Genomic DNA, 55,896 nt, shown 5'->3' with positions numbered 1-55,896 from the left:
CGATGACCAGACCGCCCGCCAGGGTGATCGGGAACGACGAGAACCTGCCGACCAGGGCGGCGGCCAGCGCGCTCAGCAGCAGCGTGGTCAGCCCGGTCACCGACAGGCCGATCACCGGCACGATCAGGATGGCCGTGAGCCCCGCGAGCGCTGAACCCAGTGCCCAGTTGCCGGCGGCGATCACGTCCGGGGACCAGCCGAGCGCCGCGGCGGCGCCCTCGTTCTCGGCGACCGCGGTGGTGCCCAGGCCGAACAGGGTGCGCTTGTAGAGGAGATGGAGGACCGCGGTCACGGCGAGCGCGATGCCGAGCAGCCACACGCGGTCCTCGGAGACCGTCGCCCCGGCGATCGTCAGCAGCCGCGTGGGCAGCTTGCCCGGGACCAACTGCAGGCTGTCGCCGTAGCGTTTGACGGCGATCGCGGTGAGCACGATGAACACCGCGAGGGTGCCGACCAGCCGGGCCAGGGTGGACGCCCTGCGCAGCGGACGGATCACCAACAGGTGGGTGAGCACGCCCAGTACGGCGGAGGTGAGCACGCCGCACGCGGTGGCGGGCCAGTACGGCACGCCGTGGCTGACGGCGAGTTCCCACTGGACGTAGGCGCCGGCCATCCCGATCGCGCCGTGCGCGAAGTTCAGGACGCCGGAGCCCCGGTAGACCAGCACGATGCCGTGTGCGGTGAGCGCGTAGAGGGCGCCGAGCCCCAGGCCGAGCAGCGCGAAGCGCAGGACGTCGTCCATCCGAGGAACCTCCCAGACACGGGACGAGACAGTGCATTCATTTAAATAATTGTGCCGAGAGTACTTCACTAACCCAAAAATGCGCCCCATGCTGTTCGGCATCTCGACGTCGCCCACTTTGGGCGCGAGCCCCGGAGGGACCATGAACGACTCACGCCGACGCAGAAGCGCCGCGGCCAGCTGTCTCGGGGTGACCGGAGCCCTGCTCGCCGCAGGGTGCGGGGGAGGCGCGTCGGCCGACAGCTCGGCCGAGACCTCCTCGCTGAAAGGCACCCCGGTCAAGGTGATGGTCTGGGCGCCGGAGAACACCCAGGGCAGCGCCCAGCCCGGGATCCACCTCACCGCCCAGGCCTATGAGAAGTGGATCAACGCCAACGGCGGGATCAAGGGCGGACCCCTCAAGGTCGAGTTCTGCAACGAGAAGGGCGACCCCGACGAGGCCGAGAAGTGCGCCCAGCAGGCCGTCGCCGACAAGGTGGCCGCGGTCGTGGGCTCCTACAGCCTCGCCGGGGACCGCTACATGCCCATCCTGCAGAAGGCCGGCATCCCGTACATCGGCGGCACCGGCGTCTCCGCGGCGGAGTTCTCCAACCCGCTTTCCTTCCCGGTCAACGGCGGCACCCCGGTGGTGTTCGCCGCGCACGGCCGGCAACTGGTGGAGCAGGGCTGCAAGAAGATCACCGGCGTCCGGTACGACGTGGCCGCCGCGGCCGTGGTCTCGCAGTTCCTCACCCTGGGCGTGACCTCCGCCGGAGGGACGCCGCCCAAGGACCTCAAGGTGCCGCTCACCGCCACCGACCTCGCCCCGCAGGTCGCCGCGACCAAGGGCAGCGACTGCGTGAGCGTCATCCTGGGCACCGCCTCCGACCTGTTCGTGAAGTCGTACGTGCAGTCCGGCGACAAGACGAAGCTCGCCAGCGTGGTCGGCAACCTCACCCCGCAACTGGCCGAGAGCACCGGCGGAAGCGGCAGCCCGCTGGAGGGAGCCGCGATCACCGGCTACTACCCGCCGACCTCCGACGCCGTCTGGAAGGACTTCGTGACGGCGGCCAAGGGCAAGGACATCGACACCACCAACGGCGCCAACGCCACGACCTGGGTGGCCTTCAAGGTCTTCACCGAGGCCGCGAAGAAGCTGCCGACGATCTCGGCCGAGGCGCTGGTGAAGGAGTTGAACACCACCTCCGGCATCGACACCGGAGGCCTTACCCCGCCCCTGAACTGGAAGGTGTCGACGGCCCTGCCGATCAAGGGACTTGACCGCATCCACAACACGACAGCCACCGAACTCACCATCCGCGACGGGAAGATCGAGTGGGCCAAGGCCGGGTCGACCTTCGTCGACGTCCGCAAGGTGCTGACGGCCGCGTCGTCCGGCTGAGTCCACTTCGGTCCGGCCAACTCCGGCTTACTCCGCCTGACTTCGGCCGACGCCGGTTGAGGAGAGACCCCGTGCACGACACAGATGTGCCCCTGATAGCGACCCGCGCCCTGTCCGCCGGATACGGCAGCCGACCCGTCGTCAGCGACCTTGACCTGGAGGTCCGGCCGGGCGAGGTCGTCGCCCTGCTCGGCCCCAACGGCGCGGGCAAGACCACCACCCTCAGGGCGCTGTCCGGCGACCTGACCCCGATGAGCGGCGAGGTCCGCTGGCTGGGCACCCCCGGCCACGCACCCCTGCACCGCCGCGCCCGCGAGGGCCTCGCCTACGTCGGCGAGCGCGCGGTCTTCACCCGCCTCGACACCACCGACAACCTACGGGTCGGGCGCGTGCCGCCCGACCGGGCCGTCGCGCTCTTCCCCGAACTCGAAAAACGCCTCAGGACCAGTGCGGGCATGCTGTCCGGTGGCGAGCAGCAGATGCTGTCGCTGGCGCGCGCCCTGTGCCGTACCCCCCGGCTCCTCCTGGCCGACGAACTCTCCCTGGGCCTCGCCCCGTTGGTGGTCGACCGGCTCCTGCGCGCGGTCCGCGAGGCGGCCGACCAGGGCCTGGGCGCCCTGCTGGTCGAACAGCACGTGCGCAAGGTGCTCGACATCGCCGACCGCGTCTACGTACTGCGCCGAGGCCGCGTCGTCATGACCGGCACCCCGAAAGAACTGCGCGGGGACCTCGACGCCATCGAGTCCTCCTATCTCGCGAAGAACCCGTCCTCATGACTGATGGAGGTGGTTGCCGTGCCCAGCGCACGTGAGCAGATCCGGGCCATGGTCCGGTCCGGTGACACATTCGACCAACCCGCGCGGGAGTTGCGGGAGTTGCAGCTCGACGCGGCGCGCGAGGCCTTCGCCGCCCACCGCGAACGCATCCCGCTGCTGCGCACCCGGGCGGAGGAGAGCGGCGTCCACGGGATCGAGAGCCCCGACGACCTCGTCCCCCTGCTCTTCTCCCACACCAGCTACAAGTCGTACCCCCTCTCCCTCATCACCGGCGGCCGGTGGGACCGTCTCCTGCGCTGGTACACGACGGTGTCGGTGGTCGAGCCGGGCGACGTCGACGTCGAGGGCGTGACCGACATCGACGACTGGACCGACCGTGTCACCGCCGCGGGCCACCGCCCGTACATCACCAGCGGCACCTCCGGGAAGGTCTCCTTCCTCAACTGCGCCGCGAGCGACCTGAGTTTCCTGCACGACATCCTGGAGAACCTCACCTGCTGGCCCGACCCGCTGCCGCCTGAGCCCACCCGGCGCGGCTATCTCCTGGCACCGGCGAGCGGTCCGATGCGCTCCATCGACGGCTACCGCTGGCACGCGGACGTCTTCGTCCGGCCCGGCGAGACACGGTTGCTCACCGAAGAGCCCATGCGGGTCTCGGAGTTGATGGGCAGCGCCCTGCTGCGCCGCCGGATGGCGGAGGGCACCGCCACCCCGAAGGAGATCAGCTCCTTCGAGACCGCGTCCGGGACCCGTGAGGAGGAACTCGGCGCGGCCGTCGCGCAGATCGTCGACGACATCGCCGCACACCGGACCGAGCCGCTGCTGATCGCCGGGATGAACAACCAGCAGTTCACCCTGATCCAGGCCCTGCGCGCCCAGGGCGTACCCGACGGGAGCCTCCACCCGGACACGCTGGTGCTCAGCGGCGGCGGCAACAAGAACGGGGTCCTGCCCGACGACTACCAGCAGCAGTTCGCCGCCTTCTACGACGGCGTACGGCGGGTGCGCAGTTACGGCATGACGGAGCTTCAGGGATCCTGCCTGGCCTGCGAGTCGGGCAACTACCACGTGCCGCCGTGGGTGATCCCGCTGGTCCTGGACGAGCCGGGCGAGAAGCTGCTCAACACCGAACAGGGCGTGGTGGAGGGCCGGTTCGCCTTCCTGGACGTCTCGCTGGAGGGCCGGTGGGGCGGACTGATCAGCGGAGACCGGGTCTTCGTCGACTTCTCGCCGTGCGACTGCGGCCGGGCGGGGCCGACCGTCCTGCCGTCCATCAGGCGCTACGGCGACCTGGGCGGCGAGGACAAGATCACCTGCGCCGCGACACTCGACTCCTATGTGCGGGGGATGATCCACGGATGAGCACCACGACCGACACCGAGGTCGTGCACGTGGTGCGCGGCGAGGTCGACCACGGCTCACCCGTCGCGTACGGCCGCGCCGGCTCGGCCTTCACCGCACCGGCCCTCGACCTGGACCGCCTCGTCCGGCCCCGCACCGAACCCGGACCCGCCTTCCACGTGCCCGTCGCGGAGATCGTCGACCTCCTGGTGGAGACCGGCGAGGCCCTCAAGGCCGACCGCGAGGGACTGCTCGCCGAGGCCCTCGACCGTATGGTCCGGGTCAGCCCGCTGCCCGCGGAGGTCCTCGAACGCGCCTACGCCGTGCTGTGGCGCAGCTTCCGACGGCCGGGCCTGTACGCCCAGATCGACCACGAACTCGGCGGAGCGGACGTACTCGACGGCTGGCGCGAGGTACGCCTGCCCGACAACCGGACCGCGGCCACCCGCGCGTTCCCACCGCGTCTGGTGCACATCATCGCCGGCAACGCACCCGGCGTCGCCGCGATGTCCGTCGTGCGCGGCGCCCTCACCAAGGGCGTCAACCTGCTGAAGCTGCCCTCGAACGACCTGTTCACCGCGACCGCGATCCTGCGCACGATGGCGGCGGTGGCCCCCGGCCATCCCGTGGTGCGCTCGTTCTCCGCGGTGTACTGGCGCGGCGGCGACGAGGCGGTGGAGAGCGTGCTGTTCCGCCCCCAGTTCTTCGACAAGCTGGTCGCCTGGGGCGGCGAGGCCACCATCCGCGGGGCACTGCGGTACGTCGGTCCGGGCTTCGAGCTCGTCTCCTTCGACCCCAAGACCTCCATCTCGCTGATCGGCCGCGAGGCCTTCGAGTCCCCCGAAGCCCTTGCCCGAGCCGCCGACGCGGGCGCCGCCGACGCCACCTTCTTCAACCAGCAGGCCTGCGTGGCCAGCCGCTTCCAGTTCGTCGAGGGCTCCTGGGCGGACGCCGACCGCTACGCCGCCCTGCTGTGCGAACGGCTGGGCGTGGCAAGGGAGTTCAGCTCGGCCGACGGCCCGCGGGTCACCGCGGAACTCCGCGAGGAGATCGACGTCCTGCGCTCCCTGACCCCCGACTACCGGGTGTGGGGCGGCTACGACGGCCGGGGCCTGGTCATCCGCTCGCCCGAACCGGTGGACTTCCACCCCGACGGAAAGATCGTCGACGTCGTCCCCGTAGCCGAGCTGACGCAGGCGGTCGCGCACGCCGGAGTCGCCACACAGACGGTCGGCGTGTACCCGGACACCCGCAAGGCGGAACTGCGCGACGCCCTCGCCTGCGCCGGAGTCCAGCGCGTGGTCTCCCTCGGCAGTGCGGGCGGAATGCCACCGGGCCTCTCCCACGACGGCTTCTACCCGCTGCAACGCCTCATGCGCTGGGTGAACGACGAGTGACGCGACGGCCCGCGACGCGGCGGGAGCACGACGTCGCTCCAACCGGCGCGGGCCCGGCGTCGGTTCAACACCGAGTGGGGATGTGAGGCCATCGAGCCGTACAGAGCGTGGCCGCTACTTCAGGCCGATCGCCGCGCAGGCCGCCGCGTACGGCGGGGTGCAGATGTCCTTGACGGTGTAGATGCCGTCCGTGATCACCGTGTCCTTGATGTTGTCCTTAGTGAGCGCGACCACCGGGACCAGCATCGTGGGGATCTTCTTCTCCGTGGGGCTGTCGACCGAGTCGCGGGTCAGGGAGTCGAACTGGATGTCGCGGCCCTGCACCTTGTACACCGCCATCTCCGCGGCGCGGGTGGCCTCTTCCGGGAACGGCTTGTACGCGGTCATGTACTGCTCGCCCGCGACGATGCGCTGCACCGCGTCCAGGTTCGCGTCCTGGCCGGTCACCGGTGGGATCTTGGTGGCGCCCGCGTCCTTCAGGGCCTTGATGACGGCGCCCGCCAGGCCGTCGTTGGCCGCGTAGACCGCGGCGATGTCGTCGAGGCCGACGGCCTTGATCGCGTTCTTCATGTTCGTCTCGGCGACCGCCGGCGACCATTTCTCGGTGTCGTACACCTTGGCTATCTTGACGTTGTTCTGGAGTTCGCCGAGGGCTCCCTCCTTGAACTTCGCGTAGTTCGTGTCCGCGGGGTCGCCGTTCATCATGACGATCTTGCTGGAGGCCGCCTTGCTGCCGAGCGCCGTGATGATGGCGCGGGCCTGGATCTCGCCGACGAGTTCGTTGTCGTGCGAGACGTACGCGTCGATCGGGCCCTCCGCCAGCCGGTCGTAGGCGATGACGGGGATGCCGGCGTCCTTCGCCTTCTGGACCTCCGGCGCGATGGCCTTGGCGTTCAGCGCGTCCACCAGGATGACGTCGACCTTCTGGTCCACCATCTGCTGGAACTGCCGGCTCTGCTTGTCCTGGCTCGCCTCGGCGTTGGCGTAGACGACCTTGCCCTTGCCGTTGGTGAGGGCGGCGACCTCCTTCGTGATGACGGGGTGGTCGAAGGCCTCGAACCGTGCGGTGTCCTTGTCGGGCAGGAGCAGTCCCACCGTGATGTCGTCGCCCTTCTTCGGAGACGCGGAACCGTCGCTTCCGACGACTCCGTCGACGACGCCGCACGCGGTGAGCGCGAGCGCGGACGCGGACGCGGTCAGAGCCGTCGCGAGGTGACGCACGGGGATTCGACAAAGGGCGGGAGCGTTCACGTGAGGCGCCTTTCGAGTGGGGGGAGCCGAGTGGCTTTCGGGGGCGTTGAGGTCCGGTGAGAAGTGGCTGCCAAGCGAGGAGGGGGACTTGGCCCTTGCGTCTGCGCGGGCAGGAAGGCTTGGACACGGCCTCCGCGACCGGGAGTTGCTCCTTCGCCTGTGCGATTCCTGCCTCAGGCCGTCACCGTCGCACTTCCTTGATGTGGACGGGGTGGCGATCGCGGGGAGAGGTTGTGGCGGCTTCGGTGACCCGGTTTGATCCGGCCGCGTCCGTGCGGGTCCCTCGGCACCGCGCCGCCGCCGGAGCTTCCGTTCCGCGCCAAGAGGCCTGTCGGGGCCGGGGGTTGCCGATACGCTGAAGGATGGCCATGAACCGGGGGCGGGGCTGGGGGCGGGGGCATGGATCCGCGGATGCGGTTGTCGGGCGGATACGTCTGTGAGCGCGAACTCGGCCGGGGCGGACAGGGAGTGGTGTGGCTCGCCCGGGACCGGACGGGGCGGCAGGTCGTGGTGAAGTTCCTGCTGCCGGGCAAGGAGTACGACGAGGTCGCGCTCGCCCGCGTACGCCGGGAGTTCGGTGCGGCGAGCCGGGTCGGTGAACTCGCCACGGCACGCGTCCTCGACGCCGATCTGTCCGGACAACACCCCTACATCGTCAGCGAGTTCGTCCAGGGCCCCACGATCCACCAGCATGTGGCCGCCAACGGTCCGCTGTCCTCCGGGCGGCTCCAATCCCTGGGGCTGGCCGTCGCGCACGCGTTGGCTCAGGTGCACCGGGTGGGCGTCGTGCACCGGGACATCAAGCCGTCCAACATCCTGCTCTCCCCGGACGGACCCCGGATCATCGACTTCGGTATCGCCCGCGACGACCGGTTGCTGGAGTCGGCGCTCACCACACCGGGCAGCGTGCTCGGCTCGCCCGCGTACATGTCGCCCGAGCAGGTCAAGTCGCTCCGGGTCACCGCAGCCTCCGACGTGTTCTCCCTCGGCGGCACGCTGTACTTCGCCGCCACGGGGCGCCATCCCTTCGAGGGGGAGAGCGACTACGAGGTGCTCGTCGCCGTGTGCACCCGCGACGCGGATCTCACGGCCGTACCGGAGCCGGTCCGTTCGGTCGTCGCCGACTGCCTGCGCAAGGACCCGGCGGAACGCCCCACCGCCGCCCAGCTCGTCACCCGCCTCGCGGAGGCGACGGAGGCGGGGGACAGCGCGCGGACGGAGTCGCGTACGCCGTCGCAGCGGCCCGGGCCCGGGAGCGGCGGCGCGGGCTCCGGCCTGAGCGCCAGGCAGCTGCGGCTATGGGGGTTCGCGGCCGGCAGCGCCGCGGTGGCGGTGCTGCTCGCCGTCGTGCTCAGCACCACCTCGGGAGGATCGGCGACGGAGGGCGGCCCGCAGACCCGTGGCCCGTCCTCCGCCTCCTCGTCGGCCGGGGGGTCGACGAGAGCCGCGGGCTCCCAACTCCTCTCGTACACCGATGACTTGACCGACTCGGGCGACTGGTCGTACAAGGACCCGACCCTGGCGAAGATCACGCACAGTGGCGGGACCATGCTGGTGGATCCCAGGCCCGAGCTGGAGGTATGGCCGCAGGCGCCCTTCGAGCCGTCCTCGTTCGCGGTACGGCTGAGCACCCAGACGGAGTGGTACGGAGGCGAGGGCGGGGTCGGGCTGTGGTGCGACGGCTCGGGGGACTACCGGAAGGGTTCCCGCTGGGCGACCTATCTGACGACAGATCAGGAAGCCCTGATCGTGCGGGAGTTCAGGTTCAAGGGGAAGTTCCAGCATGACCGGGTCGTCGAGGTGAACCTCGCGGACCTGGGCCTGAAGGTGGAGAGCCAACGGCAGGTCGACATGTCGATGACCTGTTCCTCCGCCGGTGAGGGCCGGATCAAGGTGGAGCTCGCGGTCGACGGCACCCGGGTCGCCGCGTACACCGGAGCCGCCTTCGACGCGCGGGGCTGTGGTGTGGCCGCCTTCCACTACAGCGCGACCGACTCGCGGGGCACGGCCTATCACGCGGGATTCGAGCGCTTCACCGCGACCGAATTGTCGGCGCGCTGACGTCTTCTAACAAAACTATCATCAAAATTGTTAACAATTTGCGGCTCCGGCTCAGGGTCCCCGCCTACAGTCTGGGACTCGTACGAGCCGCACAGCCGACTTGCCCGCGGCGTCGCCCGGGTGGTGCCCAAGTACGGCTGTGACCAAGCAACTTGCTGTACAAGGAGGTCCACGGGTGGACATGAACCGCAGAACGGTTATCCGTAGCGCCACGGGCGTCGCAGCCCTGGCCACGTTCGGAGTCGCCGAGGGCACGGCAGGCACGGCGTTCGCCGCCGCCGCGTCGTCGAGCAGTTCGTCGAGCACGTCCGCGGCGTACTCGCTGGAGCTCGACTCCGCCGCATGGTCGTACGACGCGACCAACGACGTGTACTACCAGATCGGGAAGGTGTACGTCGCGAACCCGGCTGCGACGGACTACGAGAACCTGTCGATCTATGTGCCGGGCGCCTATCTGACGGCTACCGCGAACAGCGACGGGACCACGTACACCGCGAAGGCCAACCCGAAGGGCACCGTCGGCGCGTACTCGGGCCGCACGGCGCCGATCGTGATTCCGGTCAACACCCCCGGCTACGCCCAGCAGGCGCCGGCCACGTCCTACAGCTACACCAGCGTGTCGGCGTACCTGGAGGCCGGGCTCGTCTACGTGTGGCCGGGCCTGCGCGGCCGGGACAGCTCGACCAGCACCCGCTCCGACGCGGCCCCCTGGGGCGTGACCGACCTCAAGGCCGCGGTCCGCTTCCTCCGGTACAACCGCAGCGTCCTGCCCGGCAGCACGGACGACATCGTCCTGTTCGGCATGAGCGGCGGCGGCGCCCAGGACACCGTGGCGGGCACGTCCGGCGACAGTCCCCTGTTCGACCCGTACCTGCGCACGATCGGCGCGGCGATGGAGGACGCCCACGGCCGGCCCCTCAGCGACGCCGTCGCCGGCGTCATGGCCTGGTGTCCGATCACCGACCTCGCCGAGGCCAACCTGTCCTACGAGTGGAACATGGGCCAGTTCGCCTCGACCGGCACGCGCGCGTCCACCACGTGGACCAGCGCCTACTCGGCGGACCTGGCGAAGGCCTGGCCCAAGTACCTCAACCGCCTGGGTCTGCGCGACGAGCACGGCAGGCGCCTGGAACTGACGGAGTCCAGCAGCGGCACCTATCTGTCCGGCAGCTACTACGACCACCTGATCGGGGTGATCACCACCTCGCTGAACAACTTCCTCTCGGACAACACCTTTCCGTACACCATCACGACTCAGGGCGGCCCGCCCGGATCGGGCCAGACGGGGACCTCGACCACGTACGAGACGGTCGCCGACTACATCGCCTACCTCAACACCGACAGCACCTGGGTCACCTACGACGCCACGACCAACACTGCCACGGTGTCCGGTCTCGAAGGCTTCGTGAACAGCCAGAAGACCGCGAACAAGCCGGTCGGCGCGTTCGACGGATACTCCCGCGGGCAGGGCGAGAACAGCGTCTTCGCGATGGGCCTCAACGCCCCGTCGCACTTCGCGCCGCTCACGCGTGACGTCATCAAGGCGAACGAGTCGACGTACGCCACGTACTCCGACTGGGACTCCGCCTACGGCTCCGCGGCCTACGACAGCGACTTCGCGAAGAAGGACAGCGTCGGCAAGGACATGGCCTGGCGGGGCGACGCGTACAACCCGCTGTACTTCCTCTCGCCCGCCTTCGCCGGATACCGGCAGTCGAAGGTGGCGCGGCACTGGCGCATCCGCACCGGCATCATGCAGGGCGACACGGCCAACACGACCGAGATCAACGTCCAGTTGGCCCTGCTGAACTACGGCATCCGTGACGTCGACTTCGCCACCGTGTGGGCCATGGCGCACACCATGGCCGAGCGCACCGGCGACGCGACGACCAACTTCATCAGCTGGGTGGAGTCCGTCGTCAAGAAGTGATCGGCGGTCAGGACAGCCCGGGCGCCCGACCGGCAAGTTTCGGTCCGGCGCCCGGCACCGTCTCCGCCCACGTGCGGGAATGGCGACGGCTCCACCCCGGTTGCCCCGAGCATGACGACGACCGAGCCACAGCCCGAGGTTCTGCGCTACACCGCCTTCTCCAGCGACCCGGCGGGCGGGAACCCTGCCGGCGTCGTCCTGGACGCCGCCGCCCTGGACGACAGCGCCATGCTGGCCATCGCCGCCGACCTCGGATACTCGGAGTCCGCGTTCCTGACGGCGCCCCCGGAGGGCCTCGGAGGTGAGGAGGGGCGGGCGTACACCATCCGGTACTTCAGCCCCAAGGCCGAGGTGCCGTTCTGCGGGCACGCCACCGTCGCGACCGCCGTGGCGCCCGCCGAGCGGGTAGGCCCCGGGGAGCTGGTGTTCGCGACGCGCGCCGGCACCGTGCCGGTGCAGGTGGTCGAGGAGGGCGGGACGCTCCGGGCCACGCTCACGAGCGTCGAACCGCACATCGAGGACATCACCGACGCCGACCTCACGGAGGCCCTCACCGCGCTCGGCTGGCCGGAGGCCGACCTCGACCCCGCCTTCCCGCCCCGGATCGCCTTCGCCGGCGCCCGCCATCTCGTTCTCGCGGCGGCGACGCGCGCCCGACTCGCGGACCTCGCCTACGACTTCGCCCGCCTCGAAGGCCTGATGCACCAACTCGACCTGACCACCGTCCAGTTGGTGTGGCGGGAGTCGGACACCGTCTTCCACGTCCGTGACCCGTTCCCCGTCGGCGGCGTCGTCGAGGACCCGGCGACCGGTGCGGCGGCGGTCGCGTTCGGCGCGTACGCGCGTGAACTCGGCCTGGTCCCCGAGGACTCCGTCCTCACCCTGCACCAGGGCGAGGACCTCGGCCGCCCCGGCGAACTCACGGTGACGCTGCGCGCGGGCGACCCGCGGGTCCGCGTCGGCGGCGCGGGAACACGGATCGGCTGAAGGACCGGCGACGCACGCGGCTCCCGTGCCGCCGGGGGAAGGCGGTCGAAGCCTCACCCCACCGGCACGGGAGCCTCGTTGGTGTTCGTGTATCCGTATGTCCCTCGGCCTGCGACGATCCGCGACATGTCAGTGGCCCGTGGCACGATCGCCGGCATGACACCGATCGACGAACCCCTCCTCCTTGAGACGGCCGCCCAATACGGCGTACCCGCCCCCGGCGTACGGGAGTTGATGGCCCGGGCGCGCTTCCCGCGTTGCCGGACGGAGTGAACTGGCCCGACGGAAAGAGCCGTTGGTGCTGAGTGTCGACTGTGCCGCCCTGCCGTAGGGCGTCCTGGACATCGAACTGCCCGCCGATGGGCACCTGTGTTCTTCACCGAGATCGAGTACCCGCCGGAGTCGTCCGCGGTGCTCCCCATACCCGCTGGGGTACGCACCGCGGAGAACCCCGCCTCGTACGAACTCGACGGTGCGGCCGGGGAGATCAGGGTCTATGAACCACGCACCCTGTATGCCGTGCCCGGCCTGACCTTCGACGGCGAGGGGGAAGGGGGCCCGCGGACCAGCGCGTTCCTCGACGGCGACGGAAACGGCGACGGCGACCAGGACGCGCTGGACAGTTTCGAGGGGGCCGTCGGCGACCTCGCCTTCGGCGGGCATCGGCCCGGCGGCTGTGTGCGGATTGGCGGGTTCTCCGACCCGTGGGACATGGCACCGGACACGGGCGAACTCGTGCTCCTCGCGCAGCCGGCCGGGCAGGCGATCGACTACGACGTGTTCACCATGAACCTGATCGTGGGCACACGGGAGGGCATCGCCGCCCGGGAGTACGCGGGCCTCCAGTACGAGCAGCAGTGCTGATCCCGGGTCACTCCTGGATGGAGGCCATGCCGATCGGGGTGTAGCGGTCTCCCGCCGCGGCTCCGACCGGGATCGCCGCGCCGAGGGCGGCGACGGAGAGCCAGGCGGCGATCACGCCGCCGGACGACAACCCGCAGACCACGACCGGCCGTTGGACGACGCGGTCGATGAAGCGGACCAGGTCACCGCCGAAGATGTTCAGGCCGTAGGGCCCCGGCGTCCAGGTGGACCGGCCCTGGCCGCGCAGGTCGACCGCGTACACCTGGTAGCGGTCGGACAGCAGCCGCATCGCGGCCTCGTAGCCCCACCAGGACTCCGTCTGTGCGGGGACGAGCAGCATGGCGGGGAGTTCGGGATCGCCGGCGACGGCGTAGTTCATCCGGATCTCGCCGAGGTCGACGGTCTGTTCCGGGTAGCCGTGCGGGACGTAGATCCCGGCGTGGTCGGCGGCCTCCAGGTAGCCCGTCGCGTAACTCGTCGGGTGGCTCATCGGACCACCGTCCCGACGAGGTCGGCGGTCGCGTTCCACAGCCGGGTTGCCATGGCCGGGTCGAGGCCGGCCTTGCTCTGTCGGCGTACGGCAGGGGAGCCCCGGAAGCCGCCCAGGCCGTCCGGGCCGATGTAGGAGTTGCCGGGGACGTCCTGGGTCGCGGCGTAGAGCAGGGACAGTGCGCCGCGCTCGGGGTCGTTGGTGAGGAACGTGAAGCGGTTGACGACGTTCGACCGGGAGTGGGCCGCCAGCGAGGTGCGGGCGATGCCCGGACTGGCCAGGACCGAGCGGACCGGACTGCCCGCGGCGGTCAGCCGGCGCTGGAGCTCCAGCGAGAACAGGACGACCGCGAGCTTCGACGCCTGGTAGGCCCGCATCCCGTTGTGCTTGCGGGTGCGCCAGTCGAGGTCGTCCAGGTCGAGCCTGCCCTGCTTGTGCAGCTCGCTGGTGACGTGCACGACGCGGTCGGTGACGTGATCGAGGAGCAGGGTGGTCAGCAGGAAGGGGCCGGTGTGGTTGGTGGTGGTCTGCAGATCCAGGCCGTCGGCGGTGCGCGCGGCCGGGATGTCCATCACGCCGGCGTTGTTGATCAGGATGTCGAGGTCGCCGGACCAGGCGTCGGCGAAGGCGCGCACCGAGGTCAGGTCCGACACGTCGAGCGGTCGGACGTCGAAGGTGCCGGGCAGGGCGGCGACGGCGTGGCGGGCCTTGCCGGTGTCGCGTACCCCCAGCACGACACGGGCACCGACGCGAGCGAGTTCGCGTGCCGTGATCAGGCCGAGGCCGCGGCCGGCACCGGTGATCACCACCGTACGGCCGGTCAGGTCCGGGAGGTCGTGCGCGGTCCAACTGGGCATACGGGTCATGGGACTTGGCTCCTGAATCGTGGCGTGTGAATCTTCGCGACCGGCGATCGCGACGCCGCTCACATCGCCGGCCGCATCACTGGCCCTACCGCTGATCGCGTCGCTGATCGCATCGCCAGTGAACCCGCCCCGCCACAGCCCCCGGAAGGACCTCCGCAACCACTGAACGCCAGGTCGTGGCTAAGCCGAGCCGGATGGCGAACGATGAGGACCATGGACCACACGTTCGACCGCTCGTCCCTCGGCGCTTTCCTGCGCACCCGGCGCTCGGCCCTGCAACCCGAGGACGTCGGGCTGCGCCGAGGGCAGCGCCGGCGCGCTCCGGGCCTGCGCCGCGAGGAGGTGGCGGAGCTGTGCACCATGTCCGCCGACTACTTCGCCCGGCTGGAGCGCGGCGACGGGCCGCAGCCCTCGGAGCAGATGCTCGCGGCCATCGCCCGCGGCCTGCGGCTCACCCCGGACGAACGCGATCACCTGTTCCTGCTCGCCGGGTACCGAACCGCCCGCCGTGACACGCGTCTTGAGCACGTGAGCCCTGGCCTGATGCGGGTCATGGACGGCCTGGCCGACACCACCGCGCAGGTCATGGGACCGCTGGGGGAGACGCTGCTGCAGACGCCGTCGGCCGTGGCGCTGCTCGGTGAACAGACCCGGTACACCGGCAACTCCCGTAGCGCGACGTTCCGTTGGTTCACCGATCCGGCCGAGCGCGAGTGCTATGCCCCCGATCAGCACGACGCCAACAGCCGGACCAACGTCGCCCTGCTGCGTGCCGCCGTCACCCGGGACGGGCCCGGCTCGCCCGCGGCGGGCCTGGCGGACGTCCTGCTGCGCGTCAGCGACGAGTTCGCCCGGCTGTGGGAGCGGCACGAGGTGGGCCTGCGCTGGAGCGAGACCAAACGGTTCGTCCATCCTCAGGTCGGCCGGCTGGACCTCTACTGCCAGCTCCTCCTGGAGCCGGACCAGGGCCAGTCGCTGCTCATCTTCACCGCCACCCCCGGTACGGAAAGCCACGAGAAACTCGCCCTCCTCACCGTGCTCGGCACCGACCGGTTCGCCGCCGGCACCGAGTGATCCGGTGCGTCTGAGGGTGTGAGCGGTGGGGCCGGAGCGACGTAAGCGCAGGTTGGTGCGACGGAACCGTCGCCTCCTCCCCGCGGAAGTGGCTGATGTTCGCCTGTTGAACGTAGGTCAGGGAACAGGCCGGGCTCGCTTATCGGTCAGCCGGAACGTGACTGATTGTCGATGTGAGCCGCGCTACGTCCGTCCGGCATGTGCCTGGTGGGCAGGCCTCTGTCCGAATTGGGTGCGACCTGATCGCCCTTGGGCGGTTTCTCTTCGTTACATGACCGGATGAGACCATGTCGTGGCCCATATCGCACAGTTGGGAGTCCCGGCAAGGCGCCGGGTTTCAGTCAACCTCGTGAGGTGATCTTGGCTGAGATGGGTCGACAAGTAGACAATATTTCGGGCAGGCGCCCAAGGGCGACGAACCACTGCCCGACGAACGACCTCCGGATCGAGCCGGACACGGAGGAAGCGTGCAGGAGGGGTTGTGGAACGCTATTTCACCAGCGGGTGGCACGAGGACCTGCGCCAACGCGTGCGCGAGTTCGCCGAACGAGAGGTACGTCCGCGGATAGCGGAGATGGAGAAGTCGCGCACGGTGGCGCGCGAGCTGTCCAGTCTCATCGCCCGGCAGGGCTGGATCGGCGTGACCATTGGGAAAGAGTACGGCGGAATGGGCGCCGGGCACCTGGCCAAGACCATCACCATCGAAGAACTCGCCCGTGTATGCGGTGCTATGGGAGCCATGGTTCAGGCCTCCCAGCTCGGTGTGGCCAAGATCATTCACTTCGGGAACGCGGAGCAGAAGCGGAAGTGGCTGCCGCGCATCGCCGCCGGCGACTGCCTGCCGACCATCGCCGTCACCGAACCGGAGTCGGGCGGCCACGTGCTGGGGATGGGCAGCACCGCCGTCCGGGACGGTGACGACTACATCCTCAACGGCCGCAAGGTCTTCGTCGGCAACAGCCACGTCGGCGACGTGCACGGCGTGGTCGTACGCACCGGCGAGGGCTCGAAGGGACTGTCGGCCTTCCTCGTCGAGTCCGACCGCCCCGGCTTCTCGCTCGGTGAGCAGCAGCCCGCCATGGGTCTGCACGGCTTCAGCTTCGGCGAGATCATCTACGAGAACTGCCGTGTACCGGCGGCCAATCGGCTCGGCACAGAGGGCCAGGGCCTGGCCGTCGCCTACTCCTCAAGCATCCTCTACGGCCGCCCCAACCTCACGGCCGTCTCCCTCGGCATCCACCAGGCCGCCTTCGAGGAGACGACGGCCCTGTGCATCGAGCGCGAGCGCTTCGGGGCACCGCTCGGCGACCTCACCAACATCAAACTCAAGCTGGGCCGGATGAAGTCCCGGCTGATGACGGCCCGGTTGGCCGCCTACCACGCCGTCCACCTCCTCGACCAAGGGCTGTCCTGCGACGCGGAGTTGATGAACGCCAAACTCCTCAACGTCGAGGCGGCCGTCGACTCCGCCCGTGACAGCATGGAGATCCACGCCGCCAGCGGTCTGTTCACCGACCGCCCCGTGGAGCGCTATCTGCGCGACGCCCACCACATCTACGCCCCCGCCGGCACCTCCGACATCCAGCTGCTGAGGCTGGGCGAGGTCGCCCTCGGCACCGCCAAGGGCCAGTGGTCCGAGCGACTGGCCGACCTCGTGCGGACCGTCCAGCCCCCGCGCCGTCTGGGGCAGTTGGAGACGGCCGGGCAGGCGGGCTGAACACCGGGGAGCCACGGACACAGTGTCGTGCCCGCGGCTCCCGTACGTGAACTCTCCTCGCCCCGGCGGCCGCCCTGGCAGCGGGCTCAGATCCCGCCCCGGGTCTCCATCGCGTGGAGCCGGTCGACCAGCTGCTGCGCCAGCGACTTGATCGTCGCCAGGCCCTCGCGCCCCCACGGATGGGTGTCCGTGTCGACCACGCAGATCGTGCCCAGGGCCATGCCCGTCTTCCAGTCGATCAGCGGCGCGCCCATGTACGAGCGGATGCCTATCTCGTCCACGACGCTGTTCCCCGCGAACCGCGGGTAGTCGCAGACGTCCTCCAGGACGAGCGCCTTCTTCCGCACGACCACGTGCGGGCAGTACCCCTGATCACGCGTCATCGTCCGGCCGACCTCGGGCTGCTCCTCCGGCGCCAACTGGACGCCCGGACGGCCACCGGCGTAGAGACCGGCGAAGTACTGGCGGTTCTCGTCGATGAAGTTGACCATCGAGAACGGCGCACCCGTGACCTGCGCCAAGTTGCGGGCGAACTCGTCGAACTCCGCGATCGGCGCGTTCCCGAGGCCGAGTTCGCGCAGCCGCGCCACTCGGGCGGAGGCCTCACGGTCCTCGGGCGTCAGCAGCAGATGGCTGGTCGGGTCGTACGAGTTCTGGGTGGAGTAGGGAACCGGGGCTGACATGCAGGCTCCATTCGGTCGCGTCGAGCGTGGGCTCAGCGCGACGGGTAAAGCTCCGCGGGCGGGGTGCCGGGAGTCGAGGCGAGCAGATGCTGTACGAGTGCGATCAACACGCGGGTACCGGAGTTGCACTGCCGCGCGTCGCACATCACGACGGGTACGTCGGGTTTGAGGTCGAGGGCGGCGCGGATCTCGTCGGACTCGTAGTGGTACGCGCCGTCGAACTCGTTGACGGCCACGATGAAGCCGATGCCACGCCGTTCGAAGAAGTCGACGGCGGCGAAGCAGTGGTCCAGTCTCCGGGTGTCCGCGAGGACCACGGCACCCAGCGCACCGTTCGACAACTCGTCCCACATGAACCAGAACCGCTCCTGTCCGGGCGTACCGAACAGATAGAGGACGTGCTCCTTGTCCAGGGACATCCGGCCGAAGTCCATCGCCACGGTGGTGGTCGACTTGTCCTCGATGCCCACCAGGCTGTCGGTGCGGGCGCTCACGGAGGTCAGCAGTTCCTCGGTGCTCAGCGGCTCGATCTCGCTGACCGCACCGACGAACGTGGTCTTGCCGACCCCGAAGCCCCCGGCGATGAGGATCTTCAGGGCGGTGGGAAAGGGGTCAGAGCCGCTTACGTAGTCCATGCAGCACCGCCTCCAGGAGGTTTCGGTCGGTCGGGGAGGCCGCCTCGACGGCACGCGGCGAGCGCAGGGTGAGCGCCTGATGCGTCACGAGGTCGGAGAGCAGAACTTTGGTGATCACGGCGGGCAGCCGCAGATGCGCGGCCACCTCGGCGACCGAGATGGGCGTACCGCACAAGGTGAGGACCTGGTCGTAGTCGGGCCCCAGATAGCTCTGTGGCCTGGTGCCGGTGGCCATCACCAGGGTGAGCAGGTCGAAGTGCGCCGAGGGACGGGTGCGACCGTTACTGACCGTGTACGGCCGTACTAACCGCCCCGCCTCGTCGTCGAGCCACGACCCGTCCTCCGCGTCCGACATGGTCAGCGCCTCGGATCCATCGACGAGCCGGCCCCCTGCTGTCGGACCGGCGTGGCGAGATAGGGGCGGACGCTCTTGACCAGCATGGCCATCTCGTAGCCGAGGACGGCCGCGTCGGCCTCCCGGTCGGCCAGCACGGCCAGACAGGCACCGGAGCCCGCGGCGCACACGAACAGCAGGGCGCTGTCCAGCTCCACGACCACCTGCCGTACATCGGCGCCCTGCGCGAACTGCGCGCCCGCGCTACGGGCGAGCGAGTGCAGACCGGACGCCAGGGCGGCCAGATGCTCGGCCTCGGCGGCCGTGTCCAGCCCGTCGGCGGCCTTCGCGAGGCCGTCCGTGCTCAGCAGCACTGCGCTGCGGGTATAAGGGACCCTCTGGACGAGTCCCGCCAGGAGCCAGTCGAGGTTCTGCTGGCCGGCGTGCATGTCGCTCACGGTGGCGTTCTTCTCCTTGTTGCGAGTAACGGAGCCTGCGGTCAGCGAGCGCTGTCAGTGGGAGGCTCGTCGGGTTCGTTGTCGGCGAGGCTGACTCCGCGCCGGAACATGGCCATCAGTCCCGGATCGTGCTCGACCTCTTGTTCCTCGGTCTTGCGCGGGGCGGGACCTTCACGCAGTTCGGGTACGAGGTGCTCCTGCGCGTGCCGCTGGGGCAGACGCGGCCGCTCGTCCCGCGACTCCCTGCCGTACGGCACGGACCCGCGCTCGCGCGGCGCCGACGGCTCCACGGTCCTGGGGTGCTGCTGCTGGGGCTGCTGCGGGTGCTGGTGCACGACGGGCATCGGCGCGTTCCCGGAGCGGGCCGGGGGCAGCGGCTGGCGGAACGTGGGCGGCGGGGCGGCGGGCTGGGCCGGGGGCGCCTGCACGGCCTGGTGGTGGGACGGGGCGGCCTGGGCCGGCCGGGACATGTCGGCGATTTCCTGGTATTGCGCCTGGGCGGTCATCTCGCCGGGCTCGTCGCCCATCAGGCCGCGCGGGATGACCAGGATGGCCTGGATGCCGCCGTAGATGTTGCTCTGCAGCCGGACCGCGATGCCGTGCCTGCGGGCCAGTGCGGACACCACGTACAGGCCGATACGGCCGTCCGCGAGGAGCTTGCTGATGTCGATGCGGTCGGGCTCGGCGAGCAGGGTGTTGATGCGGGCCTGCTCCTGCGTGGGCATGCCCAGTCCGCGGTCCTCGACCTCGACGGCGAGACCGGCGGTCACGCGCTGGGCGCGCATCAGCACCTGGGTCTGCGGCTCGGAGAACGTCGTGGCGTTCTCGACGAGCTCGGCCAGCAGGTGGATGACGTCGGCGACGGCGTGGCCGCGCAGGGTGCCCTCGATCGGGGGGACCAGCTTGACCCGGGAGTAGTGCTCGACCTCGGCGATCGAGGAACGCAGCACCTCGGTCAGCGTCACCGGGCGGGTCCACTGCCGGCGGGACACCGAGCCGCCGAGCACGGCGACGTTCTCCGCGTGGCGGCGGATGCGGGTGGCGAGGTGGTCGACGTGGAAGAGGCCCTTGAGCAGCTCCGGGTCCTCGACCTCGTTCTCCAGCTGGTCGAGCATGTTGATCGCGCGGTGCACCAGGGACTGCAGACGCCGGGCGAGGTTGACGAAGACCTCGACGCGCTCCTCGCTGTCCGGCGCGGAGGCCCGGGCGAGCTGCGCGGTCTGCGCGACGACGGTACGGGCCTGCCACAGGCCCACGCCTATCTCGTACGTCAGCCTGCCGAGCGGGTCGGTCCCCGACGGCGGCTGGTGCGTGAACGGCACCTGCTCCACCGGCTCGCCCCGCTCCAGCCGCTGCAGCACGTCCTGCAGATCGGCCTGCCCGGTGGCGACCGTACGGCGCAGCGACGCGTACTGCTGCGAGATCCCCGCGGCCTCGCTGCGCCCGAGCCGCACGCCCGCGAACAGGATTCCGCAACCGAGCGCGGCGGCGACGGCGAGCACCGTCCAGGTCGTCCCGTCGGCGAAGCCGCTCTGCGTGCGCAGCACGATGAGGACGACGGCGGCGGCGAGGACCGCCATCGCGGCGGCGGGCAGCACGGCGAGCCGGACCGTGCGCGACCGAGTGGCCGAATCCGACGGTCCGTCCTGGACGGAGGACCGGGCGTGTCTGTTTCGCGCGGAGCTCGATCCAGTCATTCGATCGGGCTCCGAGGGCACAGCATAGGAGGGGATTTCGGGCATCGGAGTCCTCTCGATCAACCGGGTGGGACACACGGCGCGCAGCGCTCATTAACCGTCAAGTCCGGTAAGGAATGCGACAGTTAACGGTCAGCCACCCTACGCCACCATCCTTAATGCGGTGTAATCACGTCACGTCTGACGCCCAACCTGGCCTGCTGAAACGGTTCTCTGGTGGTTCCTATGAAGAGAACGGGCCCTGGTTACGCGGCATAGGACCTATTTGCCGCATCTCGCAACGCACCGGAAATCCAGAGTTGGCACGACTGTCGTCTTCGGGAGCCGCAAAGTTTGCCCAGCAAGACGGCGTACGGCCAGGGCAGTTGGCGCGTCTCCGCCTCAACCGTGTGAAGAGGTCGGGGAGTTGTGGTGCGCCTGCGGTGGCTGGATTCACGCCCCGGTCCGACCGGCCGATCATGGAGGCGCGCTGCTCGCCGAGGCCGCTGCGCCCGTCCGGTGCGGCGATGCCGACGGCCACCGCATCACCAGCGCGCGAGCAACGAGGACTGCGGGCCCCGGCTCTTGAGGACGCCTTCCACTTCACGGCGGCCGACGCGTCGACCCACCCCGTATGTCAGCGCTTTCTTCCCCAGCTCTTTCCTTCCCCCGGTGAACCTCGTCGGCTCCTTTCACCTCTACGACGTGTAGTGGAGGTTGCCCCGGAGTGAACTGCCGACCGACGGGGACGGAGCGAGGAGAAGGACGCCATGGATGACGGTCCCCGTGCCGGCGGCGGTCTGCGGCTGAGGCGGCGCGACGCGCCCGCCATGGCGGGGCCGCTGCCGACCCGGCCGCTCGCGACCGAGCCCCCGGCGCCACAGCAGCTGCACCGGGGGATGACGCTGATCGCCGCGATCAGCCTGTTCATCGGCACCCGTGACGCCTGGACGAGGGCGATGACGTCCCATCCGCCCGTCGCCGCGATCATCTCCGTCTGCTACGCCGGGATACTCGTCGCGGGCGTCCTCGCCCTCACCACGCGCACCCGGCGCGCCCTGACCCGGGTGGACGCGGGCGTCCTGCTGCTCGCCGTCGTGCTGGTCCTCTGCGGCTACTGGCTCAACCACGCCGGCACCGACGAGGGTGTGCTCACCGCGCAGGCCGCCCACGAGATCCTGCACGGACACCCGATCTACGGACAGCCCTGGCCGTGGCTGTTCGACCGTTCCTCGGTCGGCATCACGAAGACCATGGCGGGCGGCGCCGACTACACCTACGGCTATCCGCCCCTGACCGCGCTGCTCGCCGCCCCCGTCCACGCCGTGGTCCACTCGACGGCCGCGGCGACCCTCGTCACCACCGGCGCGCTGCTCGGCGGAGCCGTCCTCCTGTGGTGGCTGCTCCCGGCGCCCTGGCGGTCCGGCGCCACCGCCGTGTGCCTCGGCTTCGGCTTCCTGCCCGGCTACGCCTACTCCGGCTACCCCGCCGTCCTCGCCCTGGCGCTCCTCGTCCCGGTGGTGGTCCGCTGGCCCGACACCGGAGCGGGCGGCCGGCTCGGACTCCCCGGAGTCGCGCAGGCCCTCTGCCTCGGCGCGGCCTGCGCCACCCAGCAACTCGCCTGGTTCCTCACGCCGTTCCTCCTCATCGGCCTCCACGCCGTCCGCCGCGGCGACCTCGGACCCCGGCTCGCCCTCGGCGTGGTCGCCCGCTACACCGGCACCGCCGCCCTCACCTGGGCCGCGATCAACGCCTACTTCGCCACCCAGGACTTCCCCACCTGGCTGCACGGCCTGCTGCTCCCGCTCACCCAGAAGGCGATCCTGCACGGCCAGGGCCTCATGGGGATCTCGTACTACTTCACCGCGGGCAGCAGGCACCTCGACTACTACTCCTACGGCAGCCTGCTGCTCCTGTTCGGCCTGCTCGCCGCCACGCTGCTCTTCGTACGGCGGCTCGGCCCGGCGATCACCGTGCTGCCCTGGCTGAGCTTCTACCTCGCCACCCGGTCCCAGGACGGCTACTTCCTGATGATGACCCCGCTGTGGCTCGCGGCGGCGGCCACCGTCCCGGCCTCCGCGTTCGCCTCGGCCTGGCGGCCCCGCATCCCGCACATCACCGGCCACCGGGCCAAGGCCGTCCTCGCGGTGGCACTCGTCACGCCCGCCGTGGTGTGCGCGACGGTCGCGGCGGCCAGTGCGCCGCCGCTGCGGATGAACGTCACACCGAGCTTTGCGGAGCGGTCCGGCCACCTGGACATCACCGGCCTCGCGGTCCGGGTCGTCAACATCACCGGCACCCGGCTCACCCCCCACTTCGCCAGCCGCCTCGGACAGGGCGCCTCCGACTGGTGGACCGCCTCCGGCGGCCCCGCGAGCCTCGCCCCGCACGCCTCCGCGACGTACGTCGTGAAGCCGCCCGGCGGTGTGCGGCGGGCGCCGGGCGGGTCGCATCCGCGCTTCTATCTCATCGCCGTGACCGGTACCCCGATGACCATCACCAGCGCACGGATTCCGATCAGTTGACCGAGTTTGACGTAAAAGGATATCCCGTAAATGAGAAAGGCCCTACAGGGTTCTCATCTGAGATTGTTATATTGCGCAACCACGCAAGAGAGAGCGGACCCCCGCCTCGCCCGACCCGACACGGCCGCGCGCCCCTGGCCGCAGCATCGAACGGCCTGAACGGCCCGACCGTACGTGGGAGTGCCAGATGACCGACCTCGGGGACGGCCCCGTGGGACATGCCACGCGCAGCCGCACACGAGGCGTGCCCAGGCCGCGTGCGAGTGAGGCCGACGAACCGCTGCCCACCGGCGGCCGGGCCGCCGCCCGCGCCGCGGCCCGGCAGGCCCCGCGCGGCGGATCCCGCGCACGCGGCCGCGCCGCCTCGCGCCGCCGCGTCAAGCGGAACCCGGGCGGCAGGCGGGTGCTGAAGATCAGCGCGATATCCCTGTCGGTGCTGATCATGGTGACCGCGGGTGCCGGCTGGTGGTTCTACGAGCACCTGAACGGCAACATCAACAGCATCGCGATCGACGACGGCGCGGGCGGCAAGGAGAAGGCCGACGCCTTCGGCCGTACGCCGATCAACCTCCTCGTGATGGGCAGCGACGCCCGGAGCAGTGCGACCGACTGCAAGCTCGGCGGCGGCTGCTCGACCACCGGCGTGCAGACGGGGAACGGCAACGCGGACGTCGAGATGGTGGTGCACATCTCCGCCGACCGCTCGAACGCCACGGTGATGAGCATCCCGCGCGACACCATGACCCAGGTCCCCGCCTGCAAGGACCCGGACAGCAACCAGTCGACGGCCGGCTACTACGGCCAGATCAACAGCGCGCTGCAGTACGGCCAGGAGTGCCAGGTCAAGACCGTGCACCAGCTCACCGGCATCACCATCGACCACTTCGTGCAGATGGACTTCTCCGGCGTGGTGAAGATGTCCGACGCGGTCGGCGGTGTCTCGGTCTGCGTGAATGCCGACGTCTACGACACCTACTCGCACCTGAAGCTCGCCAAGGGCACCCACACCCTCAAGGGCAACGCGGCGCTTGAGTTCGTCCGCTCCCGGCACGGCTTCGGCGACGGCAGCGACCTCGGCCGTACCGTCTCCCAGCACCTGTTCCTGAGCGCGATGATCCGCAAGTTCAAGAGCGCCGGCACGCTCACCGACCCCACGGCGGTCTACAACCTGGCCGACGCCGCCACCAAGGCGCTCACCGTGGACACCGGCCTCGGCACCGTGAAGAAGCTCATCGGGCTCGCCGCGGACCTCGACAAGGTCCCCACGAAGCGCATGACGTTCACCACGATGCAGACCGGCGCCGACCCGAACAACGCCGACCGGGTCGTGCCCGCGACGGCGGCGAAGAGCCTGTTCGCGACCATCGCCAACGACCAGTCCCTGACCACCTCGTCCGGGAAGAAGTCCTCTGCGGCCACCGCGACCGCCACGGCGGTGGCCGTACCCGCCGCGCAGATCGCCGTGACGGTGGAGAACGGCACCAGCATCAGCGGACGCGCCTCCACGGTCGCGACCTCCCTGATAGACGGCGGCTTCAGCTCCGACACCACCACGGGCAACGCCTCCGTCAGCGCGACCACGACCACGCTCACCTACGGCACCGGTCAGAAGGCCGAGGCGCAGACGGTGGCGAAGGCGATCGGCCTCGCCTCCTCGCACCTCAAGCAGGGCACCGGCACCGGCCTGACCCTGGTGATCGGCACGGACTGGCCGAGCGGCACGACGTACCCCGGTGGCGGCTCGTCCCCGGCCCCCGCCGACACCAAGGCGGCCACCTCCAACGCCCAGGCATCGACCGCCGACCAGTCGAAGTCCTGCGCCAAGGTCAGCACGTACAAGACGGTCAGCCTGAACGGCGTCGCGATGACCCCGACCCAGGCGTACCGGCTGGCGACGAACAAGAAGGACTCGGCGTCCTGACGGGCGCTATACGACGACGCTCTCGGCGGTCCAGGTGATGTGCGGGGGATCCACCCGCGCACACAGCGGGCCGCCGTTCGCGTCGGTCAGACCGAGCCGGCCGACCAGCAGACCGTCGGGCGCGGCGGCGGCCAGGACGTCGTCCGGCACCGAGTCGAGCATGAGCTTGGCGCGCCGGAACATCGTGAAGACACCGGCCGCGTCGACCGTCCCCCACGACAGATAGACGAACCGCAGACCCATCCGGTGCTGCACATAGGGGCCCGTGACCACGATGCCGTCCGGCGTCACCTCCGCCGCGCACTCCAGCGTCCAGCTCGCGGACGCGGCGTCCCCCGGCTGCGGGTCGAGGAGTTCAGCCGGCCGGTCCCGGCGCTGCACGGCGACATGGACGTCGTCATACGTCGGGACGGGCTTGTCGGCGGGGGCGGGGAAGGTACGGCCGGGCAGGTCGACGGCGTCGATGCGGAGGTGCATACGGGCCATCATGCAGGGTCCGCCCGCCGTACCCTCAGTCGATCAAGGGGAAGTGGCAGGCGGTGTGACGACCGGAGGCCGTCATCGTCAGCCGAGGCCGCTCCACGGCACAGCGCTCACGCGCGTACGGGCACCGAGTCCGGAACGGACACCCCGACGGCTTGTCCACCGGGTTGGGCACCTCGCCGGTGAGCACGATCCGCTCCCGGGGAACCTCATCGGTGAACGTGCCGTCGTCGATGTCCGGTACGGCCGACAACAACGCCTGTGTGTACGGATGCGCGGGCTCCTTGTACAGGGCCTCGGTCCCGGCGAGTTCGACGATCTCCCCGAGATACATGACCGCGATCCGGTCCGACACATGCCGGACCACACCCAGGTCGTGCGCGATGAACACGTAGGTGAGCGCGAACTCCTCCTGCAGATCGGCGAACAGGTTCAACACCTGCGCCTGGATGGACACATCGAGCGCGGACACCGGTTCATCGGCGACGATCAGCTTCGGATTCGTCGCCAACGCCCGCGCGATCCCGATGCGTTGCCGCTGCCCGCCCGAGAACTCGTGCGGATACCGGTCCAGATGAGCCGCCGCCAGCCCTACGACGTCGAAGAGCTCGGCGACCCGACGACGCACGGCGGCCCCGTCGCCGTACCGGTGCACGAGCAGCGGCTCCGCCACGATGTCCCCGGCACGGCGGCGCGGGTTGAGTGAGGCCTGCGGGTCCTGGAACACGAGTTGCATGCCCGGACGGACGGGACGCAGCCGCCGCGTGGACAGGGTGCTGATGTCCTGGCCGTCGAACTCGACCCGGCCGCCGGTGAGTTCGGTGAGCCGGACCAGGCAGCGGCCGAGTGTGGACTTGCCGCAGCCGGACTCGCCGACGATGCCGAGCGTCTCACCGGCGCGCACCTCCAACGACACACCGTCAACGGCCCGCAGCACCTTGCGGCGCGGGGAGAGCCCGTCCGCGCGCAGGGGGTAGTGCTTGGTGACGTCCGTGGCGCGCAGCAGCACGTCGGTCGATGTCGTCAGCGCGCTCATGGTGTCGCCTCTCGTTCCAGGTCCGGTACGTCCGTCGCCGCCGCGCGCGAGGTCAGGCGCAGGGAGGCGCGGTCGTCGTCGGGCAGCCAGCAGGCGTCGCGGTGCGCGCTGTCACCGAGGTCGGCGCCGGACTCGAAGACCGATCCCGTTCTCAACTCCGGCCGCTCCTCGCATCGTTCGTGCCGCAACCGGCACCTGGGCGCGAACGCACACCCCTCCGGCAGACTCCCGGGCGCGACCGGCATCCCCGCGATGGTGGGCAGCCGCCGCAGCCGGGGCCCGCCCACCCGGGGCACCGAGTCCAGCAGCCCCCACGTGTACGGGTGCCGCGGTCCGTGGAACACAGCCCGGCGCGGACCCTCCTCGGCCGCCCGGCCGCCGTACATGACGAGGACCCGGTCGGCGATCTGTGAGATGACGCCCATGTCGTGCGTGATCAGGACGACCGCCGAGCCCTGGGTGTTCAACTCCCGCATCAGGTCCAGGATTTGGGCCTGGACGGTGACGTCCAGCGCCGTGGTCGGCTCGTCGGCGATCAGCAGTGCGGGGCCGCAGGAGAGGGCCATCGCGATGACCGCGCGCTGGCGCATGCCGCCGGAGAACTCGTGCGGGTAGGCGTTCGCGCGGGAGGCCGCGTCCGGGATGCCGACGTCCGAGAGGAGGCTGACGGCACGCGTGTGGGCCTCCTTGCGGGACACCTTCTCGTGCGCCCGGATCTGCTCGGCGATCTGCCAGCCCACGGTGTACACGGGGGTCAGCGCGGTCATCGGGTCCTGGAAGACCATCGCGATCTCCCGGCCCCGTACCGCCCGCATCTCCTTGTCGGGGAGAGTGAGCAAGTCCCGGCCACGGAACAGGACTTCGCCCTCGACGGTCACGTTCGGACTGGTCAGCAGGCGCAGTACGGCGAGCATCGAGACGCTCTTGCCGGAGCCCGACTCGCCGACCACGCCCAGGATCTCGCCGGGCGACACCGAGAAGGACAGACCGTCGACGACGGTGACGGAGCCTCGGCGGGTGCGGAAGGACACCCTCAAGTCGCGTACGTCCAGCAGGGGTTGGTCAGGCATGGCGGGCCCTCGGGTCGAGTCGGGCGTACAGGATGTCCACCAGCGCGTTGGCGAGGACCACGAAGAACGCCGCGTACAGGACGGTCCCCATGATCACGGGCAGGTCCAGGTTCTGCAGGGCGTCGAAGGTCAGCTTGCCGATGCCGGGGAGGCCGAAGACCACCTCGGTGAGCAGCGCGGCGCCGCCCACCAACGCGCCGAAGTCCAGGCCGAACAGCGACACGATCGGGATGAGGGAACAGCGCAGGGCGTGGCGGATCAGGATGCGCCGCTCGGAGAGGCCCTTGGCGCGCGCGGTGCGGACGTAGTCCTCGTTCAGGGCGCTGACGACCTCGCCGCGCAGCAGCCGGGCGTAGATGCCGGCGTACAGCAGCGCGAGGGTCAGCCAGGGGAAGAGCAGGTGCAGGGCCCACTGGCCGGGGGAGTGGCTCAGGTCCACGTATCCCGGTGGAGGCACCCAGGAGAACACCGAACTGTGCAGCTGCTTCTGGGTGATGAGGTTGACGACCTCGCCGAGCCAGTAGGCCGGCAGGGAAACTCCGACCACGCCGACGAGCATGATCAGCGGGTCCGCCGCCTTGCCGCGCAGGGCTGCCGCTGCCGTGCCCATGACGATGCCCGCCGTCATCCAGATCAGCGCGGCACCGATGACGAGCGACAGGGTCACCGGGGTGGCCTGCACGATCTGCGGCATGACGCGGGAGCCGCGGTTGACGAACGACTCCAGGTCGCGGTCGATCAGCAGGTGACGCATCATCAGCAAGTAGCGGACGGGCATGGGGCGGTCGAGGCCGAAGGAGTGCCGGACCTGGGCGAGCGTGGCCGGGTCGGCGTTGCGGCCCGCGATACGGGCGGCGGGGTCGACTCCCGGTGTGGCGAAGAAGATCAGGAAGACCAGCACACTGATCGCGAACATCACCAGCAGGGCGGACGCGAAGCGCTTCACGATGAACCGGAGCATCGGAGTCACACCCCTCCGCGCAGCCGGGCGCCCGGGTCGAGCGCGTCGCGCACGCCGTCGCCGAGGACGTTGAGGGCCGCCGTGGTCAGCGCGATCAGCAGGCCGGGGGCGATCGTCACGGCGGGCCGGGTGTAGAGCAGCCCGAGGCCGTCCTCGATGATCGTGCCCCAACTGGCGTCCGGTGGCTGGACCCCGACGGACAGGAAGGACAGCGCCGACTCGGTGAGCATGGCCAGGGCGGTCATCAGCGGCACGAACACGATCGCCGTGGGCAGCACGTTCGGCAGCACCTCGCGCCGCAGGATGCGCACGGTCGGTGCCCCGGAGCCGATGGCCGCCTGGATGTACTCCTTGTTGCGCAGCACCAGCACCTGTCCGCGCAACGGCCTCGCGATGTACGGCACATAGATCGCCGCGATGATCGCGACGGGCAGCCAGAGACTCCCGGCCTCGACGGTGAGCGGGCCGAGGTGCAGCCCGTCGGTGAGCAGGACGACCGAGAGGCAGATCGCGAGCAGGTACACCGGGAACGCCCAAATGACGTCCAGGACACGGGAGATGACCGCGTCCACCACACCGCCCGCGTACCCGGCGACGACTCCGACGACCGTACCCAGGGCGCAGGTCAGCAAGGCGGCGGTGAACCCGATGAACAGGCTCGTCCGGCCGCCGTAGAGCAGCCGGGCCATGACGTCGCGGCCCTGGTTGTCGGCGCCGAGGAAGTAGTGGGCGGGGTCCCAGGTCGGGCCGATCGGGGTGACGCCGAGGCCGAGGCCGGTGCTGCTAGGGGTGAGCACCGGCACGGTCTTCCCGTCGACGACCGTGGTGCCGGAGACATGGGACTGGAAAGGGTCGGTGTGGGCGATGTGGTGCGCGTACAGCGGGGCGCACAAGGTCGCCAGCACGACGAGGAAGAGGACGACGGCCGCGGCCAGCGCCGACCTGTTGTGCAGCAGGTCGGCGCCGGCCGTCCGCCAGGGGCCCGGCGAGCGCCGGGCCTCCGGGACGGCCAACTGGGGTGCGGCGGTGCTCACTTGACCCACGTCTGGCCGACGAGCATGTAGAACTGCTTGCTGAAGCTGTAGTTGCCCAGGCGCTTCGACGTGAAGTCGATGATCTTCGGGTTGATCAGCGGGACGACCGGCGACTGCTGCATGATCGACTGATCGATGGCGCCCCACTGCTTGTTGGCCGTCGTCGGGTCGGTCTGCGCGGTCTTCAGCGCGGTCTGCATCTTCGCGTCGATGCCCTTGTCGCAGAAGCCCGAGATGTTGATGCTGGAGTCGCTGCCGGGGTGGAACGCGGCGCAGGACAGCAGCACGTTGAGGAAGTCCGAGGCCGCCGGATAGTCCTGGTACCAGGACGTCAGGGCCAACTGCACCTTGTTCTTGGTGTTCTGGATGTACGTGAACTGGATGTTCGCCGACAGCGGCTTGAGCGTGGCCTTGTAGCCGAGCTGGGTGAGCAGGCTCTGCAGGTACTGCCCGATCGACTTGTTGACGTCGTCGTCCTGCACGACGATGCCGACCGCCTGCCCCGCCGTACCGGACTGCTTCACCAGCGCCCTGGCCTTGGCCAGGTCGGCGGCCGTCCAGGTCGTGCCGCCGCCCTTGGTGTAGTCGCACGAGTCGACGTGCCCGGGGAAGCCCGGCGGGAGGATCGTGCACGCGGGGGAGGCGAGGTTCGTGCCGCCGTACAACCGCACCACGGCGGAGCGGTCGACCGCGTAGTTGATGGCCTGCCGCGCCAACTTGTTGTTGAACGGGGCCATGTTGACGTTCAGCGTCGCGTACCAGAACGCGGTCAGCGGGTTCACATGGGCCTGGGAGGTGTACTTGGTGCCGATCTCGTTGAGCCGGTCGGCGGGCGGCGGGTCGAACATCCAGTCCGCCTGGCCGTTCTCGACGGCGGTGACCTCGGACTCGACCGTCTGCCCGAAGGCGTAGTCGATATGGTCCGGATAGCCCTGCGGCTCGGCCTCCCGCGACCACTCCTTGAAGTGCGGGTTGCGCACCAGCTTCAGCGCGCGGTTCGGGTCGTAGGAGGCCGCCATGTACGGGCCGGTCGTCGGCAGCGGCTTTGTGCCCGCGTCCTTCGCCGACGAGTCCTTCGGCAGGATGCTGGCGTGCGGGACGGCGAGCTTGTACGGGAACTCCGAGTCCGGCGCCGTCAGGTTGATGGTGACCGTGTTCGCCTTCGCGTCGCCGGTCACACCGCCCTTGAGGGTGCAGGACGCGGGCGTCTTGAGGCATGCGGTGGCGCCGACGATGCCGTTGTAGAAGGTGCCGGCGGTGGGGCTGGAGACCTTGAAGATGCGCTGGAAGGACGCCACCACGTCGTCGGTGGTCAGCGCCTTGCCGTTGGAGAAGCTGATGCCCTTGCGGAGCGTGAAGGTGTACGTCTTCCCGCCGTTGGTGACCTTCGGCATCGCCGCGGCCAGGTCCGGGACGACCGTGAACGACTCCTGACCGCCGACTTTCTTGAACGACAGCAGCCCGTCGTACATCGACTGGTACAACTGCCAGTACTGGAGCGTGTAGTTGACCTGCGGATCGAGACTCCCGGCGGCCGCGTGGGCGACCAGCTTCAACGTCCCGCCCTTGTGCTGCGGCAGGAACGCGGAGGAGCCGGACGCCGACGAGGACGTGGACGTGGTCGGATCTGAGGAGCCGCTGTCGGAGGACGAACAGGCGGCGGTGGTCAGGGCGAGGGCGACGGTGGCGGCGGCGAACGCGCCTCGTCTCGTGCTGCGGGACATCCAGGGAACTCCCGTCGGAGGAACGGCTGTTGGGTCGGCCGGGGGGTGAAGAGGCTCAGTCGGTGGAGTCGAGGAAGGTGCCCACGACCCGGAGGTAGAGCTCTTCCTCCTCGACGTGCGGCATGTGGCTGGAGCGCTCGAACATGTGCCAGCGCACGTCGGGGATGTGGTCGGCGAACGGGCGCAGGGTCTCGGGAGTCGCCTCGTCGTACCGTCCGGACACCAGCAGGGTCGGTGCCTCGACCAGATGCAGCCGGTCGATCACGGACCAGTCCTTCATCGTGCCGACGACATGGAACTCGTTCGGCCCGTTCATCGTGTGGTACACGGTCGGATCCGCCGCGATGTTCTCCCAAGTCGCCTGCACCTCGGGCGGGTTGGGGATCAGCCGGCACACATGGCGCTCGTTGAAGACCTGCTCGGCGGCGAGGTAGTCGGGGTGGTCGGTGGTCCCGGCCGCCTCGTGGGCGAGCAGGGTCCGCTGGACCTCGGGCGGGAGCGCGGCGCGAAGTTCGGCCGCCGCCGCGAGCCACAGCTCCATGGACGCGGGGGAGTTGGCGATGACCAGCCCGCGCAGCCCGGCCGGCCGGCGTACCGCGTGCTCGGCGGCGAGCATGCCGCCCCAGGACTGACCGAGGAGGTGGTAGGCATCGGCGATGCCCAACTCCTTGAGCAGGTTGTCGAGTTCGTCGAGGAAGAGCTGGACGGTCCAGAAGTCGGCGCCCGCGTCGGGCAGATGGGTGGACAGCCCGGTGCCGAGCTGGTCGTAGTGCACCACCTGGCGGCCCTGTTCGGCGATGCCCGCGATGCTGAGCGTGTAGTTGTGACCGGCGCCGGGTCCGCCGTGCAGGACGACCAGCGGTGTCCTGCCGGGTTCGCCGGTGATCCGGTACCAGGTCGAATGGCCGTTGAAGTCGACGGTGCCGGTGTGCTTCGGTTCGGGAATCGCCACGCGAGGGCCTCCCAGGCGGGCCGGACGCGAGCCGGCCTCTGGTGGAAACGGAAAAGGAAGTGACGGATGGCTGTGATGGTGATTGGGTAAAAGGTCAGCGCACAAGACCTTTTAGCGGCGGCTGGGCAAGACGTAACGACGAGTTCACGTGGCCCGCCCGCGTTTACAGAAGCGGCACCGAAGGGGGAGGACAGCTGACATCCGTACCTGAGGCATCCGAAGCGGGGGACGAGTTCTCGCGCGTCCTGGACCGTGTCCTCCTCGGCGGCTCCCCGACCTCCGCGCTGCGCCCGGTGCGGGTCGCCTCGGCGGTCGACGAGGTGTCCGACCGGCTGCTCACCGCGATCGCCGTCGGCGACTTCCTGCCCGGCGAACGGCTGCCGGCCGAGCGCGAACTCACCGGCCTGCTGCGGGTCAGCCGCCCCACCGTGCGCGAGGCGGTCGCCCGCCTCCAGGCCGTCGGCGTGGTCGAGATCCGCCGCGGCCGCAACGGCGGGACCTACGTCCGCGACAGCTGGACCGAGTCGACGGCCGCCGCGGTCCGGCACACGCTGCTGCCCCGCTGGGAGGAGTTCGAGCAGCTCTTCGACCTGCGCGGCCTGGTCGAGGGCATGGTCGCCGCGACGGCGGCCCGACGCCGTAGCGCCAAGGACCTCGAACCCATGCGGGACGCCCTGTCCGCCTACCTCTCCGCGAGCACCCAGCGCGACGCGCACACCGCGGACAGCGCCTTTCACCAGGCCGTCCGCGCCGCCACGGGCAACCCGCAGATCGTCATGCTCAGCCAGGACCTGCTGGCCCGGATCAGCCTCGGCTTCCCGGTCGAGCCCTGGGGCAAGGGCGAACAGGCCCACTTCCACCAGGGCGGCGAGGACCACAAGGCCCTGTACGAGGCCATCGCCGCGGGCGAGCCCGAGCGTGCCGAGGAGATCGCCCGGGGGCACTTCACGATCAGCGCCGATCTGATCCGGGACGTGCTGGCGAGAGTCCGGGCGCGCTGAGCCCTCCGCTGGAGGCCGGTGCGTCGTCTGCCGGGCCGTCGTGGCTGGTCGCGCTCACGCGGCGGAGCCGCATATCGATGCAGCCCCGCGCCCCTTAGGGGCGCTCTACCTCACCGGGCTTCATCGGCCCCGCTCAGGGCGGCTACGGCAGCCGGATGAGGTCCGTGACCTTGGCGGTGCCACCCAGCCGCACCACCGGCCCGGGTCGTGCCGTCGCGGTGATCGTGGCCGGGATGCCCAGCGAGTCGCCCATGTCGACGGCGATCCCGGTGACGCCCCGACCGGCCAGGTCGGCGGCAAGACAGGCGGTGCTGTTGGCGTTCGCGATGTCCTCCGGGACGCCGATCGACGGCGCGAACATGCGCGCCGCGATCCGGCCGGAGCGCGTCGGCACCGAGTAGACGTAGCAGCCGAGGAGCCCGAACCGGTCGCAGGCCGACTGGAGTTGTCCGAAGTCCGGGGCGAGAGCGGCGAGGGCGGCCCGTGAGGTGACGGGGACCAGCAGCCGTGCCCGACCGACCGAGGCCACGCGGGTGCCGGGAGCGAGTGTGTCGCGGCCGACGCCCAGCGCAGGCAGGACGAGCCCGCACTCGGCCGCGGTCGGCTCACGCAGCTCGACGGGACCGGGCTCGAAGGCGGCACGGACCCGCGCCTCCTCCCGTACGGCCCACCCGGCGAAGGAACGCCCCGCCGCCCGCAGGGTGCCCCGGTACTCCGTACCCCCGGCGCGCTCCGCGAGGAAGGCCAGGGCGGCGACCGTCCCGTGGCCGCACGCGGGCAGTTCGCCTTCGGCGGTGAAGAAGCGAAGGGACACGTCCGACCCGCCCACCGAGACGAAGACGGCATGCGACGCCCCGGCGAGAACCGGCACTCGGCACCGCTCCACGTCGCTCAACCGCGTCTCGTCCAGCACCGCCGTGGGACTCCCGCCGGTGCCCGCACGCAGACACGCGCGGACGATGCTGACGGACAGTCGGCTGATCACACGAGAACCGTACTATCTTCTGTCACAACATCAGACATTCGGAGCAAATATGCAAAAAACGGATGAGCTGCTTGATGTGACGGAGACGGCGATCCCGGCCGCCACCCACCCACCCGAGCGCCGGCGCCGCGCCTTTCGCAGACCCTCGCCCGCGACCACGGCCGTCATCGCGCTCGGCCTCGCGGTGGCCGTCCTCGTGCTGTCGGGCACGCCGTGGCTGAACGACCCCGCCGTGGCGGCCTGGCGGACGGTCTGCCTGGCCATCACCGTCCAGGCGCTGCCCTTCCTCCTCCTGGGCACCGCCCTGTCCGGGGCCATCAACGCCTTTGTCCCGGCGGACCTGTTCACCAAGGTGCTGCCCAAGCGGGCCGCGCTCGCCGTGCCCGTCGCGGGCATCGCGGGAGCGGTCCTGCCGGGCTGCGAATGCGCGTCCGTGCCGGTCGCCAACAGCCTGATCCGACGGGGTGTCACCCCGGCCGCCGCGTTCGCGTTCCTGCTCTCGGCGCCCGCGATCAACCCGATCGTGCTGACCGCGACCGCCGTCGCCTTCCCGGGCAGCCCCGCCATGGTGCTGGCCCGGCTGCTCGCCTCGCTCGCCACCGCCGCCGTCATGGGCTGGCTGTGGCTCTGGCTGGGGCGTGAGGAGTGGCTGCGGCCCGTCGTACGGCACACCGGACACCAGTCGGGGCACAGCCGCTTCACGGAGTTCCGGCTCGGCTTCCAGCACGACTTCCTGCACGCGGGCGGCTTCCTCGTACTGGGCGCGATGGCCGCGGCCACCTTCAACGTGACCGTTCCGCGCTCGGTCCTCGACACCTTCTCCGGCTCGCCCTGGCTGTCCGTGCTGTTCCTGGCCGGACTCGCCGTGGTCCTCGCGGTCTGCTCCGAGGCCGACGCCTTTGTGGCGGCTTCACTCACAGGCTTCTCGCCCACAGCCCGGCTGGCTTTCATGGTGGTCGGCCCCATGGTGGACCTGAAGCTGATCGCCCTTCAGGCGGGCACCTTCGGCCGGGCGTTCGCGGTGCGTTTCTCCACCGCGACCACCGTCGTGGCCGTGGCCGCCAGCGTCCTGATCGGAGGCGCCCTGCTGTGAAGCGCACCGCCCAAGTACTGCTCCTGGTCCTGACCGGCCTCGGCCTCCTGCACACCGCCCTCTTCACCGACCTCTACCTGCGCTACGTCAAGGAGGGTCTGCGCCCGCTCCTGATCATCTCCGGCGCCCTCCTGCTGCTCCTGGGCCTGGCGCACGCGATGTTCGACCGCGGATCCGACGACGGGGAGGAGCACCACCACGACCACGAGCATGGGCACGACCACTCCACCGCCCCCCGCATCGCCTGGCTGCTCTTCCTCCCCGCGCTCAGCCTCCTCTTCTACGCCCCGCCCGCCCTCGGCGCCTACACCGCCTCCCACGCGGGCAGCGAGGCCGTCAAGAAACAGAAGGGGTTCGCCGCACTGCCCGCGACCTCGCCCCTGCCGATGACCCTCACGGACTTCACCACCCGGGTCCAGCAGGACAAGGAGCTGGCCATCAAGGGGCGCAGCGTCGAGATGACCGGGTTCGCGACGCCGGTCCGGGGCGGCGGCTGGGACCTGACTCGGATCATCTTCACCTGCTGCGCGGCGGACGCCCAGACCGTCAAGGTGCACATGTACGGCACCCCGGCCCCGCCCGCGAACACCTGGCTGGCCGTCACCGGGACCTGGCACACACAGGGCGCGCTCGGCACGCGAACCGCGGCGGCGGCCCTCGACGTCCACGCCACCCGGCCCATCGCCCAACCGGTGAACGCCTTCACGGACGACCTGCCTCTGACCCCGTCCTGAGGGGACGAACTCCGGCCGGCAGCAGGGGTGTTACGCATCCCCTCTGCCGGTCTGTCCCGCCGGGTTCATGTCCCGATCGCCTGGCATGTCCGAGAGTTAACGGGTCATTGGGGCACATGCGGTGTGAAGTGGGGGTCAACGCGTCAATCATCTTGTCATGAACCTGCGATCCGACGGGCGGATCGCGGTCTCATGGAGGTGTTGAATGCACCGCAGACTCGCCACCGGTCTCGCCGCCTCAACTCTGGCTCTGGCAGCCGTCGTCGCCACCGCGACAGCCGCCACCGCCGCCCCCGCCGACAAGCCCCAGGTCCTCGCCGGCTGGACCCAGACCAGCGCGTCCAGCTACAGCCTCTGGGCCGCGGCCCGCGCCAACCAAACCGCCTGGTCCGCCTACGAGTTCGACTGGTCCACCGACTACTGCTCCGACTCGCCCGACAACCCCTTCGGCTTCCCCTTCGCCACCTCCTGCGCCCGCCACGACTTCGGCTACCGCAACTACAAGGCCGCCGGCGCCTTCGACGCCAACAAGTCGCGTCTCGACAGCGCCTTCTACGAGGACCTCAAGCGCGTCTGCGCCGCCTACGGCGGCGCCACCGCGACCACCTGCAACAGCACGGCCTGGACGTACTACCAGGCCGTCAAGGTCTTCGGCTGACGGTCCGTCAACTTGCATGGCGGCGCGGGACGTTGCCCCTCGGCGTCCCGCACCGCGCTGTCCGGCAAGGAGTGGGAGCCGCGACGGCCGATGAGTTCGGGCGGCGCGGAAGGTCTACCTGACATGACTGACAAAGTGATCTCGGGAATGTCCATGTCCCTGGACGGCTTCATCGCCGCCCCGGACGACACCCGCGCCAACCCGCTCGGCGTCGGCGGCGAACGCCTGCACCGATGGGTCCGGGAAATGGACGACACCGACGCCAAGGTCCTCGCCGAGATGGCCGACGGCATCGGCGCCGTCCTCATGGGCCGGCATTCCTATGACGTCTGCGAAGGCGACGGCGGCTGGGGCGACGGAGGGCCCGTGGGGAAGGTCCCCTGTGTCGTGCTCACCCACAGCGCCCCCGATCCGGCGGACGTCGTCGCCCCCGACGTGTTCACCTTCGTCACCGACGGCATCGAGTCCGCGGTGGCCCGCGCCAAGGAGACCGCCGCCGGCGGGGACGTCGGGGTCCACGGTGCGAGCGTTGCCCAACACGCCCTGAACGCCGGTCTGTTGGACGAGGTGCACATCATGCTCGTCCCCGTGCTGCTGGGCGCGGGCAAGCGGCTCTTCGACCACCTCGGAGGTCCCGTCGAACTCCGCCGGCTCTGGACGCGCGAGTCGCCGGACATCACCCACCTGCGCTTCGAAGTCCTGACCAAGCACTGATCGGGTGTCTGGGGCGGCCCGGCTCCGCGTCACACGGCGACGACCTGCACCCCTGCCTCCTCGAACCGCCGCACCATGTCCGCCCCCGCCCCCGCGTCCGTCACCAGCGTGTTCACCGCCTGGGCCGAGCAGATCCGGGCGAACGCCCGTTGTCCGAGCTTGCTGGAGTCGGCCGCGACGACCACGCGCTCGGCGCGCTCGCACAGCAGCCGGTTGATCGCGGCCTCCGCCTCGTCGTGGGCCGCCGCGCCGTGCGTCACGTCGAAGGCCACCACACCCAGCACCGCCACATCGACGGTGATCTGCGAGAGCACCCCGTCCGCGAGGGGCCCGACGAGTTCGTACGACTGCGGGCGCGCGACCCCGCCGGTCAGCACGATCTTGAACTGGGGCCGTACGGCAAGCTCATTGGCGATGTTGAGCGCGTTGGTCACGATGGTCAGCGCGGGTGTTCCGGAGGTGAGGTCGCTGCGGACGGCCAGGGCGCGGGCCACCTCCGTGGTCGTCGTGCCGCCGGTCAGGCCCACCGCCTCGCCCGGCGCGACGAGTTCGGCGACCGCCTTCGCGATGCGCTGCTTCTCGGAGGCGTGCCGGGCGGTCTTGTAGCGCAACGGCAGTTCGTACGACACCCCGTGCACGACGGCGCCGCCCCGGGTACGCACCAGCATCTGCTGCTCCGCGAGTTGGTCGAAGTCACGGCGGATCGTCGCGGCCGACACCGCGAGGTCCGCCGCGGCCTCCTCGACATCGAGCCGACCGCGCTCGACGAGCAGGTCCAGCAGCGCCTTCCAGCGGGCGTCGCGCGACATCCGCACTCACTCTCCGTTCCTCGATTCTCCGCGACCCTAGCGCACGCCCCTCTGGTCCGATTGCTTGATTGTGCTCGAAAGGTCGCTATATCTTGCAGGAACAAGCATTCGCGGGGAGAGGGGTACGGCATGACCTATGTCGAGGACGAGCTGAACAGTCAGCCGGAATGCTGGATACGCGCCGCGGCGGAGGCGCCCCGATACCGGGACGTACTGCCCGTGCCGGGGGAGCGGGTCGCGATCGTCGGCTGCGGCACCTCGTACTTCATGGCCCAGGCGATCGCCGCCCTGCGGGAAGGCGCCGGCCAGGGCGAGACCGACGCCTTCGCCGCCTCGGAGTTCCCGCACGGGCGGACGTACGACCGGGTCCTCGCCCTCACCCGCTCCGGCACCACCACCGAAGTGCTGGAACTCCTACGGGCGTTGAAGGGGCGTACCCGCACCACCGCGATCACCGCAGACCCGCACACCCCCGTCATGACGGCCGCCGACGACATCGTCGTGCTCGACTTCGCCGACGAACGGTCCGTCGTGCAGACCCGGTTCGCGACCACCGCGGTCACCCTGCTCCGTGCCCACCTGGGCCTGCACACCGACGCCGTGGTCACCGACGCCCGCACCGCGCTCGCCGCCGAACTGCCCCAACAGCTCGTCGCCTGCACCCAGTTCACCTTCCTCGGTCGCGGCTGGACCGTCGGCCTCGCCAACGAGGCCGGGCTGAAGATGCGCGAGGCCTCACTGTCCTGGACCGAGGCCTACCCGGCGATGGAGTACAGGCACGGCCCGATCAGCATCACCACCCACGGCACCGCCACCTGGATGCTCGGCGAGGCGCCCGAGGGGCTCGCCCAACAGGTGGGCGCCACCGGCGGGTTGTGGATCGAGGGCGGCCTCGACCCGCTCGCCGAACTCGTCCGCGCCCAGCGCCTCGCGGTCGCCGTCGCCGCGTACCGCGACCTCGACCCGGACCGCCCGCGCCACCTCACCCGCTCGGTGATCCTCGCTCCCTGAAGCCCCGGTACTCCAGGTCAGGAAAGGGAAGACCGTGCCCCTCGTCACCACCGGCGAGCTCGTCACCCGCGCCGCCGAGGCCCGCTCCGCCGTCGCCGCCTTCAACATCATCACGCTGGAACACGTCGAGGCCGTCATCGCCGGTGCCGAGTCCACCGGCTCCCCCGTCGTCCTCCAAGTCAGCGAGAACGCCGTCAAGTTCCGCTACGGCCGTCTCCTCCCGCTCGCCCGCGCGGCCGTCGCCGCCGCCGAACGGGCCGCCGTACCCGTGGCGTTGCACCTCGACCACGTCCAGAGCGACGACCTTCTCCGACAGGCGCAGGCCGCCGGTTTCAGCTCCGTCATGTACGACGCGGCCCGCCTGCCCTACGCCGAGAACCTCGCCGCGACCCGCGCCGCCGCCGACTGGGCGCACGCCCAAGGGCTGTGGATCGAGGCCGAGTTGGGAGAGGTCGGCGGCAAGAACGGCGAGCCGCCCCTCGACGCTCACTCACCCGGCGCCCGCACCGACCCCGCTCAGGCCCGCGCCTTCGTCGCCGACTCCGGAGTGGACGCACTCGCCGTGGCCATTGGCAGCTCGCACGCCATGACCACCCGAACGGCCTCCCTCGACCACGACCTCCTCAAACGGCTCACCGCGACCCTGGACGTCCCCCTCGTCCTGCACGGCTCCTCAGGAGTCCCCGACGACGAACTGACCGCGGCCGTCACCGGCGGCATCACCAAGGTCAACGTGGGCACGGCCCTCAACCAGGCGATGACCGGCGCGATCCGCGCGTTCCTCGCCGAACACCCCGAGGCGGTCGACTCCCGCACGTACCTGAGCGTGGGGCGGGAGGCGATGGCGCAGGCGGTGGCCCGGATCATCGGCGTGCTCGCGGGAGGCGGTGGGGTTACCGCTTGACGGCCTTCAGCACCACGAACTTCGCGTCGCTGGCGACCAGTTGACTGTTGCCGAACAACCGCTTCAGCTTCACGTGGTAGGCGAGATGCCGGTTGCCGATCACCCACAGCTCGCCGCCCGGCCGCAGCGCGCGCCGTGCCCCGGAGAACATCCGCCAGGCCGTCGCGTCGGTCGTCGCTTGGTGGGAGTGGAACGGCGGATTGTTGAGCACGAGGTCCACACTGTCGGCAGGGACCCCGACCAGCCCGTCCCCGACCCTGAACTCGGCATGCCCGGGTGCTCCGTTGGCCTTGTACGTCGCCTCCGCCGAGGCCACCGCCTGGAACGACTCGTCCACGAACAGGACTTCGGCCTCCGGATCGGCCAGCGAGACCGCCGTGCCGACGACTCCGTTGCCGCACCCGAGGTCAACGACCTTGCCGAGCCCGCGACTTGAGGGCAGATGCTGGAGGAGGAAACGAGTCCCGATGTCGAGGCGCTCGGCGCAAAAGACCCCCGCGTGATTGACCACGGTCCGCCCCGAGACGACACCGATGCCGTCGGGCAGCGCGTAGCTGTGCGGCCAGGGATTGGTGCCACGTGCCACCGACAACCGGGGCGTGCAGTGGATCAGCCGGGCCTTCTTCTCGGCCAGCGAGGTCCGGGTCGGGCCGAGGATCCGCTCGAACAGCTTCAGCGTCGAGGTGTGGATCTCCTTCACCATGCCGGTACCGACGACAACCGTGTCAGCGTGCACCGCGGGCGCCAGCCGCAGCAACTGGTCCTCCAGCAGCGCGAGGCTCTTCGGCACCCTGACCAGCAGCACGTCGACACGCTCGGGCGGCGGGTCCTGGGTGGTGAGCAGCCGTACGGAATCCGCGGCGACCTCGTTGCGCGCGAGGTTCGCCTTCGTCGCTTCCTGGGTGAGGAACGAGTCCGTGATCTGCACCGGAGCGTACTCCGCGAGCGCCGTGGCCAGGGCGCCCCAGCGGTCGCCCACGATCACGACCGTGCCGGACAGCGGGGTGTCCTGTTCCGCGAGCTGCCGCAGAAGGTATTCGTCGGAGGCGTCCCAGGCGCGCAGCCGGTCGCGCGGGTCCTCGGGGAAGCGGGCCAGGGCGCGGTCGCCCCACGGAGTCGTCATTCGGTCGATATGGTCGTCCATCGTGCGCCAAGGCTAACCGAGTGCCAGCTCATGGCCGGTCGGGGCAGGATGGGGCCATGGACGCCGAGCTGTTTCCGAGGGTTCGTACGGAGATCACGCCGGGCGCGGTGCACGTGCCCGACTGGCTCTCCCCGGACCGCCAGCGCGACCTCCTGACGGCCTGCCGCGAGTGGGCCAGGCCTCCCGCCGGTCTCCGCACGGTCCGCACCCCCGGCGGCGGCATGATGACCGCCCGGCAGGTGTGCCTGGGCTGGCACTGGTACCCGTACGCCTACTCCCGCACGGTGACCGACGGCGACGGCACCCCGGTGAAGCCCTTCCCGACCTGGCTCGACGACCTCGCGCAGCGGGCGGTCACCGACGCACTGGGGGCGCCGACCGCGTCGTACGACATCGCCCTGATCAACTTCTACGACGGCGACGCCCGCATGGGCATGCACCGCGACGCCGACGAACAGTCCGACGCCCCCGTGGTCTCCCTCAGCCTCGGCGACACCTGCGTCTTCCGCTTCGGCAACACCGAAACCCGGACCAAGCCGTACACGGACGTCGAGTTGAGGAGCGGCGACCTGTTCGTGTTCGGGGGCGCGTCGAGGCTGGCGTATCACGGGGTGCCGAGGGTCTACGAGGGCACGGGGCCGGGGGAGTTGGGGTTGAAGGGCAGGTTGAATGTCACGCTCAGGGTGAGCGGCCTTTAGGGGCGGGGCTGTATCGATGTGCGGCTCCGCCGCGTGGGCGCGATCAGCCCCCACCGGCCCGCACTTTGATCGCGACCCTTCAACGGAACACCGGTCACCTCTCCCGCCTGCGGATCATGGGAGACTCGCCCTCATGAGTGGCAAGGCGGACCCCCGGCCGGCGGGGAATGGAACCACCTCAAGGGCACGACTGGACCGGGGCCGCGGAGCGCTCGGCCCCGCGCTGGAGCTCGTGCACACCGGCCGCGCCCCCACCCGCGCCGTACTCACCGCAGAACTGGGCGTGACCCGCGCGACGGCCGGCGCGGTCGCCGCCGAGCTGGAGGCGCTCGGCCTGATCAGGGTCGACGCCAGGCCCGGCGCCGCGGCCGGTTCCCAGGGCCGCCCCTCGCACCGGCTGGCGCTGGCCGATGACGGACCTGTAGTCCTCGCAGCCCAGGTACACGCGGACGGCTTCCGCGCCGCACTGGTAGGCCTCGGCGGCCAGATCGTAGCGACCGCCCCCGGCTGCGAGGCCGTGGACGCCGACCCGGCGAAGGTGCTCGGCTCGGTGGTGGAGGCCGGTGCGGATCTCTTGCGCGAGACGGGCCGTCGGTGTGTGGGTGCGGGGCTCGCCGTACCGTCCGCAGTGGCCGAGCCCGAGGGCCTAGCCCTCAACCCCCTCCATCTCGCCTGGCCCGCGGGCGCACCCGTGCGGCGGATCTTCGCGGAGTGCGTGCGCGCGGCCGGCCTCACCGGACCCGCGTTCGCGGGCAACGACGTCAACCTCGCCGCACTCGCCGAGCACCGGCACGGCGCGGGCCGCGGCGCCCGCGACCTGCTGTGCGTGGCGACCGGACACCGGGGTGTGGGCGGCGCGCTGGTGCTCGACGGGCGTCTGCACACCGGGAGTTCGGGCCTCGCGCTCGAAGTCGGGCACCTCACCGTGAACCCCGAGGGCCGCCCCTGCTACTGCGGCAGCCGCGGCTGCCTGGACGTCGAGGCCGACCCGCTCGCGTTCCTCACCGCCGCCGGCCGTGAGCCCGGCCCCGAGGTGTCCCTGCTGCAGGAGTCCAACGAACTGATCCGCCACCACTACGACGACCCGTCCGTCCGGAAGGCGGCCGAAATGCTCATCGACCGGCTCGGACTCGGGCTCGCGGGCCTGGTGAACATCCTCAACCCCGACCGGATCATCCTCGGCGGACTGCACCGCACCCTCCTCGACGCCGACCCCGACCGGCTGCGCGCGGTCGTCGCCGACCGGAGCCTGTGGGGGCAGAGCGGGGGCGTGCCGATCCTCGCCTGCACCCTGGACCACAACAGCCTGGTCGGGGCAGCCGAGTTGGCGTGGCAGCCGGTCCTCGACGACCCGCTGGCGGCACTGTCCTGACAGCGGGCGGTGCCACCCGGCGGACGCCGCGGAAAAGGTGTGTGGTGGGCCCGTTGGGTCCGTGACCCGAGTGGGTCTATCGTCGGAAACCTAAGGCCAGAGGATGGAGGCGGCCGGTGATGCCGCAGGACGAGCCCGTGATCGGATGCACGGGAGAGGTGATCATCGAGACCCGGGGAAGCGCGGGGCCCGGCGAGATCCTCGTGCGGGTCCGGGGCGGCTCCGAGACATTCCTGGCCTGGTCGGATGATCCCCTGCCCACGGGGGCCAGGGTGCTCGTGATCGAGTCCCGTGGACGGCGTGCTGTGCACGTCATCGAGTGGGCGGATCCATTGGACGCGCTGGGCGGCGATCCCGCTGGCGCAGAGTGAGGAGCAAGACATGTTCGGTTACCGCGTTCCCGCCCCCGATGAGGCGATGCTGATCTCGGGTGGCAGGCGGGGACTGGGGGGCGCGCCATTCCGAGTGGTGACGGGGCACGGAAAGTTCGTGCTTCCGGTCTTCCGCAAGACCCGTTTTCTCACGCTGTCGATGTGCGAGGCCGAGGTCACCGAGACCTGTGTGACCCGCCAGGGCATCGCGCTGCACGTCCGCGCCGTGATCGCGTTCAAAGTCGGCAACGACACAGAGAGCATCATCAACGCGGGCCAGCGCTTCCTCTCCGACCAGGACCAGATGTCGGTGCTGACCGGCCGGATCTTCGCCGGTCACCTGCGGTCCATCATCGGTTCGATGACGGTCGAGGAGATCGTCACGGAGCGGCAGAAACTCGCCGCCGAGGTCCTGGACACGTCAAAGGTCGAGATGGCGAAGATCGGCCTGATCGTCGACTCGCTGCAGATCCAGTCGATCGACGACGGCGAGGTCGGCTACATCGAGGCCATGTCCGCGCCGCACAAGGCGGCCATCCAGCGGCAGGCGCAGATCGCGCAGGCCCAGGCCACCCAGGCATCCGTCGAGGCGGAGCAGGTCGCGGCCCGCAACCAGGCGGAGTACGCCCGGCAGACCGCGGTGGTCAAGGCCGAGTACTCGGCCGAGGTCGACCGCGCCCAGGCGCAGGCCGCGCAGGCCGGACCGCTCGCGCAGGCCCACGCCCAGCAGGAAGTGCTCGCCGCGCAGACCGAACTGGCCCAGCGCCAGGCCGAGTTGCGCCAGCAGCAGCTGGTCGCCGAGATCGTCAAGCCGGCCGAGGCCGAGGCCCAGCGGATCAAGCTGCTCGCCATCGCCGAGGCGGACCGGATGAAGATCCAGGCCGAGGCGGCGGCGTCGTACGACCGGGTCGCGCTCGACCGGATGCTGATCGACCAGCTTCCGCAGATCGTGAAGGAAGCGGCGGGGGGTCTTGCGGGCGCCAACGTCAACGTCCTCAACGGTGCGGATGGGCTCGGCGAGATCGCCGCCGGCCTGGTCTCGCAGGGCCTTACGATCCTGGACTCGGTACGGGGGAACCTGAGCGGGTCGGACCCCGACGGGCGTCGGCCCGGTGACGAGGTCAAGAACCTGCTTCAGTTGCAGGCGAAGAAGGACGAGAAGAAGAACGACGGGCCGGTTGACCTGGACTAGGCGCTCCGCTGGGCGTAGGGGGTGTGCGTCGTCGGTTTGCTGCTGCGCCGTCGTGGCTGGGCGCGCTCGCGCGGCGGCAGCCGCAAATCAAATACAGCCCTGCGCCCCTTTGGGGCGCCTATGACGCCGTTAGGCTCCACAGGGCCGACACCAGTGGGCGGCGTAGGTCCGCCCTTCGTACGCACAGGCCGATCGGGAACGGCTCCGGCGGGGGGTCCGCCGGGATCACCGTCAGCCGTTCCCGGACGGCGCTGTTCTCCAGGACGAGGCGGGGTACCACGCCTGTTCCGCAGCCCAGGGCGACCAGGGTCAACAGGCCTTCGTGGCCGTCCGGTTCGCAGGCCACGTCCGGGGTCGTGCCCCGGGTGCGGAACCAGCGGTCGGCCGCCTCGCGGACCAGACCCCGGTGCGGGAGGACGAACGGGCCGTCGAGATGCGGGTCGGGACGGTCGAGGGCGGTGACCAGGACCAGTTCGGTCACCGCTACCGTCCGGCTCACCAACTGCTCGGGCAGCCGCGACGGGATGCCCGCGACCGCCACGGCGACCTCACCCTCGTCGAGGCGGGCCAGCGCTGCCGCCGCGTCGCCGGTGCGCAGATCGAGCCGTACCTGAGGATGCGCGGCCCGGAAGGGCGCCAACAGGTCGGGCAGCAGGGCCTGGCAGGCGGTCACCGTGGCGAACAGGGCCAGCCTGCCCGTGAGTTCGGCCGGGTCGGGATGCTCCTCACGGTAGGCACGCCACAACTCCAGTGACTGGACGGCGTATTCACGGAAGCGGTGCCCCTCCGCGGTCAGGGAGACCCCGCGCGCCCCGCGGTCGAACAGCCGGTGTCCGAGGTCGGCCTCCAGCCGCTGCACGGTCCGGGTGAGTGTCGCCGGACTGACATGGCAGTCGAGGCTCGTCCGCCCGAAGTTCAGCGTCTGCGCCAGATGCAGGAAAAGCCGTAGCTCCCGGTGGTCGTTCCGCATACCGTGACCTGGCTCTTTCAGCTCGCGCAACAGGACGCTGCACAGGTTGCGCTTGCCGCAATACCCGCCCGGAGCCTACAACTCCACCATGACCTCGACCACGTACACCTCCGCCGTCTTCACCCTCGAAACGATGGACGTGCCCGGCGGCACGGAGACCATCCTGCGCGGCGGCCGACACCTCTTCCCGCTGCTCCCGCAGGCCTTCGCCGGCGTCCGCCGCATCGGCGTCATCGGCTGGGGCCCGCAGGGCCGCGCCCAGGCCCGCAACCTGCGCGACTCCCTCGCCGGTACGGACATCCGGGTGAGCGTCGGCCTGCGCCCCGGCTCGGCATCCGCGGCCGACGCCCGCGCGCACGGCTTCACCGAGGAGGACGGCACCCTCGGCGACTGGCTCGCGGTCACCGCCGAGAGCGACCTGGTGATCCTGCTCATCGCGGACGCCGCCCTCGCCGCCCACCACGAGCAGATCTTCGCGGCCCTCAAGCCCGGGGCCACCATCGGCCTCTCGCACGGCTTCCTGCTCGGTCATCTCCGGGAAACGGGCAGGGAGTTCCCGTCCGGACACGGGGTCATCGCCGTCTGCCCGAAGGGCATGGGCGACTCCGTGCGCCGGCTCTACGAGCAGGGCGCCGAGATCAACGGCGCGGGCATCAACAGCAGTTACGCCGTCCACGCCGACCCCGACGGCAGGGCCACCGACCGCGCGCTCGGCTGGTCGGTCGCGCTCGGCTCGCCGTACACCTTCCGCACCACCCTGGAGAGCGAGTACCGCTCCGACATCGTCGGCGAACGCGCCATCCTGCTCGGCGCCGTCCACGGCATCATCGAGAGCCTCTTCACCCGCTACCGCCTGACCGGCGACGACGCGGTCACCGCGTACGAGCGCTCCTGCGAGAACGTCACCGGACCCATCGCCCGCACCATCTCCCAGGCCGGACTCCGCGCCGTCCGCGAGGAGTTGGACCCGACCGGACGGGAGGTCTTCGACCGGGCGTACTCGGCGACCTACGGCCCCGCCCGCGAGATCGTCGCCGAGATCTACGACGAGGTCGCCGACGGCACCGAGCTGCGCAGCGTCGTCCTCGCCGAACGGCGGCTCGGGGCACGGGAGATGAGCGGGATCGGCGGTTCCCCGATGTGGGCCGCGGGGGCGGAGGTGCGGGCGCGCCGAGCCGAACGGGCCCTGCCCGTCGAGCCGTTCACCGCCGGGGTGTTCGTGGCGACGATGACCGCCCAGGTCGACGAGTTCGCCGAGCGCGGCCACCCCTGGTCGGAGATCGTCAACGAGTCCGTCATCGAGGCCGTCGACTCCCTGCTGCCCTACATGCACGCCCGCGATGTGGCCTACATGGTCGACAACTGCTCCCGCACGGCCCGCCTGGGCGCCCGGCGTTGGGGTCCGCGCTTCCAGGCGGCCTACGAGCAGATCGCCTACCCGGCTGCCGAACTCCCGGCGGACGATGCCCTGTTGACTGCCTTCGACGGTCACCCCATGCACGAGGCGTTGGCCGCGGCGGCGAAACTGCGACCGTCCGTGGACATCTCAGTGGCCTAGCTCAGTTGCTCGGCTCAGCGTGGGGTCCCGAACGGCAGGGCGTCCTGGTAGGCGTTCACCGGCTTGGCGACCTTCTCGACGGTGACGCCGTCGAGTGCGGCCACGGCGGAACTCGTCCCCAGGGTTCCGCTCGCGTGCCAGGTCCCGGTGATCGTCACCCAGGTGTCGGCGGACAGGGCCGGGATGCCGTAGACCCGCACCTTGATGGACTGGGCGTCCGCCGCGCAGCACGAGATCATGATGCGGGTCAGGTCCCAGTGGGCGGACCCCTTGTCGGGCGTGACGAACCCGGTCATCTGGACGGTGCGGCCCTTGATGGCCCGCTTGCGGTCCTGCTGAACGCGGGTCGTGAAGTCCGTGAGGGTCATCGGCAGCGGCGAGGTCGCGGGCAGCGGATCGAAGGCGTCCTGCACGGGGACGGCCTTGGTGGCTGCGCGGGAGGCGGTGTAGGCGCCGAGGGCGGGCGGGGCGTAGAAGAGGAGGCTGAGCGCGGGGAGGAAGAGCAGCCAGGCGACGTGGGGGACCTTGGAGTGGTTGTGGCCCGCATGGTCGTCACCTTCGTCTGGTCTCCGCCGTGACCAGGCCTCCGCGATGCCGAGCAGGATCAGCAGGAACCCGGACAGGACGAGCATCGGGCGCATGCTCGGCTTGACGTAGCGCAGGCACAGGTCGGTGAAGAGGGAGGCGTGGAGCAGGCCCAGGCCGCTGAGGACGAGCAGGGTCACCTGGAGGGGGCGTCTCACAGCAGTACGGCTCCGATCAGCGCGCTGGACAGCACCGCGACGACCGTCGTGGCGGCGGAGAAGCGAGCCGCGAAGGCCCGGCCGAACGTGCCCGCCTGGAGGGCGATCAACTTCAGGTCCACCATGGGGCCCACGACCATGAAAGCCAGCCGGGCAGTGGGGGAGAAGCCCGTGAGGGAGGACGCCACGAACGCGTCGGCCTCGGAGCAGACCGCGAGGATGATCGCGAGCGCGGCCAGGAACAGCACCGACAGCCAGGGCGAACCGGCGAAGGTGTCGAGCACGGAGCGCGGTACGGCCACGTTGAAGGTCGCCGCGGCCATGGCACCGACGACCAGGAACCCGCCCGCGTGCAGGAAGTCGTGCTGGAAGCCGGTGCGGAACTCGGTGAAGCGGCTGTGCCCCGGCCGGTGCCCGGTGTGCCGCGCGACCGGCCGCAGCCACTCCTCGCGCCCCAGCCAGAGCCACAGCCAGCCCATGACCACGGCGGTCGCGAGCGAGGCGAGCAGCCGGGCCAGCACCATGACCGGGCTGGCGGGGAACGCGATCGCGGTGGCGGTCAGCACGACCGGGTTGATCGCGGGCGCCGAGAGCAGGAACGCGAACGCGGCCGCCGGGGTGACCCCGCGCCCGATCAGACTGTTCGCGACCGGCACCGACGCGCACTCGCAGCCCGGCAGCACGACCCCCGCCATCCCGGCCACCGGCACGGCGAACGCGGCCCGCCTGGGCAGCATCTTCGTGAACACCCGCGCCGGCACGAACGCGTTGATCGCTCCCGAGAGAGCCGTACCGAGGAGCAGGAAGGGCAGCGCCTGTGTGGTGATGGCGAGACACACGGTCCGCCAGGCCTGCACGGCCGGCGCGTCCAGCCACCGCCCGACGACGAACAGCATCAGCCCCGGAACGACAGCCGCCCCGAGCAGCATGAGCGGCCAGGACCGGGGCCACCCGGCCGCCGCGGCATCCGCCTCCGCCGCTCTCGGCGGCTCCACCGTCGTCGTCTGCACACGAGCTCCACATGTTCGATGTTCGGGTCGAACATAGCGGGCCCGCCTCAGCCCTCGGCGACCGCCTCCGGCGCGAGGGCGTACCCGTCAACGCCACTCGACAGAGAACGCCTTGGCGGGGTTCTCCGCGAACACGCGCTCCACCAGCTCCTCACCCAGCTCCACCGCGAGCCGTGGCCCCACCCGCCGCAGCAGGTAGGGCATCCCCGGACCGCCGTCCACCGAGCGTGCCCCGGCGGCCACCGTGTCCCCGCCGAGCAGCAGCCGGTCGCCGAAACCGGCCTCGGCCAGCGTCCGCACCGCGTCAGGCATCCGCCAGTCCGTGGCGTGGTGGGCGCGGGACGGGCCGTCGAACGCCAGGTAGGCGCCGGCGTCGGCGGCCTGTCGCTGGACCACCGGGTCGGGGGAGCGGTTGAGGTGGCCGAGGATCACCCGGTCCGGTTCGACCCCCAACGTGCCGCACAGCAGATCGAGCACGTCGAGGGCGCCCGTGCCCAGCTCCAGATGGACGGCGATGGGCGCGCCCGTCGCGCGGTGGGCCTCGGCCGCGGCGGTCATCGTCCAGCGGGCGTGCGCGTCGAGTCCGTGGAAGCCGCCCGCGACCTTGATGATCCCGGCGCGGACCCCGGACTGACCGACGCCTTCTGTCAGTTCGGAGACGAAGACCTCGGCCAGCCCGTCACGCAGACTCTCCAGCAACTCCGGGCTGTAGTGCGCCGCTTGGTGCAACCCGGTCGCGCAGACCACGTGCACCCCCGTCGACCGGGACAGCTGCGGCAGTTCGGTGACCCGCCGCCCCATCCCGTACGGCGTCCACTGCACGACGCTGCCCCCGCCGACGGAACGGAACACGTTCAACTCGGCCCGTGCGGCCGAGGCATCGCCCAGCTCCTGGCCGGGGAGTCGCGGGCTGCGGAGAAAGAGATGGTCGTGCGCGTCGCACAGACCCAACAGTCGGGGGTCCACGTCCCCAAGTACAGTACGGACAAGGGCATTCACCACTGCCGACCCCGCGGTAACCCGCCCCGCCCCGGCGCCGAAAGGTGCAGCACCTGGAACACGTCCCCCTCAGCCTTCGGCGACTCGTGCTCCCAGAGCGAGAAGTGGACGATCTCCCAGCTGTGCGGGTCGACGGCAGCCGCGGCGAGCACCGCACCGTCCTGACCGGCCAGCCGCCGGGTCTCACCCGCCGCGTCCTCCATCACCACTGCCAACTCCCCACTCCCCGCTATCCGTTGACGCCGCCGCACAGCGACGGCCGCCGGTGAGCCCGCGGCGCCGCCCTCCTCGTAGGCGAGACCGGTCCACTGCAACACCTCGGGCCGTCCGAAGTCGTTGACGAGCCCCTGGAAGGCGCAGCCCCAGAGGAAGCGGTTCATGCCCTCGACCGTGTTCCACAGATAGAACGGCGCGTACTGGTTGACCGGCGAACCGTGTACCCCGCGCTCGCGCAGGAGATACGTCTTGAATCCGAGCCCGTCCCAGTCGTCGAGCAGATGCCCGACCCGGGCGACCCGGCCCCGGATGATGCCCATGTCGTAGTCCGCGGGCAGAGTGAGTTCGTACTGCATCGCGTGCATCAAGTGCCCCCTCAGGCAGGGTAGTCCGCAGGGTCGACATGCTCGTACCAACAGGCGGTCGTACCGTCCTCCGCGGCCTCGACGACCGCGAGATGCGTCATGAACGTGCGCGGTGCGGCGCCGTGCCAGTGCCACTCGTCCGGCTCGATCCACACGGTGTCGCCCCCGCGGATCGGCTCGACGGCACCGCCCTTGCGCTGCACCAGCCCCTCGCCCTCGGTCACGTGCAGCACCTGGCCGTGCGGGTGCGTGTGCCACGCCGTGTGCGCGCCCGGCGTGAAGTGCACGCTGAACACCCTTATCCGGGACGGCGGTCGGGGTGAGGCAATATCGTCGAGCCACACCGTGCCGGTGAAGTTCTCCGTCGGACCTTGCCGCGTGTCGGGGTGCTTCCTGGTGATCCGCACGTACCTGGACTCCTATCGGGAGGACATGGGCGAGAGAAGGGAGAGCAGTCCCCGGACACCGGCGTCGAAGGCGGCCGGCGACCCGGACGCGCGGGCGAGCACATACCCGCCCTGCACGGTCGCGAGGATGGTGGCGGCGATCTCCTCGCCGTCCAGCTCCGGCCCGAACTGCCCCTGTTCCTTGCCCTCTTCGACGATTCCGGCGAGCCGCTCACGGATCGCGTCGAGCGTCGCGTCGACCGGTTCCCGCAGCTCGGCGCTGGCGATCACGTCCGGATCCATCGTCAGCCGCCCGACCGGACACCCGCGCAACACATCACGCTCGCGCCGCAGATACGCCTCGATCCGCTCGTACGGCGTGCCGGGCCCGTCGAGTACTTCCTCGGCGGTAGCCAGCAACTCCTCGGCCGTCCGCCGGATCGCCGCCAAAGCCAGTTCCGGCTTGCCCTTGAAGTGGTGGTACATGCTGCCCTGCCCGGCGCCCGCTCGCTCCAGGATCGCCTTGGGGCTGGTGCCGACGTAGCCACGCTCCCACAACAGCTCGCGGGTGGACTCGATCAGTCGCTCCGAGGTGCTCATGGCAGGACTGTACATACTAGTAGGTACAGAAGTCGAGAGGTTGTCGACGCACGCCGGGAGCAGCCAAAACGACCCCGCGTACTCCCCGGGAGGTACGCACACTGCCGCTGGCCGTACGACGACCCGGACCCCTCCCCGGAGCCAGTCTCGATACATCACCGGACATCACAGGAAGCCCATCGAGGGCTCCGGACTCCTTGGAGATGAATCGACATGCAGACTCTGGCGAACTGGAACGGCGGCGGCCCCGGCCCGTGGATCCTGTTCCTCCCGCTGATCTGGGCGGCCATGGTGGTCGGCGTGGTGACCGTCCTGCGCCGCACGGTCTGGCGCGGTCGGGGGCTCGGGCGTGGCGGCCCGTGGCGCGAGATGGCCGACCCCCGTCCCACCGGCGACTCCCCGCTCGCCGTCCTCGGCCGCCGCTTCGCGTCCGGCGAGATCGACGAGGACGAGTACTGGCGCCGCCTCTCCGTCCTGGACGAGCAGTTCGGCCGCACCGGCAAGGGAGGCGGCCCGGCATGACCACCGCGACCACCACCCGCACGGCCGCGCGGGTCGTCGACGCCGTCAAGGTGTACGGCGTCGGCGACACCGCCGTCCGCGCCCTGGACGGGGTGAGCGTCGACTTCCCGGCCGGCCGCTTCACCGCGATCATGGGCCCCTCGGGCTCCGGCAAATCCACCCTGATGCACTGCGCGGCCGGACTCGACACGCTCACCTCGGGCGCCGCGTACATCGGCGACACGGAACTCGGCTCGCTCGACGACCGCCGCCTCACCCTCCTCCGCCGGGACCGCGTCGGCTTCGTCTTCCAGGCGTTCAACCTGGTGCCGACGCTGACCGTCGCGGAGAACATCACCCTGCCCCTCGACCTCTCCGGAACCAGGGGCGACCGGGAGTGGATCGACGCACTCGTCGACGTAGTCGGCCTGCGCGACCGCCTCCACCACCGCCCCTCGGAACTCTCCGGCGGCCAGCAGCAACGCGTCGCCGTGGCAAGGGCGTTCGCGGGCCGGCCGGAGGTCGTCTTCGCCGACGAGCCGACCGGCAACCTCGACTCCCGCTCCGGCGGCGAGGTCCTCGGACTGCTCCGCCGCGCCGTACGGCAGACGGACCGCACGGTCGTGATGGTGACCCACGACCCGGTAGCCGCCGCCCACGCCGACGAGGTCGTCTTCCTCGCGGACGGACGCCTCGTGGACCGCGTGCAGGCCCCCACGGCCGAAAAGGTCCTGGACCGTCTGAAGGCCTTCGAGGACGTGAGGTCATGAACGCGTCCGTGCGCCTGAGCATGTCCTCCCTGCGGGCCCACAAAAGGCGCTTCGCCGGAACGTTCCTCGCCGTGTTCCTCGGGGTCGCCTTCCTCGCCGGGACCCTCGTCATGGGCGACACCCTGCGCGCCAACTTCGACACCATGTTCGGCGACGCGACCAGCGGCACGGACGCGGTGGTCCGCAGTGCCGACGCCATCACGACACCGGGCGAGAGCCAGGGCGTACGGCAACCGGTGCCCACGGCCCTGGTGAAGACCGTCGAGCAGGTCCCCGGCGTCGCGGCCGCCGCCCCCAGCATCCAGGGCGCGGGCCAACTCGTCGGCGCCAACGGCGAGGCCATCGGCGGCAAGGGGCCGCCCACCCTCGCCGGCAACTGGATCACCGACCCGAAACTCAACCCGTACCGCCTCGCGAAAGGCCGAACTCCGGCCAGGCCGGGCGAGGTTGTCGTCAACCGGGGTGCCGCCGACAAGGGCCACTTGAAGATCGGCGACACGACGACCCTGCGCACGCCCGACCCGGTCAAGGTGACGATCGTAGGCCTCGCGACCTTCGGCGGCGAGGACGGTATGGCGCAGGTGACGTTCACCGGCATGACCCAGTCCGACGCCGAGAAGTACCTCACCGCGAAACCGGGCGAGGCGGCGAGCATCCAGGTACGGGCCGGCCCGGGCGTAAGCCAACAGATACTGGTCGACCGCCTGACTCCCGTACTCCCCAAGGGAGTTGAGGCGATCACGGGTCAGAAGTCGGCACAGGAGAACACGGACATGATCTCGTCCCAGTTCCTGACCGTCTTCACCACGTTCCTCCTGGTGTTCTCCGGCATCGCCCTCCTGGTCGCGACCTTCTCCATCCACAACACCTTCGCGATCGTCATCGCCCAACGCACCCGCGAGAACGCCCTGTTGAGGGCCCTCGGCGCCTCCCGCCGCCAGGTCACCGCGGCCACCGTCACCGAGGCGAGCGTCGTCGCCGTGACCGCGTCGGCCGCCGGACTGGCGGGCGGCATCGGAATCGCGGCCGGACTGAAGATGCTGTTCCCGGCGATCGGATTCCCGTTCCCTGACGGCGACTTGGTGATCCGTACACTCTCCATGGTCCTGCCCCTGGCAGTCGGCATCATCGTCTGCCTCGGCTCGGCACTCATGCCGGCGGTACGAGCGGGCCGCACCGCACCCCTGGCGGCGCTGCGAGAGACGGCCGTGGACCAGTCTGGCGCGTCCCGCGTCCGAGCGGTGACGGGAATGGCACTCGCCGCCTTCGCGATGGGGGCCACCCTCACTGGCGTACTGATCTCACCGTCCTTGCTCCTGGCGGGACTTGGGGCGGTACTGGCCCTGGTCGCCTTCGTGGTGCTGGGCCCGGTCGCCTCCTCCTCGGCGATACGCGTTCTGGGCAGCCCCCTCGACCGCCTGCGCGGCGTCACCGGCGGACTGGCCCGGCGCAACGCCCTGCGCAGTCCCCGCCGTACGGCCGCCACCGCGAGCGCGCTGATGATCGGGGTGGCCGTGGTGTCCCTGTTCACCGTGTTCGGCGCGTCGTTGAAGGCGACGATGGACCAGACGGTGTCCCGCTCCTTCGCCGGCGACGTGGCCGTCAGCACTCCGTCCTTCGGCGCGGGAGGCAGCGGCCTGAGCCCCCGACTCGCCGGAGCCATCGGCAAGTTGCCCGAGGTGAGCACGGCAGTGGGACTCGGGCGCGGGGTAGCCGAAGTAGACGGCAAGGGACGGGCGTTGACGGTGACGGACCCCACCGCCTTGGCGCGCACCTTCGACCTGGGAACGGTCCACGGCTCCCTGAGCACCCTCGGCACCGACGGCATCGCCATCACCAGAACAGAGGCCGACCGCCAACACCTGACCACCGGCAGCAAGGCCCAACTCACTTTCACCGACGGCAAGAAGCAGACCTTCACAGTCCGCGCGGTCTACGGTCAGTCCGAACTCGCCGGCGACTACGTCATCACCCGCGCTGCCTGGGCCCCGCACCGCACCCAGGACTCCGACACGCTCGTCGCCGTCTCCTTCAGGAACGGCGTGAGCATGGCCAAGGGCAAGGCGGCGGTCGAGAAGGTCGCGACCCACTACGGCAACCCACAAGTCCAGACCCGCCACGAATACGCCCAGAACTCGGCCGGCGGCATCGACATGATGCTGACCCTCGTCTACGCGCTGCTGGCCCTGGCGGTCCTGATCGCACTCCTGGGCATCGCCAACACCCTCACCCTGGCGATCCACGAACGCACCCGCGAACTGGGCCTGTTGAGGGCAGTGGGCCAGACCCGTTCCCAACTCCGGGCGATGGTCCGCTGGGAGTCGGTCCTGGTCGCGGCCTTCGGCACCGTCGGCGGCCTCACCCTGGGCGCCTTCCTGGGCTGGGTCCTGGCCAAGGCCTCGGACGGCGCGAGCGACAGCACCTTCGCCTTCGCGCTCCCACCGGTCCAACTCGTAGTGGTGGCCCTGGTGGGCGTAGCCGCAGGTGCCCTTGCGGGCCTGCGCCCGGCACGCCGAGCCGCCCGGCTGGACGTATTGCGGGCGATTGCCACCGAGTGATCGAACACCGGTGGAGAAGCGAACGGCGTCAACCTTCACCAGGGGCGCGGGCCCACCAAGTCCAACTGTCCCCACGTGGACGGCCGAGAGGGAGCCGTAGGGGCGCGCCGGTGTCGAGAGACCCAGCGCGCGGAGGCGCGCAGCGCCGAGCACGGTGGGTCTCTC

At 70.4% G+C, this 55,896-nt stretch carries 54 protein-coding genes (1 of these 54 cut by a window edge); 28 read left to right on the top strand and 26 right to left on the bottom strand.

Annotation, left to right across the window (positions count from 1 at the left end; translation table 11 throughout):
- Positions 1-742: the beginning of an ATP-binding cassette domain-containing protein gene (locus ACGFY9_RS11135; RefSeq protein WP_393753442.1), read on the bottom strand. It extends 1,955 nt beyond the left edge of the window; only the first 742 of its 2,697 coding nucleotides appear in the window; the start codon lies at positions 740-742; its stop codon lies off the left edge, out of view.
- Positions 743-884: 142 nt separating this feature from the next.
- Between ACGFY9_RS11135 and ACGFY9_RS11130 the strand changes: the two genes are divergently transcribed.
- The 4 genes from ACGFY9_RS11130 to ACGFY9_RS11115 all read left to right on the top strand — a co-directional run bounded on the left by ACGFY9_RS11130 (position 885) and on the right by ACGFY9_RS11115 (position 5,637).
- Positions 885-2,123, top strand: coding sequence for an ABC transporter substrate-binding protein (locus ACGFY9_RS11130; RefSeq protein WP_393753441.1), 1,239 nt, complete (start codon positions 885-887; stop codon positions 2,121-2,123).
- A 71-nt stretch (positions 2,124-2,194) separates the two neighbouring features.
- Entirely contained in the window at positions 2,195-2,899 is a 705-nt protein-coding gene (locus tag ACGFY9_RS11125; RefSeq protein WP_393753440.1) for an ABC transporter ATP-binding protein, read from the top strand.
- Between the two features lie 18 nt (positions 2,900-2,917).
- Entirely contained in the window at positions 2,918-4,261 is a 1,344-nt protein-coding gene (locus ACGFY9_RS11120) for a hypothetical protein (RefSeq protein ID WP_393753439.1), read from the top strand.
- Entirely contained in the window at positions 4,258-5,637 is a 1,380-nt protein-coding gene (locus ACGFY9_RS11115) for an acyl-CoA reductase (RefSeq protein WP_393753438.1), read from the top strand. The genes ACGFY9_RS11120 and ACGFY9_RS11115 overlap by 4 nt, the downstream gene beginning before the upstream one ends.
- Positions 5,638-5,751: 114 nt before the next feature.
- On the opposite strand, the gene ACGFY9_RS11110 is transcribed toward ACGFY9_RS11115, so the two are convergent.
- Positions 5,752-6,858, bottom strand: coding sequence for a sugar ABC transporter substrate-binding protein (locus ACGFY9_RS11110; protein ID WP_393753437.1), 1,107 nt, complete (start codon positions 6,856-6,858; stop codon positions 5,752-5,754).
- 429 nt (positions 6,859-7,287) lie between these two features.
- Between ACGFY9_RS11110 and ACGFY9_RS11105 the strand changes: the two genes are divergently transcribed.
- The 5 genes from ACGFY9_RS11105 to ACGFY9_RS11085 all read left to right on the top strand — a co-directional run bounded on the left by ACGFY9_RS11105 (position 7,288) and on the right by ACGFY9_RS11085 (position 12,730).
- Positions 7,288-8,949, top strand: a complete 1,662-nt coding sequence (locus ACGFY9_RS11105) for a serine/threonine-protein kinase (RefSeq protein ID WP_393753436.1) — start codon at positions 7,288-7,290, stop codon at positions 8,947-8,949.
- A gap of 181 nt (positions 8,950-9,130) precedes the next feature.
- Positions 9,131-10,879, top strand: a complete 1,749-nt coding sequence (locus ACGFY9_RS11100) for an esterase (protein ID WP_393753435.1) — start codon at positions 9,131-9,133, stop codon at positions 10,877-10,879.
- A 111-nt stretch (positions 10,880-10,990) separates the two neighbouring features.
- Positions 10,991-11,866 (top strand): PhzF family phenazine biosynthesis protein, encoded by an 876-nt coding sequence (locus ACGFY9_RS11095; RefSeq protein WP_393753434.1) that lies wholly within the window; start codon positions 10,991-10,993, stop codon positions 11,864-11,866.
- Between the two features lie 126 nt (positions 11,867-11,992).
- The gene (locus tag ACGFY9_RS11090) at positions 11,993-12,139 is read left to right on the top strand and encodes a hypothetical protein (protein WP_393753433.1); all 147 of its coding nucleotides are present in this window, start codon (positions 11,993-11,995) and stop codon (positions 12,137-12,139) included.
- 96 nt (positions 12,140-12,235) lie between these two features.
- Complete coding sequence (locus ACGFY9_RS11085; protein WP_393753432.1) at positions 12,236-12,730, top strand: hypothetical protein; 495 nt, start codon at positions 12,236-12,238, stop codon at positions 12,728-12,730.
- A gap of 7 nt (positions 12,731-12,737) precedes the next feature.
- Here ACGFY9_RS11085 and ACGFY9_RS11080 read toward each other — a convergent pair whose 3' ends face one another.
- A complete protein-coding gene (locus tag ACGFY9_RS11080) occupies positions 12,738-13,220 on the bottom strand; it encodes an alpha/beta fold hydrolase (RefSeq protein ID WP_393753431.1) in 483 nt (160 codons plus the stop codon).
- The gene (locus tag ACGFY9_RS11075) at positions 13,217-14,086 is read right to left on the bottom strand and encodes an SDR family NAD(P)-dependent oxidoreductase (RefSeq protein WP_393753430.1); all 870 of its coding nucleotides are present in this window, start codon (positions 14,084-14,086) and stop codon (positions 13,217-13,219) included. Before ACGFY9_RS11075 ends, ACGFY9_RS11080 begins: the two co-directional genes overlap by 4 nt.
- 204 nt (positions 14,087-14,290) lie before the next feature.
- Here ACGFY9_RS11075 and ACGFY9_RS11070 point away from each other — a divergent pair, with 204 nt between their 5' ends.
- Both ACGFY9_RS11070 and ACGFY9_RS11065 read left to right on the top strand, forming a co-directional pair.
- Positions 14,291-15,160: a helix-turn-helix transcriptional regulator gene (locus ACGFY9_RS11070; protein ID WP_393753429.1), complete on the top strand. Its 870-nt coding sequence runs from the start codon at positions 14,291-14,293 to the stop codon at positions 15,158-15,160.
- A gap of 481 nt (positions 15,161-15,641) precedes the next feature.
- A complete protein-coding gene (locus ACGFY9_RS11065; RefSeq protein ID WP_393753428.1) occupies positions 15,642-16,877 on the top strand; it encodes an acyl-CoA dehydrogenase family protein in 1,236 nt (411 codons plus the stop codon).
- A gap of 86 nt (positions 16,878-16,963) precedes the next feature.
- On the opposite strand, the gene ACGFY9_RS11060 is transcribed toward ACGFY9_RS11065, so the two are convergent.
- Genes ACGFY9_RS11060 through ACGFY9_RS11040 form a run of 5 tightly spaced genes read right to left on the bottom strand, consistent with a single transcriptional unit; the run spans position 16,964 to position 20,585 of the window.
- Positions 16,964-17,560 carry a GAF domain-containing protein gene (locus tag ACGFY9_RS11060; RefSeq protein ID WP_327405936.1) on the bottom strand — a complete coding sequence of 199 codons (597 nt, stop codon included), beginning with the start codon at positions 17,558-17,560 and terminating at the stop codon, positions 16,964-16,966.
- Between the two features lie 32 nt (positions 17,561-17,592).
- Positions 17,593-18,195 (bottom strand): ATP/GTP-binding protein, encoded by a 603-nt coding sequence (locus ACGFY9_RS11055; RefSeq protein WP_393753427.1) that lies wholly within the window; start codon positions 18,193-18,195, stop codon positions 17,593-17,595.
- Entirely contained in the window at positions 18,173-18,550 is a 378-nt protein-coding gene (locus ACGFY9_RS11050) for a DUF742 domain-containing protein (RefSeq protein WP_366495173.1), read from the bottom strand. Before ACGFY9_RS11050 ends, ACGFY9_RS11055 begins: the two co-directional genes overlap by 23 nt.
- 2 nt (positions 18,551-18,552) lie before the next feature.
- Positions 18,553-18,978, bottom strand: a complete 426-nt coding sequence (locus ACGFY9_RS11045; RefSeq protein WP_327407380.1) for a roadblock/LC7 domain-containing protein — start codon at positions 18,976-18,978, stop codon at positions 18,553-18,555.
- Between the two features lie 50 nt (positions 18,979-19,028).
- Entirely contained in the window at positions 19,029-20,585 is a 1,557-nt protein-coding gene (locus ACGFY9_RS11040; protein WP_393753426.1) for a sensor histidine kinase, read from the bottom strand.
- Between the two features lie 848 nt (positions 20,586-21,433).
- On the opposite strand from ACGFY9_RS11040, the gene ACGFY9_RS11035 reads away from it, so the two are divergent.
- Positions 21,434-23,188, top strand: coding sequence for a hypothetical protein (locus tag ACGFY9_RS11035; RefSeq protein ID WP_393753425.1), 1,755 nt, complete (start codon positions 21,434-21,436; stop codon positions 23,186-23,188).
- A 187-nt stretch (positions 23,189-23,375) separates the two neighbouring features.
- Entirely contained in the window at positions 23,376-25,109 is a 1,734-nt protein-coding gene (locus ACGFY9_RS11030; protein ID WP_393753424.1) for an LCP family protein, read from the top strand.
- A gap of 6 nt (positions 25,110-25,115) precedes the next feature.
- Here the strand turns inward: ACGFY9_RS11030 and ACGFY9_RS11025 are convergent, their stop codons facing one another.
- The 7 genes from ACGFY9_RS11025 to ACGFY9_RS10995 are packed head-to-tail and all read right to left on the bottom strand — an operon-like array spanning position 25,116 to position 32,369.
- Positions 25,116-25,586: a DUF5990 family protein gene (locus ACGFY9_RS11025; protein WP_393753423.1), complete on the bottom strand. Its 471-nt coding sequence runs from the start codon at positions 25,584-25,586 to the stop codon at positions 25,116-25,118.
- 34 nt (positions 25,587-25,620) lie between these two features.
- On the bottom strand, positions 25,621-26,628 hold the full coding sequence (locus ACGFY9_RS11020; protein ID WP_393753422.1) for an ABC transporter ATP-binding protein: 1,008 nt from the start codon (positions 26,626-26,628) through the stop codon (positions 25,621-25,623).
- Complete coding sequence (locus ACGFY9_RS11015; protein ID WP_393753421.1) at positions 26,625-27,698, bottom strand: ABC transporter ATP-binding protein; 1,074 nt, start codon at positions 27,696-27,698, stop codon at positions 26,625-26,627. The genes ACGFY9_RS11020 and ACGFY9_RS11015 overlap by 4 nt, the downstream gene beginning before the upstream one ends.
- Complete coding sequence (locus ACGFY9_RS11010; RefSeq protein ID WP_393753420.1) at positions 27,691-28,659, bottom strand: ABC transporter permease; 969 nt, start codon at positions 28,657-28,659, stop codon at positions 27,691-27,693. The genes ACGFY9_RS11015 and ACGFY9_RS11010 overlap by 8 nt, the downstream gene beginning before the upstream one ends.
- Before the next feature lie 5 nt (positions 28,660-28,664).
- Positions 28,665-29,693: an ABC transporter permease gene (locus ACGFY9_RS11005; RefSeq protein ID WP_393753419.1), complete on the bottom strand. Its 1,029-nt coding sequence runs from the start codon at positions 29,691-29,693 to the stop codon at positions 28,665-28,667.
- Positions 29,690-31,417, bottom strand: a complete 1,728-nt coding sequence (locus ACGFY9_RS11000; protein WP_393753418.1) for an ABC transporter substrate-binding protein — start codon at positions 31,415-31,417, stop codon at positions 29,690-29,692. The genes ACGFY9_RS11005 and ACGFY9_RS11000 overlap by 4 nt, the downstream gene beginning before the upstream one ends.
- A 55-nt stretch (positions 31,418-31,472) precedes the next feature.
- Entirely contained in the window at positions 31,473-32,369 is an 897-nt protein-coding gene (locus ACGFY9_RS10995; protein ID WP_393753417.1) for a proline iminopeptidase-family hydrolase, read from the bottom strand.
- 293 nt (positions 32,370-32,662) lie between these two features.
- Between ACGFY9_RS10995 and ACGFY9_RS10990 the strand changes: the two genes are divergently transcribed.
- Positions 32,663-33,370, top strand: coding sequence for a FadR/GntR family transcriptional regulator (locus ACGFY9_RS10990; RefSeq protein ID WP_393753416.1), 708 nt, complete (start codon positions 32,663-32,665; stop codon positions 33,368-33,370).
- A gap of 142 nt (positions 33,371-33,512) precedes the next feature.
- Here the strand turns inward: ACGFY9_RS10990 and ACGFY9_RS10985 are convergent, their stop codons facing one another.
- Positions 33,513-34,355 carry a PhzF family phenazine biosynthesis protein gene (locus tag ACGFY9_RS10985; RefSeq protein WP_393753415.1) on the bottom strand — a complete coding sequence of 281 codons (843 nt, stop codon included), beginning with the start codon at positions 34,353-34,355 and terminating at the stop codon, positions 33,513-33,515.
- Between the two features lie 49 nt (positions 34,356-34,404).
- Between ACGFY9_RS10985 and ACGFY9_RS10980 the strand changes: the two genes are divergently transcribed.
- The 4 genes from ACGFY9_RS10980 (at position 34,405) to ACGFY9_RS10965 (ending at position 37,554) form a co-directional block, all read left to right on the top strand.
- Complete coding sequence (locus ACGFY9_RS10980) at positions 34,405-35,448, top strand: permease (RefSeq protein ID WP_393753414.1); 1,044 nt, start codon at positions 34,405-34,407, stop codon at positions 35,446-35,448.
- On the top strand, positions 35,445-36,182 hold the full coding sequence (locus ACGFY9_RS10975; RefSeq protein ID WP_393753413.1) for a TIGR03943 family putative permease subunit: 738 nt from the start codon (positions 35,445-35,447) through the stop codon (positions 36,180-36,182). Before ACGFY9_RS10980 ends, ACGFY9_RS10975 begins: the two co-directional genes overlap by 4 nt.
- Before the next feature lie 205 nt (positions 36,183-36,387).
- Positions 36,388-36,840, top strand: coding sequence for a phospholipase (locus tag ACGFY9_RS10970; protein ID WP_393753412.1), 453 nt, complete (start codon positions 36,388-36,390; stop codon positions 36,838-36,840).
- A gap of 123 nt (positions 36,841-36,963) precedes the next feature.
- Positions 36,964-37,554 carry a dihydrofolate reductase family protein gene (locus tag ACGFY9_RS10965; protein WP_393753411.1) on the top strand — a complete coding sequence of 197 codons (591 nt, stop codon included), beginning with the start codon at positions 36,964-36,966 and terminating at the stop codon, positions 37,552-37,554.
- 29 nt (positions 37,555-37,583) lie between these two features.
- Here the strand turns inward: ACGFY9_RS10965 and ACGFY9_RS10960 are convergent, their stop codons facing one another.
- Positions 37,584-38,363 (bottom strand): DeoR/GlpR family DNA-binding transcription regulator, encoded by a 780-nt coding sequence (locus tag ACGFY9_RS10960; RefSeq protein ID WP_393753410.1) that lies wholly within the window; start codon positions 38,361-38,363, stop codon positions 37,584-37,586.
- A gap of 129 nt (positions 38,364-38,492) precedes the next feature.
- Here ACGFY9_RS10960 and ACGFY9_RS10955 point away from each other — a divergent pair, with 129 nt between their 5' ends.
- Together ACGFY9_RS10955 and ACGFY9_RS10950 are read left to right on the top strand one after the other, a co-directional pair.
- On the top strand, positions 38,493-39,374 hold the full coding sequence (locus tag ACGFY9_RS10955; protein WP_393753409.1) for an SIS domain-containing protein: 882 nt from the start codon (positions 38,493-38,495) through the stop codon (positions 39,372-39,374).
- A 34-nt stretch (positions 39,375-39,408) separates the two neighbouring features.
- A complete protein-coding gene (locus tag ACGFY9_RS10950) occupies positions 39,409-40,278 on the top strand; it encodes a ketose-bisphosphate aldolase (RefSeq protein WP_393753408.1) in 870 nt (289 codons plus the stop codon).
- On the opposite strand, the gene ACGFY9_RS10945 is transcribed toward ACGFY9_RS10950, so the two are convergent.
- A complete protein-coding gene (locus ACGFY9_RS10945; RefSeq protein WP_393753407.1) occupies positions 40,268-41,401 on the bottom strand; it encodes a methyltransferase in 1,134 nt (377 codons plus the stop codon). The genes ACGFY9_RS10950 and ACGFY9_RS10945 overlap by 11 nt on opposite strands.
- A gap of 77 nt (positions 41,402-41,478) precedes the next feature.
- Here ACGFY9_RS10945 and ACGFY9_RS10940 point away from each other — a divergent pair, with 77 nt between their 5' ends.
- The 4 genes from ACGFY9_RS10940 (at position 41,479) to ACGFY9_RS10925 (ending at position 45,055) form a co-directional block, all read left to right on the top strand.
- Positions 41,479-42,120 carry an alpha-ketoglutarate-dependent dioxygenase AlkB family protein gene (locus tag ACGFY9_RS10940; protein WP_393753406.1) on the top strand — a complete coding sequence of 214 codons (642 nt, stop codon included), beginning with the start codon at positions 41,479-41,481 and terminating at the stop codon, positions 42,118-42,120.
- 133 nt (positions 42,121-42,253) lie between these two features.
- Positions 42,254-43,492, top strand: a complete 1,239-nt coding sequence (locus ACGFY9_RS10935; RefSeq protein WP_393753405.1) for an ROK family protein — start codon at positions 42,254-42,256, stop codon at positions 43,490-43,492.
- A gap of 119 nt (positions 43,493-43,611) precedes the next feature.
- Positions 43,612-43,863: a hypothetical protein gene (locus ACGFY9_RS10930; RefSeq protein WP_393753404.1), complete on the top strand. Its 252-nt coding sequence runs from the start codon at positions 43,612-43,614 to the stop codon at positions 43,861-43,863.
- Between the two features lie 10 nt (positions 43,864-43,873).
- Complete coding sequence (locus ACGFY9_RS10925) at positions 43,874-45,055, top strand: SPFH domain-containing protein (RefSeq protein WP_363100859.1); 1,182 nt, start codon at positions 43,874-43,876, stop codon at positions 45,053-45,055.
- Between the two features lie 118 nt (positions 45,056-45,173).
- Here the strand turns inward: ACGFY9_RS10925 and ilvY are convergent, their stop codons facing one another.
- Positions 45,174-46,025, bottom strand: coding sequence for an HTH-type transcriptional activator IlvY (gene ilvY, locus ACGFY9_RS10920; protein ID WP_393753403.1), 852 nt, complete (start codon positions 46,023-46,025; stop codon positions 45,174-45,176).
- 88 nt (positions 46,026-46,113) lie between these two features.
- Here ilvY and ACGFY9_RS10915 point away from each other — a divergent pair, with 88 nt between their 5' ends.
- Positions 46,114-47,583, top strand: a complete 1,470-nt coding sequence (locus ACGFY9_RS10915; protein WP_393753402.1) for a ketol-acid reductoisomerase — start codon at positions 46,114-46,116, stop codon at positions 47,581-47,583.
- Positions 47,584-47,597: 14 nt separating this feature from the next.
- On the opposite strand, the gene ACGFY9_RS10910 is transcribed toward ACGFY9_RS10915, so the two are convergent.
- From ACGFY9_RS10910 to ACGFY9_RS10885, 6 genes are all read right to left on the bottom strand, one after another.
- Entirely contained in the window at positions 47,598-48,326 is a 729-nt protein-coding gene (locus ACGFY9_RS10910; protein WP_393753401.1) for a TIGR03943 family putative permease subunit, read from the bottom strand.
- Entirely contained in the window at positions 48,323-49,336 is a 1,014-nt protein-coding gene (locus ACGFY9_RS10905; protein ID WP_393753400.1) for a permease, read from the bottom strand. The genes ACGFY9_RS10910 and ACGFY9_RS10905 overlap by 4 nt, the downstream gene beginning before the upstream one ends.
- Before the next feature lie 87 nt (positions 49,337-49,423).
- Positions 49,424-50,338, bottom strand: coding sequence for a phosphotriesterase (locus tag ACGFY9_RS10900; protein WP_393753399.1), 915 nt, complete (start codon positions 50,336-50,338; stop codon positions 49,424-49,426).
- Positions 50,332-50,916, bottom strand: coding sequence for a DUF4865 family protein (locus ACGFY9_RS10895; RefSeq protein ID WP_393753398.1), 585 nt, complete (start codon positions 50,914-50,916; stop codon positions 50,332-50,334). Before ACGFY9_RS10895 ends, ACGFY9_RS10900 begins: the two co-directional genes overlap by 7 nt.
- Before the next feature lie 11 nt (positions 50,917-50,927).
- Positions 50,928-51,323 (bottom strand): cupin domain-containing protein, encoded by a 396-nt coding sequence (locus ACGFY9_RS10890; protein WP_393753397.1) that lies wholly within the window; start codon positions 51,321-51,323, stop codon positions 50,928-50,930.
- Positions 51,324-51,335: 12 nt separating this feature from the next.
- Entirely contained in the window at positions 51,336-51,902 is a 567-nt protein-coding gene (locus tag ACGFY9_RS10885) for a TetR/AcrR family transcriptional regulator (protein ID WP_393753396.1), read from the bottom strand.
- Between the two features lie 213 nt (positions 51,903-52,115).
- Between ACGFY9_RS10885 and ACGFY9_RS10880 the strand changes: the two genes are divergently transcribed.
- Genes ACGFY9_RS10880 through ACGFY9_RS10870 form a run of 3 tightly spaced genes read left to right on the top strand, consistent with a single transcriptional unit; the run spans position 52,116 to position 55,731 of the window.
- Positions 52,116-52,424, top strand: coding sequence for an SHOCT domain-containing protein (locus ACGFY9_RS10880; RefSeq protein WP_393753395.1), 309 nt, complete (start codon positions 52,116-52,118; stop codon positions 52,422-52,424).
- Positions 52,421-53,173, top strand: coding sequence for an ABC transporter ATP-binding protein (locus ACGFY9_RS10875; protein WP_393753394.1), 753 nt, complete (start codon positions 52,421-52,423; stop codon positions 53,171-53,173). The genes ACGFY9_RS10880 and ACGFY9_RS10875 overlap by 4 nt, the downstream gene beginning before the upstream one ends.
- Positions 53,170-55,731 carry an ABC transporter permease gene (locus ACGFY9_RS10870; protein WP_393753393.1) on the top strand — a complete coding sequence of 854 codons (2,562 nt, stop codon included), beginning with the start codon at positions 53,170-53,172 and terminating at the stop codon, positions 55,729-55,731. Before ACGFY9_RS10875 ends, ACGFY9_RS10870 begins: the two co-directional genes overlap by 4 nt.
- Positions 55,732-55,896: the final 165 nt, after the last annotated feature.

Origin of the sequence: Streptomyces sp. NPDC048504 (assembly GCF_043200035.1) — a bacterium.
In the GTDB taxonomy this organism is placed as follows: Bacteria; Actinomycetota; Actinomycetes; order Streptomycetales; family Streptomycetaceae; genus Streptomyces.
This window is presented reverse-complemented; position numbering and strand designations above follow the sequence as displayed.

Excerpts from the sequence above, each read along its gene's own strand:
- ACGFY9_RS11130 (WP_393753441.1), top strand. The coding sequence starts at position 885 with ATGAACGACTCACGCCGACGCAGAAGCGCCGCGGCCAGCTGTCTCGGG.
- ACGFY9_RS11115 (WP_393753438.1), top strand. The coding sequence starts at position 4,258 with ATGAGCACCACGACCGACACCGAGGTCGTGCACGTGGTGCGCGGCGAG.
- ACGFY9_RS11105 (WP_393753436.1), top strand. The coding sequence starts at position 7,288 with ATGGATCCGCGGATGCGGTTGTCGGGCGGATACGTCTGTGAGCGCGAA.
- ACGFY9_RS11100 (WP_393753435.1), top strand. The coding sequence starts at position 9,131 with ATGAACCGCAGAACGGTTATCCGTAGCGCCACGGGCGTCGCAGCCCTG.
- ACGFY9_RS11095 (WP_393753434.1), top strand. The coding sequence starts at position 10,991 with ATGACGACGACCGAGCCACAGCCCGAGGTTCTGCGCTACACCGCCTTC.
- ACGFY9_RS11090 (WP_393753433.1), top strand. The coding sequence starts at position 11,993 with ATGTCAGTGGCCCGTGGCACGATCGCCGGCATGACACCGATCGACGAA.
- ACGFY9_RS11080 (WP_393753431.1), bottom strand. The coding sequence starts at position 13,220 with ATGAGCCACCCGACGAGTTACGCGACGGGCTACCTGGAGGCCGCCGAC.
- ACGFY9_RS11075 (WP_393753430.1), bottom strand. The coding sequence starts at position 14,086 with ATGACCCGTATGCCCAGTTGGACCGCGCACGACCTCCCGGACCTGACC.
- ACGFY9_RS11070 (WP_393753429.1), top strand. The coding sequence starts at position 14,291 with ATGAGGACCATGGACCACACGTTCGACCGCTCGTCCCTCGGCGCTTTC.
- ACGFY9_RS11060 (WP_327405936.1), bottom strand. The coding sequence starts at position 17,560 with ATGTCAGCCCCGGTTCCCTACTCCACCCAGAACTCGTACGACCCGACC.
- ACGFY9_RS11055 (WP_393753427.1), bottom strand. The coding sequence starts at position 18,195 with ATGGACTACGTAAGCGGCTCTGACCCCTTTCCCACCGCCCTGAAGATC.
- ACGFY9_RS11050 (WP_366495173.1), bottom strand. The coding sequence starts at position 18,550 with ATGTCGGACGCGGAGGACGGGTCGTGGCTCGACGACGAGGCGGGGCGG.
- ACGFY9_RS11045 (WP_327407380.1), bottom strand. The coding sequence starts at position 18,978 with ATGCACGCCGGCCAGCAGAACCTCGACTGGCTCCTGGCGGGACTCGTC.
- ACGFY9_RS11035 (WP_393753425.1), top strand. The coding sequence starts at position 21,434 with ATGGATGACGGTCCCCGTGCCGGCGGCGGTCTGCGGCTGAGGCGGCGC.
- ACGFY9_RS11030 (WP_393753424.1), top strand. The coding sequence starts at position 23,376 with ATGACCGACCTCGGGGACGGCCCCGTGGGACATGCCACGCGCAGCCGC.
- ACGFY9_RS11025 (WP_393753423.1), bottom strand. The coding sequence starts at position 25,586 with ATGCACCTCCGCATCGACGCCGTCGACCTGCCCGGCCGTACCTTCCCC.
- ACGFY9_RS11020 (WP_393753422.1), bottom strand. The coding sequence starts at position 26,628 with ATGAGCGCGCTGACGACATCGACCGACGTGCTGCTGCGCGCCACGGAC.
- ACGFY9_RS11015 (WP_393753421.1), bottom strand. The coding sequence starts at position 27,698 with ATGCCTGACCAACCCCTGCTGGACGTACGCGACTTGAGGGTGTCCTTC.
- ACGFY9_RS11010 (WP_393753420.1), bottom strand. The coding sequence starts at position 28,659 with ATGCTCCGGTTCATCGTGAAGCGCTTCGCGTCCGCCCTGCTGGTGATG.
- ACGFY9_RS11000 (WP_393753418.1), bottom strand. The coding sequence starts at position 31,417 with ATGTCCCGCAGCACGAGACGAGGCGCGTTCGCCGCCGCCACCGTCGCC.
- ACGFY9_RS10980 (WP_393753414.1), top strand. The coding sequence starts at position 34,405 with ATGCAAAAAACGGATGAGCTGCTTGATGTGACGGAGACGGCGATCCCG.
- ACGFY9_RS10970 (WP_393753412.1), top strand. The coding sequence starts at position 36,388 with ATGCACCGCAGACTCGCCACCGGTCTCGCCGCCTCAACTCTGGCTCTG.
- ACGFY9_RS10965 (WP_393753411.1), top strand. The coding sequence starts at position 36,964 with ATGACTGACAAAGTGATCTCGGGAATGTCCATGTCCCTGGACGGCTTC.
- ACGFY9_RS10960 (WP_393753410.1), bottom strand. The coding sequence starts at position 38,363 with ATGTCGCGCGACGCCCGCTGGAAGGCGCTGCTGGACCTGCTCGTCGAG.
- ACGFY9_RS10955 (WP_393753409.1), top strand. The coding sequence starts at position 38,493 with ATGACCTATGTCGAGGACGAGCTGAACAGTCAGCCGGAATGCTGGATA.
- ACGFY9_RS10945 (WP_393753407.1), bottom strand. The coding sequence starts at position 41,401 with ATGACGACTCCGTGGGGCGACCGCGCCCTGGCCCGCTTCCCCGAGGAC.
- ACGFY9_RS10940 (WP_393753406.1), top strand. The coding sequence starts at position 41,479 with ATGGACGCCGAGCTGTTTCCGAGGGTTCGTACGGAGATCACGCCGGGC.
- ACGFY9_RS10935 (WP_393753405.1), top strand. The coding sequence starts at position 42,254 with ATGAGTGGCAAGGCGGACCCCCGGCCGGCGGGGAATGGAACCACCTCA.
- ACGFY9_RS10930 (WP_393753404.1), top strand. The coding sequence starts at position 43,612 with ATGCCGCAGGACGAGCCCGTGATCGGATGCACGGGAGAGGTGATCATC.
- ACGFY9_RS10925 (WP_363100859.1), top strand. The coding sequence starts at position 43,874 with ATGTTCGGTTACCGCGTTCCCGCCCCCGATGAGGCGATGCTGATCTCG.
- ilvY (WP_393753403.1), bottom strand. The coding sequence starts at position 46,025 with ATGCGGAACGACCACCGGGAGCTACGGCTTTTCCTGCATCTGGCGCAG.
- ACGFY9_RS10915 (WP_393753402.1), top strand. The coding sequence starts at position 46,114 with ATGACCTCGACCACGTACACCTCCGCCGTCTTCACCCTCGAAACGATG.
- ACGFY9_RS10895 (WP_393753398.1), bottom strand. The coding sequence starts at position 50,916 with ATGCACGCGATGCAGTACGAACTCACTCTGCCCGCGGACTACGACATG.
- ACGFY9_RS10885 (WP_393753396.1), bottom strand. The coding sequence starts at position 51,902 with ATGAGCACCTCGGAGCGACTGATCGAGTCCACCCGCGAGCTGTTGTGG.
- ACGFY9_RS10880 (WP_393753395.1), top strand. The coding sequence starts at position 52,116 with ATGCAGACTCTGGCGAACTGGAACGGCGGCGGCCCCGGCCCGTGGATC.
- ACGFY9_RS10875 (WP_393753394.1), top strand. The coding sequence starts at position 52,421 with ATGACCACCGCGACCACCACCCGCACGGCCGCGCGGGTCGTCGACGCC.
- ACGFY9_RS10870 (WP_393753393.1), top strand. The coding sequence starts at position 53,170 with ATGAACGCGTCCGTGCGCCTGAGCATGTCCTCCCTGCGGGCCCACAAA.